Genomic DNA, 57671 nt, shown 5'->3' on the forward strand with positions numbered 1-57671 from the left:
CGTATCGTGCAAAGTGATGGAGAAACAGGTATTTGCCCGCAGCGACGTGCAGGCCAGCCTCGACGGCGTGCAATTGCTGCGCCTGGATGTCACTGCCGACACCCCCGCCAGCCGCGCATTGCTGCAGCGCTACCAGGTTCCAGGCCCGCCCAGCCTGATCTGGATCGGCCCGGAAGGTGACGAGCGCCGTGCCCGACGCATCACCGGCGAAATCGACGCGGCAGCGTTCCTGCAACACTGGGCCCAGACCAGGAGTCAAGGTTGATGCTGACGGTAACCCTAGGGCCATTGACCATGGCCCTGAACCACCTGCTGCTGCTCAGCGCACTCGGCATCGCCTGCCTGGTCGGCTGGTGGGTGGCCCGCCGTGGCGGCGAAAGCCCCGAGTCGGCACTGTTCAATCTGTTTCTGGTCGGAGTCCTCAGCGCCCGTGCGGGCTTCGTCCTGGAGTACTGGGCGATGTACCGCGACGAACCACTGCAGATCATCGACATTCGCGATGGCGGCTTCCAACTCTGGAGCGGCCTGGCGGGCATCGTCGCTGCTGCCTTGTGGCAAGGTCGACGCCGTCCGGGCCTGCGCCGGCCACTGGGCTGGGCACTGTTCAGCGGCGCACTGTTCTGGGGACTGGCAAGCCTGGGCAGCCACCTGTACAGCAAAGGCACCGAACTGCCCGATCTGAGCCTGCGCAACGCCAGCGGCGAGTCGGTGGCCCTGCACAGCTACCGCGGCACACCCCTGGTCATCAACATCTGGGCCACCTGGTGCCCACCGTGCCGACGGGAGATGCCCGTGCTGCAGCAGGCCCAGAGCGACTACCCCGACGTGACCTTCCTGTTCGTCAACCAAGGCGAAACACCCGAAAGCGTCAGTACCTTCCTTGCCACGACCGGCCTGAGCCTGAACCACGTGCTGTTCGACGGCAGTGGGCAACTGGCGCAACGGGTCGGCTCCATGGCCCTGCCCACCACTTTGTTCTACAACGCCGAGGGCCGCCTGGTCGGCAGCCATCTCGGCGAGCTATCCCGCGCCAGCCTGCACAACGCCCTGGAACCTTTGAAGCGGGCCGTGGCGCCCGCCCCCGCCGTACAAGGAAAATGACATGCGACTGACTGCTCTCCTCCCCCTCTCCCTGGCCCTGCTCGTCGCGCCCCTGGCGCAGGCCGAGCCCTGGCCGAAGGCGATTCAGCAGATGGAGGCCAAGGGCGCGGTGATCAAGGGCACGTTCGACGCGCCCAATGGCCTGCGCGGCTATGCCGCCGAGTACCATAGCAACGGCATCGCCCTGTATTTGACTCCCGACGGCAAGCACGTACTGGTTGGCAGCCTGTTCGATGAACAAGGCCAGGACCTGAGCGCCGAGCCATTGGACAAGCTGGTCTACACACCGATGAGCAAGGAAATTTGGGCAAAGATGGAAAAGACCGCCTGGATCCAGGACGGCAAGGCCGATGCGCCACGCATCGTCTACCTGTTCAGCGACCCTAACTGCCCGTACTGCAACATGTTCTGGCAACAGGCGCGGCCTTGGGTCGACTCGGGCAAGGTGCAATTGCGCCATATCATGGTCGGCATCATCCGTCCGGACAGCCCGGGCAAGTCCGCCGCGCTGTTGTCGGCAAAAGACCCTGCCAAGGCACTGCAAGACCACGAAAGCGCTGGCAAAGCCAGCACGCTCAAGGCACTGGACACCATTCCCGAACCCACACAGAAGCAACTCGCAGCCAACCAGGCGTTGATGGAAGAAATGGGGCTGGGCGCAACGCCTGCGATCTTCTACCAGGATGAACAGGGACAACTGCAAAGCCAACAAGGCGCGCCACGCCCGGAAATGCTCGGCAAGATTCTGGGCAAGCGCTGACCTGATAAATCTGTCAGGTGCGAGACCGACGCAGTCTCCCTAGACTCCTCTTATCGCACCCTCGCGGCCACGCGATCGGTGCGCAGGATGCGATGAGAAGAGGGATCGCCGATGCCTGCCACCAAGGCTGCACGCTACCATGCCGAAACACCGGACGTGACGGTGCTGTCCGGTGCAGCAGGCGCTATGGTGACGCTGCGCCTGCTGCGCTCCCCGCAGGATGGAGCAGACATACCCGCAGCAAAACTGCTGCGTAACCGCATCCATGCAGATGCACTGACCCGCACCGTCCGCCAGTTCGGTGCCCGAGCATTGCAGGTATCGGCAGGCGCAACGACGCTGGCCGATGCCACGACGGTCGCCAGCCTCGGCGGCCGGCAGTTGAAGCTGCACACCACCGACGGCGATACCTCGCTGTCGCTTGATGATGCCACTGGTCGACCGCTGTGGACCTGCAACGCCCAGGGCACCCACCACACGCACACCTATGAAACCCCAGAACAAGGCGGGCGCAAAAGCGCGGTTTTCGAGCAACCGGCCGCCGGCATCGCACGTATGCGCGAGCGCCTGGTGTATGCACCAGCCACTGCTGCCGACCGCCAGCGCAACCTGGCAGGTGCCACGCTCAAGCATTTCGACAACGCAGGCCTGACCCACACAGCCTTGCTATCGCTGACCAGCAAACCTCTCGAAACCCGGCAACAGTTGTTGCAGCCTCACGCCGAACAACCCGATTGGGCTGGCAGCAGTGAGGGTGATCTGGAAGAGAACATACTGATCACCGTTAACCGATACAACGCAGTGGGCGATGTGCTGGTACGCACCAACGCAGCCGGGGTCACGAGCTCTAAGACACTGGACGTCAGTGGCGCAGTACGCCAGATACATTTGCGCCAGGGTGCCAAGGAGGCCGTGGCGCTCGCGGCAGTCACGCGCAGGGCCGATGGCATGGTCACGGCGCAGACGTCTGGCAATGGCGTGGTCGACCTCTATGGCTACTCGCCCACCAGTCAGCGCCTGATTCAACATCGTACGCAGCGCCCAATTGACCATGCGCTGGGCTATCTGCTGATCAGCGACCTGCACTATGGCTACGATCCCGCAGGCAACATCCTCGCCCTCGATGACCAAGGTGCCGACCCTCAGTGGCATGACAACCAACAGTCCGACGGCCTGCGCGAATACGCCTACGACACCCTCTACCGCCTGGTCGAGGCCAGCGGGCGCGAGCGCAGCCCGGTCGGTGCCTACTGGTCGCCCTCCTTCGGAACGTCCGACCGCCAGGGCGGCATGGTCTGGACACCTTACAGCGAACGCTACGAATACGACGACGGTGACAACCTGATCACCTTGAGTCACAACGGTGGTGCCGGCAAGCGCACACAGCACCTGTGTGTGTCGACCCAAAGCAACCGCGCAATGCCCGAGGGCCACGGGCTGACACCAGACAACGGCTTCCTGCCTGGCGGCCTGCAGAAACAACTGGTCGATGGCCGGGCACTGGCTTGGTTGGCCGATCACCAGCTGGGTCAGGTGTCGCTGATCAAACGCACCAACGGAGCGGCGGATGATATCGAGCAGTACCGCTACGCCAATGGCGGCACCCGCCGTCGCAAAATCAGTACGGTGCGCATGGCCAACGCAATCCAGACCACCCTGACGACCTACCTCGATGACTGCGAAGTACGCCTGCGCACGCTCGAAGGCCAGCCCCAGGCGCTCAAGCACGTCGTGATCAGCGAAGTCGAGGAGACGCGTTGGATTGAAAATCGCCTGAGTACCGAGGTTCACCTGCGCTATGGGTTTAGCGACCATCTGGGCAGCAGTGCGGGAGAAACGGACGAGGTGGGAAACATCGTCTCGCGTGAGGAATACGCCCCCTATGGCGAAACAGTTGGCCTGGATGAGCAAGCAGCGGAAGTCGGCGGATTAACCCAACGTACGTCGCGTCATGCCGGCAAGGAGCTCGATGCCAGCGGTCTTTACTACTACGGCTGGCGATACTATCAGACGGGGTTGGGCCGATGGCTGAGTGCCGATCCCGGTAGGCTTATTGATGGCCCGAATCTGTATCGGACGAATAGAAATAATCCTCTGCGCTTTCGTGACGCTACGGGGATGTCTCCAGCAGAGACCGTTATGACTATAGCCATAGAAATATTTGCCATCTGGCTGCTTCTGCTGAACATAGCGACGCTTATTACGAACAACCAACCCCTCTACTACCAGGTGAAAGATGCAGAGAGAAACGGAACATCACTGACAGCTCCCTTATGGAAGCACTGGAGAGAACCGGGTGGCCGCCTCCATGCTGCATCCAGCGGACTCAGGGTGCTTAACATCCTTAATGCGATTACTTTAATGTTCTTGGGCTGGCTCTCCCCCGATGATTCCTCCGCGCGATATTTAACCATGTTTGGCGCCATCACATCGGTCGGAACCCAAAATCTTGCACAATATCGGGTGTTTATGAAACAACGTACAGCTGAACAAATTCGCCGTGCTCAGTTGGAATCTGAAGAGGCTCCCCCGTTCAGAAATGATGCTCAATCACCCGATAATCAAAACTCCGCGGGCGGCGAAAACTTTGTTCACCAATACGCCCCTAGCAGACCACACTCTCCCAGACTTGGGGAACAGCGCCCGGATACGCACGACGCTATAGAGAGGGTCGCCTTGCCCGCTCCATCGGCACATACCAACGCAGGAGAGGACTTCTCTGCACCGCAGCACCTCGCCATCAATATTGACGACCCAGATACAAATGATACTCAACAAGTACCGACGCTAGCTCGCACGCACAGCACATCGAGCGAAGAGAATACTCTCAACCTGGAGACACTGTTTCCTGACACCTCCGACGATGATTCAAACTCCAGCCGGCGCTCAAGCCTATCAAGTAACTCTTCGACGCTGTCAAGTAACTCTTCGACGGTAAGAAAAAACATGGGCGAACCCAAACGTAGAAAGAGCATCAACAAAGTACCGCGTTAAATACAGCACGACACCAGCGCGGCTTGCCCGCGCTGGTGTCGTGCCTGTTACAACCCTTCCAACTCCGCCATCAGATCACTCAACCGATCCACCTTATCCTCATCCAACGCACTGCCCTGCAACCCTTCGACATACGCCGCCAGCTCTTCCACGGTGCTGCACTCGAACATCGCCCGCAGCGGCACATTCAGTTGCAGGCGCTTCTGCACGCGTGAGGCAATCTGCGTGGCCAGCAACGAGTGCCCGCCCAGTTCGAAGAAGTTGTCGCGCACCCCGACCCGCTCAGCCTTGAGCACCTCGCCCCAGATAGCGGCCAGCGTCTCTTCCAGCTCGCTGCGCGGCGCCAGGTAGTCCTGGCTGTGCTGGCCACCGATCTCGATGACCGGCAGCGCCTTGCGATCGAGCTTGCCATTGGCATTGTGCGGCAGGTTATCGAACCAGGCCCAGTGCAGCGGCACCATGTACTCCGGCAACTCGGCACGCAGACGCTGCTTGATCTGCTCGAGCAGACCCGCATCGGCCACCACGCCCTGATGGGCTACCAGGTAGCCAACCAGATGCTTGCCATTGGCGCCCTCCTGGACACCGACTGCCGCATCGCGAATCTGCGGCTGCTCGTGCAGGCGCGCTTCGATTTCGCCAAGTTCGATGCGGTAGCCGCGGATCTTCACTTGGTGGTCAATGCGCCCGACATATTCGAGTACACCATCGGCACGGCGGCGCGCCAGGTCGCCGGTGCGATACAGGCGCTCGCCCGGCGCGCCATGCGGATGCGGGATGAAGGCCAGGGCCGTACGCACCGGGTCGCCAACATAACCGCGACCGACCCCCGTGCCGGCCACGCACAGCTCGCCCACCGCGCCCAACGGCACCAGCGTCTGCTCTTCGCCGTAAAGGTACAGGCGGTTGTTGTCGGTCGGGGTGCCGATGGGCAGGTAGCTGCCGCGGGTCGAGTCGGCATCGACACGGAAGAACGCCACATCGTCCGAACATTCGGCCGGACCATAGGCGTTGACCAGGCCGATATGCGGATAGCGCTCCAGCCACTGGGCGGCCAGCTCCGGAGGCATCGCCTCGCCGGTCGGCAGCATCCAGCGCAGGCCATCCAATGCCTGATGATCGTCGGCCAGCATGCCCTGGATCAACGAAGGCACGCTTTCCAGCACGGTGATACCGCTGGCCTGGACATGCGCCAGCAAGCCCTGGGGATCGTGGGCAATGGCATTTGGCACGATCTCGACACGGGCCCCGAACAGCGGTGCTGCCAGGAACTGCCACACCGAGATGTCAAAGCTCTGCGAAGCGGTCTGGGCGATCACGTCGTGCTCGTCCAGCGCCAGGTACGGCACCTTGCTCAGCTGGTTGTTGAGCATGCCGCGCTGCTCGACCATCACGCCCTTGGGCAGCCCGGTGGAGCCCGAGGTGTAGATCACGTAGGCCAGTTTGTCCGGCCCGCTGTGGATACCCGGGTTGTGGCCAGCGACCTGGCTGGCCTGGATATCCTCCCACACCAGCAGCTTCGGCCGTACCGCCCCGCTCAGCTCGTCGAGCAACTGACCCGCCTGCTCGGCACAGGCGGCGCTGCACACCAGCACCGGCGTGCGGCTGAGCTCGACGATACGCTGCAGGCGCGCGGGGGGCAGGCCCGGATCCAGCGGCAGGTAACCCGCACCGGCCTTGAAGCTGCCAACGATCATCCCCAACAGCGGCAGACCACGCTCGGCCAGCAGGGCAACGGGCTGATCGATGCTCACTCCGGCTGCGACCAGCGCATGTCCCAGGCGGTTGGCGGCCAGGTTGAGCCCGGCATAGTCGTAGGACGCCTCCAGGCAACGGGCGGCGATACGCTCGGGGTGCGCCGCAACGCGTGCCTCGAACAGCTCGACATAGCTCTGCTCCAAGGTATAGGCGTGCTCGGTGCGGTTGCAGTCCTCGAGCAGGAAGCGCTGCTCGTCGGCACCCAGCAGTGGCAGTGCCTGGACCTCACCCTCGAAGCCTTCGACCAGCGCCAGCAGCAGGCGCTTGAATTCAGCCAGCAGCCGCTCGACGGTCGGGTAGTCGAAGTAGCGCTGGTCGAACGACAGGTGCAGGCCCAGGTCGTCGCCCGGGTAGCACACCGCCGTCAGCGGGAAGTTGGTGTGGGTACGGCCCGAGTCGGAGCTGGCGTTCAAGTGCTGGGCGTGGTCAAGCACATTGCTCTCGACCGGCGCGTTTTCGAACACGAACAGGCTGTCGAACAGCGCCTGCCCCTTGGGCAGCTCGCTGCACTCCTGGATCGCCACCAGCGGCAGGTACTCGTACTCACGCAACTGCATGTTGCGATCGAGCAGGCCTTGCAGCCACTGACGCACGCTCTGGCGCTCGCCGGCCGCCGGCAGCTGCACGCGCAAGGCGATGCTGTTGATGAACAGCCCGACCGTGCGCTGCATCTGCGGCAAGCCCACCGGGCGCCCGGCAACGGTCACCCCGAACACCACGTCGCGCTCGCCGCTGTAGCGGGCCAGTACCAGTGCCCAGGCCGCCTGGGCGAAGGTGTTGACGGTCAGTTGATGAGCCTGCGCCAGTTCACGCAGACGCGCCCCCTCGCTCACCTCGAGGCGGGTGTAGCAATCGCCGACGATCATGCCGTCCCCGGCGTGGTCATGGCGCAGCGGGCGGTCGCTGGGGATCGCCGTGGCGCGTTCGAAGCCGGCCAGGTTGGCCTGCCACCACTGGCGTGCTTCGTCCAGGTCCTGGCGCTGCAGCCAGCCGATGTAGTCGCGATAGCGCGGCGGCACCGGCAACTGCGCGGCACGGCCTTCGCCCAGCGCCTGGTAGATCTCGAAGAAATCGTTCATCAGCAAAGAGCGACACCAGGCATCGATGAGGATGTGATGGTTGCTCATCATGAACCAGTAGCGCTCATCGGCCACGCGCACCAGGCGCAGGTGGAACGGCGCCTCGCGCAGCAACTCGAATCCGGCCTCACGCTCCTGTTTGTGCAGGGCTTGCAGGCGGGCTTCCTGGCTGGCGTCGTCGAGGTCGCGCCAGTCCTGGTAGTCGACGGCGGTCTTGCCGGGCTTGTGGATGATCTGCAGCATCGCTTCGCCGGCGTTCCAACTGAACGACGCGCGCAGGGCCTCGTGGCGCGCCACCACCGCCTGCCAGGCCTGAGCGAAGCGCTCCGGCTCCAGCGCACTGTTGATGCGGTAGCGGTCCTGCATGTAGTAGATGCCGGTGCCGGGTTCCAGCAGGGTGTGCAGCAGCAGCCCTTCCTGCATTGGCGTCAGCGGGTAGACATCCTCGATCTCGCCAGCCGGCACCGGCAGCGTGTCGATCTGCTCCTGGGTCAGTTGGGCCAGCGGGAAGTCCGACGGCGTGAAGCTGCCGTTGCCCTCGACCAGGCAGTGGGCGACCAGCGCCAGCAGTTCCTGGCGATAGGCTTCGGCCAGTTCGGCGATGGTCGCCTCGTCGTAGCGCTCTGTACTGAAGGTCCAGCGCAGTTGCAAGGCACCGCCATAGACCTGGCCATCCACGCTCAGCCAGTTGGGCAGTGGCGCGTCCGGGTCATGGGCCAGCCCCGCAGGGGCATCCAGCGGCTGGAACACGGCATTGGCGTCGAACTGCTGGTCGAACTGCCCGAGGTAGTTGAAGGTGATGCGCGCCTGTGGCAACGCCGCCATGCGCTCACGCCCCGCAGAATCGGCCAGGTAGCGCAGCACACCATAACCCAGCCCTTTGTGCGGCACCTGACGCAGTTGTTCCTTGATGCCCTTGATCGACGCACTGCGCGCGGCATCGTCGTCGCCGGTTGCCGGGCTCAAGCTCAGCGGATAGGCGTTGGTGAACCAGCCGACGCTGCGGGTCAGGTCGATATCTTCGAACAGCCCTTCGCGCCCATGCCCCTCGAGCTGTACCAGCACCTGCTCATCGCCGCTCCAGTGGCTCAGGGTGCGCGCCAGAGCGGTCAGCAGCAGGTCGTTGACCTGGGTGTGATAGGCCGCTGGCGCCTGCTGCAACAGTTGGCGGGTCTGCTCGGTGTCGAGCTCGATGGCCAAGGTGCGCGCATGCCGGTGCAGGTTGCCGCCCTGCGGGTGATCGCACGGCAGCTCGCGGCGCACACGCCCCAGCTGTCCCTCCCACCAGCCCAGCTCGTCACGCAGCGAGTCGCTGCCGGCATAGCTGGCCAGACGCGCCGACCAGTCGCCCATGGCATGGGTCTTGGCCGCCAGGGTTTCACCGCGGTACAGCGCCTGCAGGTCCTCCAGCACTACACGCCAGGACACGCCGTCGACCACCAGGTGATGGATGGCCAGCAACAAGCGTTGCGCGCCTGCGCCATCGGTCAGCAGCAGGCCGCGCAACAGGGGCCCTTGCTGCAGGTCGAGGCTGCGCTGCACGTCGGTATAGAGCGCCTGGCAATCGTCGAAGTCAGCGACGGTCGCCGTCCACAGCAGCGGCTGGGCGCCGGCCTGGTCGTATTCCCCCTGCCAGCGGCCAGCCACTTGGGTGAAGCGCAGGCGCAGGCTGTCGTGATGCTGCACCAGCGCCGCCAGCGCGGCCTCAAGCCGGTCAGCGAGCAGCGGTTTGCGTGCTTCGAGCAGCACAGCCTGGTTCCAGTGCTGCGGCTGCGGCACTTCGCTGTCGAAGAACCAATGCTGGATCGGCGTCAGGCCGATACGGCCCTGACGCGCCCCCTGCTCCACATGCGTTGGCCCCGCGCCGTGGGTGACCACGGTTGCCAGGGTCTGGATGGTCTGGTGCTGGAACAGGTCGCGCGGGGTGAACTGCAGGCCCAACTGACGGGCGCGGCTGACCACCTGGATCGACAGGATCGAGTCACCGCCCAGTTCGAAGAAATTGTCCTGCACACCCACGCGCGAGACATTGAGCACCTCGCGCCAGATTTGCGCCAACTGCGCCTCCAACTCATTGGCCGGCGCCTGGTACAGCTGGTGTGCCTGCTCGAGATCCGGCGCTGGCAGCGCACGACGGTCGAGCTTGCCATTGCCCATCAGCGGCAGGCGATCGAGCAGTACCAGGTGCGCAGGCACCATGTAGTCGGGCAGGTGTTGCCGTGCATGGGCTTTGACCGCCTCGCGCAGGTGCGCCTGGGCATCACTGCTCGCCTTGGCCTGAGCGCAGACCAGGTAGCCCACCAGTTGCTTGCCGCCCGGCAGGTCGAGGGCCAGAACCACGGCCTCCTCGACATCGGCGTGCTCCTGAAGGCGGCTTGCGATCTCGCCCAGCTCGATGCGGAAACCACGGATCTTCACCTGCTGGTCAGCGCGGCCGATGTACTCGACCAACCCGTCGGCGCGCAGGCGCACCAGATCGCCGGTGCGATACAGCCGGCCACCGTCATGGCTGAAGGGGTCGGCGACGAAACGTTCGGCCGACAGCCCCGGGCGATCGTGATAGCCCTGGGCGAGGCCCGCGCCACCGACATACAGCTCACCGATGCCGCCCTGGGGCAACAGCGCCAGGTCCTCGTCGAGGATGTAGCCGGTGCGCGCCCCGATCATGCGGCCAATCGGCACGCTGCCCGCATCGGCCGACAAGGTTTCGGGGGCCAGGCACGCCAGCGGCATGACCACGGTTTCGGTCGGGCCGTAGGCATTGAAGAATTGCTGCGGGGCGAAGGCCTGGCGGATGCGCTGCAAGTGCTCGCCGGTCAGCGCTTCGCCGCCGGTGATCACCAGGCGCACAGGCAGTTGCTCGCCACGTCCGGCCAGGAACTGCGCCAGCTGGCTGCCATAGCTCGGGGTGAAACCGAGAATGCTCACCTGCTGCTCGCGCACCAGGTCGCAGATCTCTTCGGCGCCCCACTGCCCCTGGGCGCGCAGCACCACCCGCGCCCCGCACAGCAGCGGCGTGAGCAGGCGTTCGCTGGCCGCATCGAAGTTGATCGAATAGAAATGCAGCTCGCAATCGTCGCTGCGCATGCCGAAGTCGGCGATCACCGCCTGGCAATGCATGGCGATCTCGCCATGGCTGACCACCACGCCCTTGGGCTTGCCGGTGGAGCCGGAGGTGTAGATCAGGTAGGCCTGGTGCTGCGGCAGGTTGAGGTTGTCCAGTGGCGCATCGCTGTAGGCGGACAGCGACGCTGCGTCGTCCTCCAGGCTCCAGGTGACGACACCGGCCGGCAGTTCGCCAAGGGTCGCGAGCAGCTCGCGCTGGCCGATCAGCAGGTCCAGGCGGCTGTCCTCGATCATGTAGTGCAGGCGCTCGAGCGGGTATTCCGGATCGAGCGGCACATAGGCGCCACCGGCCTTGAGGATCGCCAGCAGGCCGACCACCATCTGCGACGAGCGCTCCAGCGCCAGGCCCACCCGCACTTGCGGGCCAACTCCGCGCTCACGCAGGGCTCGGGCCAGACGGTTGGCCTGCTGATCGAGCTCGGCGTAGCTCAGGTGCTGGCCGGCGAAGGTCAAGGCCCGCGCCTGCGGCGTGCGCTCCACCTGGGCGGCGAACAGCCCGTGCAGGGTCTGGTCAAGATCGAAATCCTGTTCGCCCTGAAGCTGCCCGACCAGCTCCTGCTGCTCGGCACCCGACAGCATCGGCAGCTCGCACAGGCGTTGCTGCGGATCTTCGAGCATCGCCGCCAGCAACTGCTGCAGGTGTTCGGCCATGCGCGCGATGCGCGGCTCATCGAACAGGTCGCGGCTGTAGGTCAGGCAGCAGCCGAGCCGGCCGTCCAGGTCGGTGACTTCCAGGTACAGGTCGAACTTGGTGGCGCTGGCGTCGTTGACCAGGTAGTCCACCTGCATGCCTGCCAGGGTTCGGCTTTGCTGGAAGGCCCAGCGCTGCACGTTGCACATTACCTGGAACAGCGGGTTGTAGGCACTGCTGCGCGGCGGCTGCAGGGCTTCGACCAGTTGTTCGAACGGCAGGTCCTGGTGCGACTGGCCGTCGATGATGGTCTGACGCATCTGCTCGAGCAGTGCGGCGGCGCTCATCTGCCCATCCAGTTCGCAGCGCAGCACCTGGGTGTTGAGGAAGGCACCGATCAGCCCCTCGCTTTCCGGGCGGATGCGGTTGGCCACCGGCGCGCCGATACGCAGGTCGCGCTGGCCGCTGTAGCGGTGCAGCAGTGCGGCCAGCGTGGCGGTCATGGTCATGAACAGGGTCAGCCCGCGCTGGCTGTTGAACGCATGCACACGCTCGACCAGCGCCGGATCGAGGTCGAAGCGATACAACTCGCCGCGATGGCTCTGCACCGCTGGGCGCGGGCGGTCCGTCGGCAGTGCCAGGACCGGATGCTCGTCGCCCAGGCGCGCTTTCCAGTAGTCGAGCTGGCGCGCGCCCTCCCCGCCTTCAAGCCACTGGCGCTGCCAGACGCTGTAGTCCAGATACTGCACTGGCAGCGGCTGCAGCGGCGATTCGCGCTCGTCGACGAAGGCTTCGTAAAGCTCGCCCAGCTCACGGGCGAAGATGTCCATCGCCCAGCCTTCGGTGACGATATGGTGCAGGGTCAGGACGAAATAGTGCTCACGCTCCTGCACCTTGACCAGGCAGGCACGCAGCAACGGACCACGCTCCAGGTCGAACGGCTGGTGCGCCTGCTCGTCGGCCAGTTGCTGCAGGCGCTGCTGGCGATTGTCGGCCGGCAGCGCGCTGAAGTCCTGCCAGTCCAGGTGCAGGCCGCTGTCGTCGGCCACGCACTGGTAGGGCTTGCCATCGATGCTGGGGAAGGTGGTGCGCAGGGTCTCGTGGCGGACGATCAACGCCTGCAGGGCACGTTCGAAAGCGTCCACATGCAGCGCGCCGCATAGACGCGCCATGCCGCCGACGTTGTACGCAGGGCTGTCCGGTTCCATCTGCCAGAGGAACCACATGCGCTGCTGCGAGTAGGACAGCGGCACGGCCTGACGGCGATCGACACGGGTGATCGCCCCCTGCAGGTTGCAACCACCGCTGGCGCGGATCCGCGCGATCTCGGCACAGAAGGCACCCAGCTCACTGGCCTCGAACAGCGCCTTGAGCGGCAGCTCGACGTCACAGGCCTGGCGGCAGCGCGAAACGATCTGGGTGGCCAGCAGCGAGTGGCCACCGAGGGCGAAGAAGTCGTCCTGCAGGCCTACCTGGGGCAGGTTCAGCACCTCGCGCCAGATCGCCGCCACTTGCCGCTCCAGCGCGGACTGCGGCTCGACGTGTTGGCGTTGCTGCCAGACCGGCGCCGGCAGCGCCTTGCGATCGACCTTGCCGCTCGGGCCCAAGGGCATCTGCGCGAGGTGAACCAACTGCGCTGGCACCATGTAGGCGGGCAGTTGCGCGCCGAGGGTCGCCAGCAAGGCGGCGCTCTGCTCGACGCCGCTGTAGTAACCGACCAACTGCGCGCCGACAGCGTCGCGGTGGATCAGCACCAACGCCTGCTCGACACCTTGCTGGGCCAGCAGCACGGCCTGGACTTCTTCAGGCTCGACGCGGAAGCCGCGCACCTTGACCTGCTGGTCGAGGCGCCCGAGGTATTCCAGCGCACCGTCGTGCACCAGCCAGCGCGCGCGGTCGCCGCTGCGGTACAGGCGCTGACCGTCGCCATCGGGTTGCGGCACGAAACGCTCGGCGGTGAGTCCCGGACGTCCCAGATAGCAACGGGCCAGGCCCGCGCCGCCCAGGCACAGTTCGCCCGGCACGCCCGGTGCGGTCAGTTCGAATTCATCATCCAGCACACGGCACAGCACATTAGCCAGTGGACGGCCGATGGGCGAGCGCTCGCCATCCTCGCGCTGGCTGTGCCAGTGGGTGACGTTGATCGCGGTCTCGGTCGGGCCATAACGGTTGTGCAACTGCACCTGGGGGAGCAAGGCCAGGGCCCGGTCGCGCAGGCTGGCAGGCAGCGCCTCGCCGCCGGAGAACAGCCGACGCAGGCTGGTGCAACCTGCGGCCAGCGGCTCCTGGACAAACACCTGCAACAGCGGCGGCACGAAGTGCAGCGTGGTCACGCCATGCTGCTGCACCAGTGCGGCGATGCGCTGCGGATCGCGGTGCTCACCAGGGCCTGCCAGTACCAGGCGGCAGCCGGTGACCAGCGGCCAGAAGCATTCCCACACCGACACGTCGAAGCTGATCGGTGCCTTCTGCATCAGCACGTCGCGGTCGTCCAGCGCATAGGTGGCCTGCATCCATTGCAGGCGTTCGGCCAGGGCAGCATGGGTGTTGCCCACGCCCTTGGGCTGACCGGTGGAGCCGGAGGTATAGATCACATAGGCCAGGTGCTCGCCTTCCAGGCGCAGGCCCGGGGCCTGGCTGGGCCAGGTGTCCAGGTGCAACTGGTCCAGCGCGATGGTACTGACGCCCTCGACCTGGGGCAGGCGCTCGAGCAGGGTGCTCTGGCTCAGCAGCAGGCCCGCACCACAGTCGGCGAGCATGTAGGCCAGGCGTTCGGCCGGGTAGTCGACATCCAGCGGTACATAGGCGCCGCCCGCCTTGAGGATCGCCAGCAGGCCGACCAGCAGTTGCGGCGAGCGCTCGACCGCGATGGCCACGCATGTGTCCGGGCCGACGCCCTTGTCGCGCAGGTAGTGAGCCAGGCGGTTGGCCTGCTGGTGCAGGCTGGCGTAGTCGAGCTGACCGCCCTCCCACACCAGGGCGACGCGCTCCGGTGTCAGGCGTGCCTGCTCGTTGAGCTGCTCGACCAGCAAGGCTCTGGCGGGCTCGGCAGGGGCCTGACCCCAGGCGAGCAGTTGCGCGCGGCCTGGCTCATCCAGCAGTTGCACTTCGCCCACGGCCAGCTGCGGTTGCGCGCAGACCTGTTCGAGCAGCGCCAGCAGGTGCTGGGCCAGGCGCTTGACGGTGCTGGCGTCGAACAGCTCGGCGGCGTAGTCGAAGGCCAGTGTCAGCCGGCCCTGGTGGTCTTCCTCACTGTGCAGTTGCAGGTCGAACTTGGCCTCGCGGCTGTGCCACGGCAGCTCTTCGGCAAGCAGTCCGGGCAGGCGGCGCAGCGCGGACAGGTCGCGCTGCTGGTGGTTGAACATGACCTGGAACAGGCCCTGCTCACGGGCCTGGGGCAGCGCTTCGAGCAGTTGCTCGAATGGCAGGTCCTGGTGCGCCTGGGCGCCAAGGGTGCGCTCACGCACCTGGGCCAGCAACTGGTCGAACGGCGTACGGCCGTCGAACTCGGCACGCATGACCTGGGTGTTGATGAAGAAGCCGACCATGGCCTGGGTTTCCAGGCGCGGGCGGTTGGCGTTGGGGACGCCGACGCGGATGTCGGACTGGCCGCTGTAGCGCTGCAGCAAGGCTTGCCAGCCCGCCAGCAGGACCATGAACAGGCTGGCCTGCTGGTCACGGGCCAGGCCCTTGAGAGCTTCGCCGAGTTTGGCGGGCACCTTCATGTTCAGGCGCGCAGCGCGCTGCTCGCCCAGCGCCGAGCGTGGATGGTCGGTGCACAGGTCGAGTACCGGCAATTCGTCGCCCAGTTGCGCCTTCCAGTATTCCAGCTGACGTGCAGCCTCACCTTCTGCCAGCCACTGGCGCTGCCAGGTGCCGTAGTCGGCGTAGCCCAGCGCGAGGGGCGCGAGATTGGGTTGCTGGCCCTGGCAGTGGGCGGTGTAGAGTCGGGCGAACTCCTCGAGCAGGATATTCAGCGACCAGCCGTCGGCGACGATGTGATGCAGGGTTACCCACAACTGGTGTTCTTCATCGTCCAGGCGCGCCAAGGTCACGCGCAGCAGCGGCCCTTGGAGCAAGTCGAAGGGTTGGCGGGCCTCATGCTCGCGACGATTGGCGACCTCGCTGGCGTCCACCCCTTCGAGATCGACACGCTGCAAGGCAAAGTCGGCATGCGCCAGCACATGCTGCAGGGCCTCGCCATCCACTTCGCTGAAGCGCGTGCGCAGGGATTCGTGACGCTCGACCAGCGCCTGGAAGCTCGCCTGCAGCGCTGCCTCGTCCAGTTCGCCACGCAGGTGCAGGCCGGCAGGGATGTTGTAGGCAGCGGACTGCGGCTCCAGTTGCCACAGCAACCACAGTCGGTTCTGCGCCAGCGACTGCGGCAATGCCTTGGCGCGATCGAGGGCGGCGATGGCGCCGGTGCCCTGCCCGCCTAGCTCCAGCACGCAGGCCACTGCCGCGCTGTAGTCGGCCAGTACAGGCGCTTCGAACAGGGTACGCAGGCTGAGCGTGACACCCAGCTCGTCGGACAGCCGCGCGGTGACCTGGGTGGCGGCGATGGAGTTGCCGCCCAGCAGCAGGAAATGATCGTCCGCCGTCACCGCCTCGACCTTGAGCAGGTCGCGCCATACCGCCGCAATGCGCATCTGCAGGGCATCGCCGCTGGCACCCCGCTCGGAGGACGCGGCATCTGCCGGGAAGCGAGCATAGCAATCGAGGCTGCCGTCGCTCATGCGCAGACGGCAGGCCGAACGCTGCAGCTTGCCACTGGAGGTCTTGGGCAGCGCCCCCGGGTTGAGCAGCAAGACCACGGCCGGCGCCTGGCGGCAGGCGTCGGCGATGACCTGGCGCAGGGTCTTGATCAGCGCTTGCGCAGGCATCGCCTTCTGCACATTGCGGCTGACTTCCACCGCAACGCCGATGCCCTCTTCGCCTCGATCGTCCACGGCGAACACCGCCACGCGCCCTTTGCGCAACACATCGACCTCACGCTCGAGGGTCTTCTCCAGATCCTGCGGATAGAGGTTCTGGCCGCGCACGATCAGCATGTCCTTCAACCGCCCGGTGACGAACACCTCGCCATCGCGCATGAAGCCCAGGTCGCCGGTGCGCAGCCAGGTCTGGCCGTCCATCTCGACAAAGGTACGCGCCGTGGCCTCGGGGTTGCGCCAGTAGCCCCGCGCAATGCTCGGGCCGCCGGCCCAGATTTCGCCCACCCGGTTATCGCCCAGCACCGCCAGTTGCTCCGGTTCGACGATACGCACCGCATGGCCCGGCTGCGGATAGCCGCAGCTCATCAGCACGCTGCCCTTGCCAGGCTCGGCGCGGTTGGCGGCGAAGGCCTCGGCATCGAGCTCCAGCGCGCCAATGCCCTGGCCGCGTCGGCTGCCGCTGACGAACAGAGTGGCTTCGGCCAGCCCGTAGCTGGCGAAGAAGCTGCTCGCCTGGAAGCCGCAGGCGGCGAACTTGCCGGCAAACGTCTCGAGGCTGTCCTGGCGGATCGGCTCGGAACCGGAGTAGGCCACCCGCCAGCGGCTGAGGTCGAGCCCGGCCAAGGCCGCTTCGCTGACCCGTTCGCTGCACAGGCGGTAGGCGAAATCCGGGCCGCCACTGATGGTGCCACCGTATTCGCTGATCGCCTGCAGCCAGCGCAGGGGCCGGGCGAGGAAGTAGCCCGGCGACATCAGCACACAGGGCACGCCGCTGAAGATCGGTTGCAGCAGGCCGCCAATCAGGCCCATGTCATGGTACAGCGGTAGCCAGCTGACGATCACATCGTCAGGGTTGAGGTCGATGCCAAAACCCTGGCGGATCAGTTGCTCGTTAGCCACCAGGTTGCCATGGCTGACCTGCACACCCTTGGGCAGCGCGGTGGAGCCAGAGGTGTACTGCAGGAAGGCGATGTGCTCGCCGGCCAGCGCCGGTTCACGCCAGTCGTCGGCCAGCTCAGGGGCCAGGCGGTCCACCGCCAGCAGGCCCGGGGCGGCATCCGTCGCCAGAGCATCAAGGCCCTGCAAACTGTCATGAAGCGCTTCTACCGTCAGCAGCAGACGCGGCTGGGCATCGTCGATGATCGACAGCAGCCGCTCCTGATGGTGCTGGCGCGAAGACTCCGGCGGATAGGCCGGCACTGCGATCACTCCGGCATACAGGCAGCCGAAGAATGCCGCGACATAGTCCGGACCGCTGGGAAACAGCAGGATCGCCCGGTCGCCGAACGTGGCACGGGCCTGCAGGGCGGCGGCGATGGTACGGGCGCGCAGGTCCAGCTCGCGGTAGCTGAGCACCGCCTGTTCGCGGGGATCGTCGGCCAGAAAGCGCAAGGCGATCCGGTCCGGGGTCGCCGCGGCGCGTTGCGCCAGGGCCTGGACCAGCGTGAGCGGGAGTTCGAAGGCGTCCGTCATGGAGTGTTCCTGCCAGTGTCTGGGTAAGTCGGGCCGGAGCCGGGCCAGGTGCGCAAGGCACGTCGGGCGGGCGGCAGTCGGCGGCCGGATGTACACAGGGGAACGGATGGGCCGGAGAAATAATTAGAAACGTCGCGGGCCTGCGAACGACGTTCACACAGGGGTCATGGAGGGGATGCAGCTTAGACCACAATCGAATAGAGACTCACTTACTTCTGTATTTGACAATCATTATCATTCTGAATAGTTTGTCGCACGTTGTAGGAAGCATGACTAATCGGTGTGCTCCCTTTCCTCACAGAGACAAGGTGATTTCCATGGCGGAACAACTATCCACAAGTAAGTGCGATTCACCATTACTCCAGGCGTTCGTCGACAATCGCAGCATCCTCGTCAAGATTGCCGCCCGTATCACGGGCTGTCGGTCGCGCGCCGAGGATGTGGTGCAGGATGCCTTCTTCCGGCTCGGTTCCGCGCCGCAGATCACGTCATCGTTCAAGGCCCAGCTCAGCTACCTGTTCCAGATCGTGCGCAACCTGGCCATCGACCACTACCGCAAGCAGGCGATGGAGCTGAAGTACTCGGGCAGCGAGGAAGAAGGCATGAACGTGGTGATCCAGAATGCCTCGCCAGAAGCCACCCACATCAACCTGGCGACCCTCGAGCACATCGCCGAAGCGCTCAACGAGCTGCCCCAGCGCACTCGCTACGCGTTCGAGATGTACCGCCTGCACGGCGTGCCGCAAAAAGACATCGCCAAGGAGCTCGGGGTCTCACCAACGCTGGTCAACTTCATGATCCGCGACGCGCTGATCCACTGCCGCAAGAACAGCCGCCAGGCCGAGGGCTGACCGCCTCACAGGTACCGCACGGCACCTGTCAGCGTGATCGGGCCGCACAGCGGCCCACGCCCTGCGCGCCGCTAGACCAGCGTGCAACGATCGAAGAAACGCTCACGCCCCAGGATCATCAGCGCCGCCCGCTTGTGCGGGAAATCGAACTCTTTGTCGCAGTGGAAGCACTGATCGTGCATGTAGCCGATCATCTTGCCGTTGTCGGCGCGCGGCTCGGCGACGACGCGCTGGGTGCGCGGGTCGTCAAGGAACAGGTAGTGCACCAGCGCCGACATCCAGCTCGCCACCTTGTGCGGACCACGGTGCGCCTGTTCGCCCACGAGCATATGGATACCGCGGTCGTAGTCGTCGGCCGGATAGAACGGCGCGATGCGGTCTTCCTTGGCCCAATAGGCTTCGAAGTAGGCGAACGGCTCATCGTCGAAACAGCCGATGAGTGTCAGGGTGTGCGGGTCTGCCTCGAGCTTGCTCAGGTATTCGCGGTGCTGCTCCAGGCTGCCCTGTTCCTGCCAGAAGTGCGCGACCCGGGGCTCGTTCTGCCAACGGTTGAACCGCGCCAGGTCCTGCTCGACTTCCAGGGTGCGTAGCGACACCCACGCCCCCAGGCGCGCATCGAAACGGCGATACACCTCGCCCCGGGGTTTGGGGGCGCGGCGTGGATGGCGCTTGCCGTTGCTGATCTGCATCTGCTGCGGGTAGACACCGCTCTGTACCTCGCCAAGCCAGGGCTGCGGCAACTGCCAGAACAGCGCTCGCTCGCAGATCAACACGTGCGCTTGCTCGCTGGGCACCAGCAGGCCGCTCGCCAGCAACGACGGTACCCACGCTGGCGCCTTCGGCACATGCCAGGCCAGGCGCTGGCAGGCGGGATCGCGCGACAGCAGCCAGTAGCAGGCAGCCCACAGGGCCTGGACGCCGCGATCCGGGCAGACGGTTTCCAGGTGAACCTGCACAGGGTCGGCGGGCACCAGGCGTACCTGGATCAGCGGGCGCCCCTCCAGGGTCAGACTCAACCGGGAACCGGTCTCGTCGCCTTGCAGGCTGTGCCATCGAGGAAGGGAAAGCGGCGTCGAAGCAGCGTCGAAAGGCATGGTCATGGCTCACGGAAAAATGGAATCACACTCAAGTGTCTGAACGTGATCGCAGCCCGCGAATTTAATTGTTCGGCGTTTGCACGGTGATCCGATAAGGGCCGAAAAGCGCTGCCAGCTCACCGCTGTCGCGCAGGCGCTGCATCAACTGGGTGAAGACTTCGGCGCGGATCGGCGCACCAGGACGCAGCAGCGCGTAGTGATGGTAGACCTGATCGACCCGATCCGAGGCCAGCAGCTCGCTGCCCTTGGCCGGGTTGCGCTTGAGGTAGTCACTCAGGTACGAGCGGGTCACCAGGGCAATGTCCGCACGCTCGCGTTGCACCATCGACAGGTTGCTGTCGTGGGAATAGGAGAGGATGGCCCGGAAGGTCTTCTTCAGGTATTCAGGGTCGGGATTGAAATCGGCAAACGCGTAGTGATAGCCATTGAACAACGCCAGGCGCTTGCCTTTGAGGTCATCGAAATAATGCTGGTCACGCCCTGCCTGACGATGGGCGACGAAGATCTCTGCATCTTCCAGGCCCATGTCGACTACCGTGTGCGGGATCTGCTGCCAACCCCATTGCGGGTTCTCGAAGATCGCCATGTCGGTGCGACCCTGCTGGAAATCACCAAAACGACGCGGGATCGAGGTTGGCACCAGAACGAAACGGTAACCGGCCTGGAGCTGGTTCAGTGCCTCGGCGAGCTGCGGCAACAGCCCCGTATCGGCCCCCTGCTCCGGACGCACCGTATAAGGCGGGAAATGCGCAGCCCCGATCCGCACCTCCACCATTTCGGCGGCACAGGCCGAGCCGGCCAGCCACAGTGCAGCGAGCATCATCAGGGATGACAGGGCCTTGAGGGCGGGCAGTGGCGTCAAGTGAGGCACTCAAATCACGGGCGTGGACCTTGATGCGCCTAAGCTAGGCGTTTTCCTGTCAGGGCACAACCGCTGGTTATGCCAAAATAGCGGCATTCTGCCAGGGGATGCCGTAAGGGTTCTGGATTGGCTACGCTCTAGGGTCTGTCTGAAATGTGTCTGCGCGAAGGCCAGACAAGGCGAAACGGGGGGAGGAAGCGGAGTGTACTGGAGTACATGAGCATTCCGAGCCCCGTTTCAACGCAGTATGGGCGAGTGCAGATACATTTCAGACAGACCCTAGGGGCCCGCGGCCCTGGCCCATGCCTAACGCCGCGGACCACAGCGTCTTGCAAGGGAGCCTGGTATGGGCCATTGGCTGGTCATCGACCTGGAAGCCACGACCGACGACGGTGGCTGGCCGGTCACCGAGATGGAAATCATTGAAATCGGCGCAAGCCTGGTCACCCGCGAAGGCCGCGAGGTCGATCACTTCCAGCGCTTCGTCAAGCCGCGGCGGCGTCCGCAGTTGACACCGTTCTGCCGCGAGCTGACGCACATCGGCCAGGCCAGTATCGACAGCGCCGCACCGTTTGCCGAAATCTGGGCGCAGTTCGAGCGCTGGCTCGGTCATCACCAGGCGCAGTTGCAGGCCTGGGTCAGCTGGGGCGACTACGACCGCCAGCAGTTGTTGCAGGAATGGCAGCAGCATCAGGTCAGCAGCCTGCTGGCGCAGTTGCCGCACATCAACCTCAAGCAGCGCTTTGCCAAGGCCCGCCACCTGCAGCGCCCCACCGGCCTGAACGGTGCGCTGCAACTGGCGGGCATGCAGTTCGTCGGCCAGCAGCACCGGGCGCTGGAGGATGCACGCAATACCGCGCGGTTGCTGCCCTTGAGCCTCACCTGAAAGCAGATGACGACCGCGCAGGGCTTGGGCATACTGGCCAGCCTTTTTTCAGCCCTTCTGTTCAGGAGTCGCCCATGTTCCAGGTCAACGAGTACTTCAACGGCACCGTCAAGTCGATCGCCTTCTCAGGCGAAGAAGGTCCGGCCACCGTGGGCGTGATGGCCCCGGGCGAATACGAGTTCGGCACCGCCAAGCGCGAGATCATGCACGTGGTCTCCGGCGCCCTGATCGTCAAGCTGCCAGGCAGCGACAACTGGGAAACCTTCAACGCCGGCGACAAGTTCAATGTGCCTGCCGACAGCAAGTTCCAGCTGCAGGTCAAGGTCGATACCGCTTACCTGTGCGAGTATCGCGACTAAGCATCAGGCGCTTCGCGGGCTTGCCCGCGAAGAACCCAGCGCTAACCCTTCAGAAACCCCGCCACCTTCTCAGCCGCCGCCTGCAGATGCTGCTCATGGCTGAACCCTGAAGCTTTCAGCGGCTTCAGATCATGATCCCCCGCCACCAGCCAGTTCACCTCGATCGCCGGTGACAGCGCATACCGCTCAACCGCCTCCCGATTCCCCAGCGCATCCCGCTCGCCCTGGACGATGAGCGTCGGTGTCTTCAGCTCGGCCAGATGCTCGACCCGCGGCTTCTCCGGCTTGCCCACGGCATAGAACGGATACCCCAGGCACACCAGCGCATCCACCTGCAGCTCATCGGCCAGCAAACTGGCCATGCGCCCGCCCATCGACTTGCCGCCAATGGCCAAGGTGCCCGTGACCAATGGTCGCACCTGCCCATACACCTCGCGCCAGCACTCGAGCAGCACCTTCTGCGGATTGGGCGGACGCTTGCCGCCGTTTATCCGGCGCTCGGCCATGTAGGGAAATTCGAAGCGGATCACCCCGACCCCAAGCCCCGCCAGCCTTTGCGCGATCTCGTCCATGAACGCGCTGTCCATCGGCGCACCGGCGCCATGGGCCAGGATCAGGCTGCAGGAACGCCCCTGATCGCCCCGGATTTGCGGAGGATCGACGCGCAAGCCTGGGACATTTCCCACTTGGGCCCATTGATCCCCGTCAATACCGGCACATTGCCCATCTTTCATGCTTGCCTCGCTGTTTAGCCTGCCTATAACCGTGGATGGGAACCCATACATGAACACAACCAGCAGTACCGCCTACAACTACAAGGTGGTCCGCCAATTCGCCCTCATGACGGTGGTGTGGGGCATCGTCGGCATGGGGCTCGGCGTCTTCATCGCCGCGCAACTCGTCTGGCCGAGCCTCAACTTCGACCTTCCGTGGACCAGCTTCGGTCGTCTGCGACCGCTGCACACCAACGCGGTGATCTTCGCCTTCGGTGGCTGTGCCCTGTTCGCCACCTCCTATTATTCGGTGCAGCGTACCTGCCAGACCATCCTCTTCGCGCCAAAACTGGCGGCCTTTACCTTCTGGGGCTGGCAACTGGTGATCCTGCTGGCAGCGATCAGCCTGCCACTGGGCTACACCAGCTCCAAGGAATACGCCGAACTGGAATGGCCGATCGACATCCTGATCACCATCGTCTGGGTCTGCTACGCCATCGTGTTCTTCGGCACGCTGATGAAGCGCACCACCAAGCACATCTATGTGGGCAACTGGTTCTTCGGTGCCTTCATCCTCACCGTGGCGATCCTGCACATCGTCAACAACCTGGAGATGCCGGTCAGCCTGACCAAGTCGTACTCGGTCTACGCCGGGGCCACCGACGCCATGGTGCAGTGGTGGTACGGCCACAACGCCGTGGGCTTCTTCCTGACCGCAGGCTTCCTGGGAATGATGTACTACTACGTGCCCAAGCAGGCAGAGCGTCCGGTGTATTCCTATCGCCTGTCGATCGTGCACTTCTGGGCGCTGATCACCCTGTACATCTGGGCCGGCCCGCACCACCTGCACTACACTGCCCTGCCCGACTGGGCCCAGTCACTGGGCATGATCATGTCGCTGATCCTGCTCGCACCGAGCTGGGGCGGGATGATCAACGGCATGATGACCCTCTCCGGTGCCTGGCACAAACTGCGCAGCGACCCGATCCTGCGCTTCCTCGTGGTGTCGCTGGCGTTCTACGGCATGTCGACCTTCGAAGGCCCGATGATGGCGATCAAGACCGTCAACGCCCTCTCCCACTACACCGACTGGACCATCGGCCATGTCCACGCCGGCGCCCTGGGCTGGGTGGCTATGATCTCCATCGGCGCGCTGTACCACACCATTCCGAAGGTGTTCGGCAAGCAGCAGATGCACAGCATCGGCCTGATCAACGCGCACTTCTGGCTGGCAACCATCGGCACCGTGCTCTACATCGCCTCGATGTGGGTCAACGGCATCGCCCAGGGCCTGATGTGGCGTGCGGTCAACAGCGACGGCACGCTCACCTACTCGTTCGTCGAAACCCTGGTGGCCAGCCACCCCGGCTTCATCGTGCGCTTCGTCGGCGGGGCGATCTTCCTCAGCGGCATGTTCCTGATGGCCTGGAACACCTGGCGCACCGTGCGTTCGCCAGCGCTTGACGCCGCCCCTGCGAACGCCCAGCTGGCTTGAGGAGACACGCCTGATGAAACATGAAGTCATCGAGAAAAACGTCGGCCTGCTGGCCTTGCTGATGGTGTTCGCCGTCAGCATCGGCGGTTTGACGCAGATCGTCCCGCTGTTCTTCCAGGACGTCACCAACAAGCCGGTCGAGGGCATGAAGCCCTACACCGCGCTGCAACTGGAAGGCCGCGACATCTACATCCGCGAAGGCTGCGTGGGCTGCCATTCGCAGATGATCCGTCCGTTCCGTGCCGAGACCGAACGCTATGGTCACTACTCGGTGGCCGGTGAAAGTGTGTGGGACCACCCCTTCCTCTGGGGTTCCAAGCGCACCGGCCCGGACCTGGCCCGCGTCGGCGCACGCTACTCCGACGACTGGCACCGCGCGCACCTGTACAACCCGCGCAACGTGGTACCGGAATCGAAGATGCCGGCCTACCCGTGGCTGGTCGCACAGCCGGTCGACAACAGCCACACCGACACCAAGCTGCGCGTATTGCGCACCCTCGGCGTGCCCTACACCGACGAAGACATCGCCGGTGCCCGCGACGCGGTCAAGGGCAAGACCGAGATGGATGCGCTGGTCGCCTACCTGCAGGTGCTGGGCACCTCGATCAAGAACAAGAGGTAAGCACGATGGAATTCGACATCGGCATGATCCGCGGCCTCGGCACCCTGGTGGTGATGATCGCCTTCATCGGCCTGTCGCTCTGGGTGTTCAACCGCCGCCGCGACCGTGATTTCGCCGAAGCGCGCCTGCTGCCCTTCGACGACGACCGCCTGCCCCCTGCCGGGCAGGAACCTGCCATGAGGAGTAACGGGCAATGACCACCTTCTGGAGTACGTACATCAGCGTACTGACCATCGGCAGCCTGATCGGCCTGACCTGGTTGCTGCTCGGCACCCGCAAGGGCCAGAGCAACAACACCACCGACCAGACCATGGGCCATAGCTTCGACGGCATCGAGGAGTACGACAACCCGCTGCCCAAATGGTGGTTCTGGCTGTTCGTCGGCACCCTGGTGTTCTCGGTCGGCTACCTGATCCTCTACCCGGGCCTGGGCAACTGGAAAGGCATCCTGCCCGGCTACGAGAATGGCTGGACCCAGGTCAACGAATGGCAGAAAGAAATGGACAAGGCCGACGCCCGCTTCGGGCCGATCTTCGCCAAGTTCGCCGCCATGCCGGTGGAGGAAGTGGCCAAGGATCCGCAGGCATTGAAGATGGGCGCACGCCTGTTCGCCTCCAACTGCTCGGTGTGCCATGGCTCGGACGCCAAAGGGGCCTACGGCTTCCCCAACCTGACTGACAAGGACTGGCGCTGGGGCGGTGAACCCGAGACCATCAAGGCCTCGATCATGAACGGCCGCCATGGCGTGATGCCAGGCTGGGCCGAGGTCATCGGCGAACAGGGCGTGGCGGATGTCGCAGGTTTCGTGCTCACCAACCTCGATGGCCGCAGCCTGCCTGAAGGGGCCAAGGCCGACGTGGCCAAGGGCAAGGAGATCTTCGCCAGCAACTGCGTGGCCTGCCATGGGCCGGAAGGCAAGGGCACCCCCGCCATGGGCGCACCCGACCTGACTCACCCGCAGGCGTTCATCTACGGTTCGAGCTTCGCCCAGTTGCAGCAGACCATCCGCTATGGTCGCCAGGGCCAGATGCCGGCTCAGGCCGAGATCCAGGGCAACGACAAGGTGCACCTGCTGGCGGCTTACGTGTACAGCCTGTCCCATGATGAAAACGCTGAAACGCTGACAACCAAGTAAGTACCCCTGCAAATCCCCCCTGTGGGAGCGGCGACTCGCCCTCCCACAGGGGTGCGCCGCTCCCCCTCCCTTGCACCCCCTCCGAACGGAACTAAGCTTGTTGCCACAGTGGCCTCGCGTTGCAGCGATGGCCTCGACGCGGCGCATTGCCTGACGCCGCGCGCGAAAAAGACATCAAAAAAAAAGCTTGACCGATCGATCAGAAAAAGGTGAAAAACGGTACACATTACAGATATTTATTTGTGTACAATCGTTCGACCCGAAACGCCACGGGACGGTGGTGGGAAGGGTATGGACACGGGTCGGCGCAGGGTACCTTGCGTTGCCATAGCCATTGCGGCTATCGAGACTGGCGCCGATTTTTCCACCAACAAGAACACCTAAACCGTGGAACCTTAGCATGAGCACAGCAATCAGTCCGACTGCTTATAACTATAAGGTCGTCCGCCAGTTCGCCATCATGACGGTGGTCTGGGGGATCCTTGGCATGGGCCTCGGCGTCTTCATCGCATCGCAGCTGGTGTGGCCGCAGCTCAACTTCGACCTGCCCTGGACCAGCTTCGGACGCCTGCGACCGCTGCACACCAACCTGGTGATCTTCGCCTTCGGCGGCTGTGCCCTGTTCGGCACCAGCTACTACGTGGTGCAGCGCACCTGCCAGACCCGGCTGATCTCCGACGGCATGGCCGCCTTCACCTTCTGGGGCTGGCAGGCGGTGATCCTCGGCGCGCTGATCACCCTGCCGATGGGCTACACCACCACCAAGGAATACGCCGAGCTCGAATGGCCCATCGCAATCCTGCTGGCCATCGTCTGGGTCACCTATGCAGTGGTGTTCTTCGGCACCATCGTCAAGCGCAAGACCAAGCACATCTACGTGGGCAACTGGTTCTACGGCGCCTTCATCGTGGTCACCGCGATGCTGCACATCGTCAACCACATCTCGCTGCCGGTCAGCCTGTTCAAGTCGTACTCGGCCTACGCCGGTGCCACTGACGCGATGATCCAGTGGTGGTATGGCCACAACGCCGTGGGCTTCTTCCTCACCACCGGCTTCCTGGGGATGATGTACTACTTCGTGCCCAAGCAGGCCGAGCGTCCGATCTACTCCTACCGCCTGTCGATCGTGCACTTCTGGGCGCTGATCACCCTGTACATCTGGGCCGGCCCCCACCACCTGCACTACACCGCCCTGCCCGACTGGGCGCAGTCGCTGGGCATGGTGATGTCGATCATTCTCCTGGCCCCGAGCTGGGGCGGCATGATCAACGGCATGATGACCCTCTCCGGTGCCTGGCACAAACTGCGCACCGACCCGATCCTGCGCTTCCTGGTGGTGTCGCTGGCGTTCTACGGCATGTCGACCTTCGAAGGGCCGATGATGGCGATCAAGACGGTCAACTCGCTGTCGCACTACACCGACTGGACCATCGGCCACGTCCACGCCGGCGCCCTGGGCTGGGTGGCGATGATCTCCATCGGCGCGGTGTACCACATGATTCCGAAGCTGTACGGCCGCGAGCAGATGCACAGCGTCGGCCTGATCAACGCGCACTTCTGGCTGGCGACCATCGGCACCGTGCTGTACATCGCCTCGATGTGGGTCAACGGCATTACCCAAGGCCTGATGTGGCGCGCGATCAACGATGACGGCACCCTCACCTACTCCTTCGTCGAAGCGCTGCAGGCCAGCCATCCGGGCTATATCGTCCGCGCACTGGGCGGCGCCTTCTTCGCCTCGGGCATGCTGCTGATGGCCTACAACGTGCTGCGCACGGTACGCGCTGCCAATCCGGCGCAGGCCGATGAAGCCGCCAAGATCGTCGTCGTGGGAGCGCACTGATGAAGCATGAAGCAGTCGAGAAGAACATAGGCCTGCTGGCCTTCTTCATGGTCATCGCCGTGAGCATCGGCGGCCTGACGCAAATCGTCCCGCTGTTCTTCCAGGACGTCACCAACAAGCCGGTCGAGGGCATGAAGCCGCGCACCGCGCTGGAGGTCGAAGGGCGCGACATCTACATCCGCGAAGGCTGCGTAGGCTGCCATTCGCAGATGATCCGTCCGTTCCGTGCCGAGACCGAACGCTATGGCCACTACTCGGTGGCCGGTGAAAGCGTCTGGGACCACCCCTTCCTCTGGGGCTCCAAGCGCACCGGCCCGGACCTGGCCCGCGTCGGCGGACGCTACTCCGACGACTGGCACCGCGCACACCTGTACAACCCGCGCAACGTGGTGCCGGAATCGAAGATGCCCGCTTACCCATGGCTGGTGGAAAACCACCTCGATGGCAAGGATACGGCCAAGAAGCTCGAAGTGCTGCGCACCCTCGGCACGCCCTACACCGACGAAGATATCGCCGGTGCCCGCGATGCGGTCAAGGGCAAGACCGAGATGGACGCCCTGGTGGCGTACCTGCAAGGCCTTGGCACCCTCATCAAGAGCAAACGGTGACGCTGATGGATATCGGGATGATTCGCGGCCTGGGCACCGTCGTCGTGCTGGTGGCCTTCGTGGGCCTGGCGCTGTGGGTGTTCAGCCCGCGGCGCAAGAAGGATTTCGACGAGGCCACGCAACTGCCCTTCGCGGATGATCCCGAGGCCAGCCGGCATGTCGAGCACGCGCAAAAGAATGCTTCTGGGAGCAAACAACAATGACAACCTTCTGGAGTCTGTACGTCACCGTCCTGACCCTGGGCACCATCTTCGCCTTGACCTGGCTGCTGCTGTCGACCCGCAAGGGCCAGCGCGAAGAGATCACCGATGAAACCGTCGGCCATGCGTTCGACGGTATCGAGGAGTACGACAACCCGCTGCCCAAATGGTGGTTCTGGCTGTTCGTCGGCACCATCGTCTTCGCCCTCGGCTACCTGGCGCTGTATCCGGGCCTGGGCAACTGGAAAGGCATCCTGCCAGGCTATACGTACCTGGATAACGACAAGCAGACCGAATTCAGCAATGGTCAGTCGGGCTGGACCGGCGTGCACGAATGGGAAAAGGAAATGGCCAAGGCCGATGCCCGCTTCGGGCCGATCTTCGCCAAGTTCGCGGCCATGCCGCTGGAAGACGTCGCCAAGGATCCGCAGGCCCTCAAGATGGGCGCACGCCTGTTCGCCTCCAACTGCTCGGTGTGCCATGGTTCGGACGCCAAGGGAGCGTACGGCTTCCCCAACCTGACCGACAGCGACTGGCGCTGGGGCGGCGAACCGGAAACCATCAAGACCACCATCATGAATGGCCGTCATGGTGTGATGCCGGCCTGGGCCGAGGTGATCGGCGAGCAGGGCGTGGCGGACGTCGCCGCCTTCGTGCTGACCAACCTGGACGGGCGCAGCCTGCCCGAGGGCATCAAGGCCGACGCGGCCAACGGGCAGAAACTCTTCGCCGCCAACTGCGTGGCCTGCCACGGCCCTGAAGGCAAGGGCACCCCCGCCATGGGCGCACCCAACCTGACTCACCCGCAGGCGTTCATCTACGGCTCGAGCTTCGCCCAGCTGCAGCAGACCATTCGTTACGGTCGCCAGGGGCAGATGCCCGCCCAGGCCGAAATCCAGGGCAACGACAAGGTGCACCTGCTGGCGGCTTATGTGTACAGCCTGTCGCAGCAGGCGGAGCCGACTCAACCAGCTGAGTAAGCCTGGGCTGGCCTCATCGCGGGACAAGCCCGCCCCCACAAGGCTGGTGCAGTACTTGTAGGAGCGGGCTTGCCCGCGATGAGGCCGGCAAATGCACCACTGGCTGACCTGGATCAATTGACACTCGCCATAACACGATTTAAACGACCACCCAACGCGACTAAACGTCGCAGCCAAGCCCTACCCTGCCATCACAGGCGTATCATGGGCCGCAGAGCGCCAACACAGGCGCGCGACCACGGCCGGCATGCACTGGCCCTGGCATTTCTCCACTGCCGTGGGACTTGATGATGAGCAAGCAGATTCCGGTACATGACGTCACCCCGCCTGCCAACAAAGGAAAGGATTCCGTCGACCTCTACGCCTCTCGAGAGAAAATCTACACCCGCGCCTTCACCGGCGTGTTCCGCAGGTTGCGCATGGTCGGCGGCGCATTGCTGTTCCTGCTCTACTTCGGCACCGTATGGTTGAACTGGGGCGGGCACCAGGCCGTCTGGTGGAACCTGCCCGAACGCAAGTTCTACATCTTCGGCGCCACCATCTGGCCACAGGACTTCATCCTGCTGTCGGGCATCCTCATCGTCGCCGCCTTCGGCCTGTTCTTCATCACCGTGTACGCAGGCCGTGTCTGGTGTGGCTACACCTGCCCGCAGAGCGTGTGGACCTGGATCTTCATGTGGTGCGAAAAAGTCACCGAGGGCGACCGCAACCAGCGCATGAAGCTCGACAAGGCGCCCATGAGCGGCAACAAGTTCCTGCGCAAGCTGGCCAAGCACAGCCTGTGGCTGTTGATCGGCTTCGTCACCGGCCTGACCTTCGTGGGTTACTTCTCGCCAATCCGCGAACTGGCCATCGAATTCTTCACCGGCCAGGCCGATGGCTGGGCCTATTTCTGGGTCGGCTTCTTCACCCTCGCCACCTATGGCAACGCCGGCTGGCTGCGCGAACAGGTGTGCGTGTACATGTGCCCCTACGCGCGCTTCCAGAGCGTGATGTTCGACAAGGACACGCTGATCGTCTCCTACGACCCGCGCCGCGGCGAAGCCCGTGGCCCGCGCAAGAAAGGCGTCGACTATAAAGCCCAGGGCCTGGGCGACTGCATCGACTGCACGATGTGCGTGCAGGTATGCCCCACCGGCATCGACATCCGCGATGGCCTGCAGATCGAATGCATCGGCTGCGCCGCATGCATCGACGCCTGCGACGGCATCATGGACAAGATGGACTACCCGCGCGGGCTGATCAGCTACACCACCGAGCACAATCTTTCCGGGCAGAAGACCCACATGCTGCGCCCGCGCCTGATTGGCTACGCCCTGGTGCTGCTGGTGATGATCGGTGCACTGGCCACCGCCTTCGCCACCCGCTCGCTGGTCGGCTTCGACGTCAGCAAGGACCGCGTGCTGTACCGCGAGAACGCCCAAGGCTGGATCGAGAACGTCTACAGCCTCAAGGTGATGAACAAGGACCAGCGCGACCACGTCTACGTGCTCGATGCCGCCGGCCTGCCTGGCCTGCAGCTGTCCGGGCAACGCGAGATCCGCGTGGCCGCAGGCGACATCGTCAGCCTGCCGGTGCAGCTGTCGGTCGCCCCCGAGAAACTGCCCTCGAGCACCAACGACATCACCTTCATCCTCAAGGATGCCGACGACAACGGCACCCAGGTTGAAGCCAAGAGCCGCTTCATCGGCCCACAGATCCGCTGAGAGAGACGTTCGACAATGACTGCCGCCACCGCCAACAGCCCCTGGTACAAGCACCTCTGGCCCTGGATCATCATCGGCATCCTCACCACCTCGGTGTGCCTGAGCCTGACCATGGTCAGCATCGCCGTGCGCAACCCGGACAACCTGGTCAACGACAATTACTACGAGGCAGGCAAAGGCATCAACCGCTCGCTGGACCGCGAGCTGCTGGCCCAGACGCTTGGTCTCAAGGCCAGCGTGCATCTGGACGACCTGACCGGCGAGGTGGAACTGCGCCTGACCGGCAACAGCGATCCGCAGACCCTGGAGTTGAACCTGATTTCGCCGACCCAGCCCGACAAGGACCGCAAGGTCCAGCTTGCCCGTAGCGAAACCGGGCGCTATGTCGGCCAGCTCGACGACAAGGTCGAGGGCCGGCGCTTCGTCGAGCTGCTGGGGACCGAGAACGGCCAGGTATGGCGCCTGTTCGAGGAAGAGAAGGTCGAGCATGGCGTGACCTTGCAGTTGGGCGATGAAGCCCTGCAAGGCGCCGAGCATCAAGAATGAACCGCTGCAACAGCACCGACCCCGTGGGAGCGGGCTTGCCCCGCGATAGCGTCAGCCCAGGCAATGATGTTGTCCAGGTGATCGCCATCGCGGGGCAAGCCCGCTCCCACAGGTTTTGCGCTGTTGCCCACGGCCAGGCATGACCCCGATGACCCAACCCACCCCCTGCTACCACTGCGCCCTGCCCGTCCCCGCCGGCAACCGCTTCAGCGCCGTGGTACTTGGCCAGCCCCGGCAGTTCTGCTGCCCTGGCTGCCAGGCAGTCGCCGAAGCCATCGTCGCAGGCGGGCTCGAGCACTATTACCAGCACCGCAGCGAAACCAGTGCCAACCCCGAGGCACTGCCGCGGCAGTTGCAGGACGAACTGGCGCTGTACGACCGTGCCGACGTCCAGCAGAACTTCGTGCAGCACCAGGGCGCCCTGGCCGAAACCACCTTGATGATCGAAGGCATCAGTTGCGCGGCCTGCGGCTGGCTGATCGAGAAGCACCTGCGCAATCTCGAAGGCGTTGGCGAGGCGCGCCTGAACCTGTCCAACCACCGCCTGCACGTCAGGTGGAACGACGGGCAACTGCCGCTCTCGCGGCTGATCGCCGAACTGCGCGGCATCGGCTACGCCGCCCACCCCTACCAGCCCGACCAGGCCGCCGAGCAACTGGCCCGGGAAAACCGCACGGCGCTGCGACGGCTCGGCGTAGCGGGCCTGCTGTGGTTCCAGGCGATGATGGCGACCATGGCGACCTGGCCGGAATTCAACATCGACCTGTCGCCCGAACTGCACACCATCCTGCGCTGGGTTGCGCTGTTCCTGACCACGCCGATCGTGTTCTACAGCTGCGCACCGTTCTTCAAAGGGGCTGCTCGTGACCTGCGCACCCGCCATCTGACAATGGATGTCTCGGTATCGCTGGCCATCGCCCTGGCCTATGGCGCCGGGATCTGGACCGCAATCACCGGCAGCGGCGAGCTGTACTTCGATACCGTGGGCATGTTCGCCCTGTTCCTGCTCACCGGCCGCTACCTGGAGCGGCGCGCCCGCGAACGCACGGCAGCGGCTACCGCGCAACTGGTCAACCTGCTGCCGGCCTCGTGCCTGCGCCTCGACGAGCAGGGGCGTGCCGAACGCATCCTGCTGGCCGAGCTGGTCCGCGGCGATCATGTGCAGGTCCTGCCGGGCGCGGTGATTCCCGCTGACGGTCGTATCCTCGAAGGCCGTTCGAGCATCGACGAATCGCTGCTCACCGGTGAATACCTGCCCCAGGCCCGACGGGCTGGCGACCGGGTCACCGGTGGCACGCTCAACGTCGAGAGCGCCTTGACCGTAGAGGTCGACGCCCTCGGCCAGGATTCGCGCCTGTCGGCCATCGTGCGCCTGCTCGAACGCGCACAGTCGGAAAAGCCACGCCTGGCGCAGATTGCCGACCGCGCCTCGCAGTGGTTCCTGTTGTTCAGCCTGGCTGCGGCGCTGGCCATCGGCCTGTGGTGGTGGCACCTCGATGCCGAGCGCGCGTTCTGGATCGTCCTGGCGATGCTGGTCGCGACTTGCCCCTGCGCGCTCTCGCTCGCCACCCCGACCGCCCTGACCACGGCCACCGGTACCCTGCACAAACTTGGCCTGCTGGTGACCCGCGGCCACGTGCTCGAAGGGCTGAACCAGATCGACACCGTGGTGTTCGACAAGACCGGCACCCTGACCGAAGGACGCCTGGCCCTGCGCAGCATCCGCCCGCTGGGCAGCCTTGCGCCTGACCGCTGCCTGGCCCTGGCAGCCGCCCTGGAGAACCGCTCGGAACATCCCATCGCCCGTGCCTTCGGCCACAGTGCCGAACCTGCCGACGATGTCCAGGCCGTACCTGGGCTGGGCCTTGAGGGCCAGGTCGACCAGCAGCGGCTGCGCATCGGGCAGGCCGCCTTCGTCTGCGCCCTGAGCGGCGCCGAAGTGCCGGCGGTACCCGAGCCCCGCGGGCAGTGGCTGCTCCTGGGTGACCGCATGGGCCCCCTGGCCTGGTTCGGCCTTGACGATCGCCTGCGTGACGATGCCAGCGAGTTGCTGGCCGCGTGCAGGGCGCGCGGGTGGCAGACCTTGCTGCTGTCGGGCGACAGCTCGCCGATGGTCGGGGAAGTCGCCGCGCAACTGGGCATCGACCAGGCCATCGGCGGCCTGCGTCCGGACGACAAGCTGGCCCGGGTCAAGGCCCTGCAGAGCGAAGGACGCAAGGTGCTGATGCTCGGTGACGGCGTCAACGACGTGCCGGTGCTGGCCGCCGCCGACATCAGCATCGCCATGGGCTCGGCCACCGACCTGGCCAAGACCAGCGCCGACGCCGTGCTGCTGTCCAACCGCCTGCAGGCACTGGCACAGGCTTTCGACCTGGCGCGCCGCACGCGCCGTAACATCCTCGAGAACCTGCTCTGGGCAACGCTGTACAATGGCCTCATGCTGCCCTTCGCCGCGCTGGGCTGGATCACGCCGGTGTGGGCGGCGGTCGGCATGTCGGTGAGCTCGCTGATCGTGGTGCTCAATGCCCTGCGCTTGACGCGCATGCCAACCGTGCAGGCTGCCAATGCTGCCCCTCGTCCCGTCATGGCCTGAGCAGGAATCGCCGATGCCCGCCCTCTATGTGATGATCCCCGCCGCCCTGCTGCTCGTCGGCGTGGCGGTGTACATCTTCTTCTGGGCCGTGGACAGCGGCCAGTACGATGACCTCGAGGGCCCTGCCCACAGCATCCTGTTCGACGATCAGGACCCGCGCCACCAGGCCGCGGTGAAACCCGAAGAAGCCAAGCCCGAACAGCCCGACGACAAGGATCCCACCCCGCGTGTCTGACCTGCTCCCGCTGCTCGGTTCCGCCCTGGTGCTCGGCCTGCTGGGCGGTGGCCACTGCCTGGGCATGTGCGGCGGCCTGATGGGCGCCCTGACCCTGGCCATCCCGCCCGAACAACGCGCCCGCCGCCTGCGCCTGCTGGTTGCCTACAACCTCGGCCGCGTGCTCAGCTACGCGGCCGCCGGGCTGCTGCTGGGCCTGGCCGGCTGGGCCCTGGCCAGCAGCCCTGCCGCCCAACTGCTGCGAGTGGTGGCAGCCTTGCTGCTGATCGCCATGGGCTTGTACCTGGCCGGCTGGTGGAGTGGGCTGACCCGGATCGAGGCCCTGGGCCGAGGCTTGTGGCGACACATCCAGCCGCTGGCGTCGCGCCTGCTGCCGGTCTCGAGCCTGCCGCGGGCCCTGCTGCTCGGCGCACTGTGGGGCTGGCTGCCCTGCGGGCTGGTCTACAGTACCTTGCTGTGGGCGGCGAGCCAGGGCAACGCCGCGCACAGCGCCGCGCTGATGCTGGCATTCGGTATCGGCACCTGGCCAGTGTTGCTGGCCACGGGCCTGGCCGCAGAACGGGCCAACGCGCTGCTACGGCGGCGCAGCGTGCGCATGGCGGGCGGAGTGTTGGTGATGCTGTTCGGCCTGTGGACGCTACCTGGGCCGCACCAGCACTGGCTGATGGGGCATTGATCGCCTGAGAGTGTTGCACCAGGTGACTGCCGACTCGGCTTGATACAAGTCAAGACCCCTTCCTACAGACATATCTAGACTCCGGGCACTGCTGCTCTATCCGGGGACTGCCCACATGCTCGACGACCTACGTTGGGATGCCGACCTGATCCGTCGCTACGATCTGGCCGGACCACGCTACACCTCCTACCCGACCGCCGTGCAATTGCATGGCGAAGTGGGTTCGTTCGACTTGCTGCATGCCCTGCGCGAAAGCCGCCGTGCGGTGCGCCCGCTGTCGTTGTACGTGCACGTGCCGTTCTGCGCCAACATCTGCTACTACTGCGCCTGCAACAAAGTCATCACCAAAGACCGCGCCCGCGCCGCGCCCTACCTGCAGCGCCTGGAGCAGGAGATCCAGCTGATCGCCTGTCACCTCGACCCCAAGCAACGGGTCGAACAACTGCATTTCGGCGGTGGCACTCCCACCTTTCTCAGCCATGTGGAACTGCGCCAGCTGATGACCTGCCTGCGCCAGCATTTCAACCTGCTGGATGATGATTCGGGTGACTACGGCATCGAACTCGACCCGCGCGAAGCCGACTGGTCGACCATGGGCCTGTTGCGCGAGCTGGGCTTCAACCGTGTCAGCCTCGGCGTGCAGGACCTGGACCCGGCCGTGCAGCGAGCGATCAACCGCCTGCAGAGCCTGGAGCAGACCCGCGCTCTGGTGGAAGCCGCACGCACCCTGCAATTCCGCTCGGTGAACCTCGACCTGATCTACGGCCTGCCACGCCAGAGCCCGGAAGGTTTCGCCCGCACCGTCGAGGAGGTGATTCGCCTGCAGCCAGACCGCCTGTCGGTGTTCAACTATGCGCACCTGCCCGAACGCTTCATGCCCCAGCGACGCATCGACGCCGCCGAGTTGCCAGCCCCGGCCGCCAAGCTGGAAATGCTGCACAACACCATCGAGCAACTCACTGCCGCCGGCTATCGCTATATCGGCATGGACCACTTCGCCCTGCCCGACGATGAACTGGCCATCGCCCAGGAGGAAGGTACCCTGCAACGCAACTTCCAGGGCTACACCACCCACGGTCATTGCGACCTCGTGGGGCTGGGGGTTTCGGCTATCAGTCAGATCGGCGATCTCTACTGCCAAAACAGCAGCGACCTGAACACCTACCAGGACACCCTCTCCAGCGCCCAACTGGCGACCCAGCGTGGCCTGCTGTGCAATCAGGATGACCGTGTGCGCAGGGCCGTGATCCAGCAACTGATCTGTCATTTCGAACTGGACTTCGAGCAGATCGAGCAGGCTTTCACCCTGGACTTTCGTGGTTACTTCAAAGGGCTCTGGCCGCAACTGCAGGCCATGCAGCGTGACGGTCTGATCACCCTCGACAGCCGCGGTATCAAGGTGCTGCCGGCAGGTCGGCTGCTGGTGCGCTCGGTCTGCATGGTGTTCGATGCCTACCTGGACCTGCACAATCGCCAACGTTTTTCCCGGGTCATCTAGTCGGTTTTTCCGAGACGTTACACCGCATGGACAGTCGGCCTTGTCAGGCACACCATGGATTGGTAGAAGGCGCCCGAACTCATCCGCGCAGGGTGCCGCCAAGCCGCACCAAAAAAGTGCAGGCTGGCCTCTAGTCCAGCTGTGGGTTACCCTTACAGCTTATGTGTGCTTTATCACAAGGATCGAAAGAAATGTCCGAGCCAGTCAAACTGCGCCCTCACAGCCAGGCCCATTGCAAGGATTGCAGCCTGGCCCCTCTGTGCCTGCCCCTGTCGCTCAATCTCGAGGACATGGACGCACTGGATGAAATCGTCAAGCGCGGCCGCCCACTGAAGAAGGGCGAGTTCCTGTTCCGCCAGGGTGACAATTTCGGCTCGGTCTACGCTGTACGCTCCGGCGCCCTCAAGACCTTCAGCCTCAGCGATGCCGGCGAAGAACAGATCACCGGCTTCCACCTGCCCAGCGAACTGGTCGGGCTATCGGGCATGGACACCGAAGCCTATCCGGTCTCGGCCCAGGCCCAGGAAACTACCTCGGTCTGCGAAATCCCCTTCGAACGCCTCGATGAGCTCTCGGTGCAACTGCCGCAACTGCGCCGCCAACTGATGCGGGTGATGAGTCGCGAGATCCGCGACGACCAGCAGATGATGCTGCTGCTGTCGAAAAAGACCGCCGACGAGCGGATCGCCACCTTCCTGGTCAACCTCTCGGCACGCTTCCGCGCCCGCGGTTATTCGGCCAACCAGTTCCGCCTGAGCATGTCGCGCAACGAGATCGGCAACTACCTGGGCCTGGCGGTGGAAACCGTGTCGCGCGTGTTCACCCGCTTCCAGCAGAACGGCCTGCTCAAGGCCGAAGGCAAGGAAGTGCACATCCTCGACCCGATCCAGCTGTGCGCGCTGGCCGGTGGTGCGATGGAGGTCTAATCGCTGCCACGGCAGGGTATACTGACGCCACGTTTTTCCAGGATACCCGCCCCATGCACAGCGACACCTTCGACCTCAAAGCCCTGATCCGTCCGGTAGTGGACTTCCCCAAGCCGGGCGTGATCTTTCGTGACATCACTCCGCTGTTCCAGTCGCCACGCGGGCTGCGCTATGTCGCCGACCAGTTCATCGAGCGCTATGTCGAGGCCGAGTTCAGCCACATCGGTGCCATGGATGCACGGGGTTTTCTGATCGGCTCGATCATCGCCCACCAACTGAACAAGCCCCTGATCCTGTTCCGCAAGCAGGGCAAACTGCCGGCCGACGTACTGTCGGAGCCCTACCAGACCGAATACGGCGAAGCCTTCCTGGAAGTGCATGCCGACAGCCTGTGCGACGGCGATTCGGTGCTGATCTTCGATGACCTGATCGCCACCGGCGGCACCCTGCTCGCAGCCGCCAACCTGGTGCGCCGTACCGGGGCCAAGGTATTCGAGGCTGCAGCGATCATCGACCTGCCCGAGCTCGAAGGCTCGCGCCGCCTGCAAGCCGCCGGGGTGCCGACCTTCTGCCTGACCGAGTTTTCGCTGTCCGAATACTGATCAGCGACCGGGCCGAACCCGAGTCCTCGGGTTCAGCCCAGCCGTTGGAAGACCAGCGCCTTCAACCCGCCTTGTGGGTCGGCATCGGGAAACTCCGGTGGATTCTCGAGACGCTGGACAAAGGCCAGCTGCGGCGCCTGCTGCGCCATGCCGTCGATGAGAAATTCCGGGCCGATCGCCGGATCGTTCACGCAGGCCAGCACTGTCCCGCCCTCACTCAGCAGTTCAGGTAAACGACGCAGGATCTTGGCGTAGTCCTGGGTGAGCACGAAGCTGCCGCGCTGGAAGGTCGGCGGGTCGATGATGATCAGGTCGTACGGGCCGTACTTGCGCACCTTGCCCCACGACTTGAACAGCTCATGCCCGAGATAAGCGACGCATGACGCATCATGGCCATTGAGGCGGTGGTTCTCGCGCCCACGCGACAGCGCCGACTTGGCCATGTCCAGGTTCACCACCTGCTGTGCGCCACCGGCGATGGCCGCCACAGAGAACCCGCAGGTGTAGGCGAAGAGATTCAGCATCCGCTTGCCCGCCGCCTGCTCCCGCACCCAGCGGCGACCGTAGCGCATGTCCAGGAACAATCCGTTGTTCTGCCTAACGCCCAGGTCCAGCAGGTACTTCAAGCCGTCCTCGATCACCTCGCGCTGCTGGCAGGGCTCGCCGAGCAGCCACTGACCGGGGCTGTCGGGCAGGTAGCGGTGCTGCAGCAGGATCGCCTGTCCGCTCCATTGCGGGCGCTCGGCGAGGGCACGCAGCATCGCCTCGAGCTCGGCCAACTGGCCATCGGGCGGCTCGCGGAACAGCGCGACCAACAGCACCCCGTCGAGCCAGTCGACGGTGATCTGCTCCAGGCTCGGCCAGCAACGGCCACGGCCATGGAACAGACGACGGGTTTCGACAGGCGCGGGGTCGAGGGCGGTGAGCAGGTGCTGCTCCAGAGTGTGAATCGGGGAGGTCATGGCGGGCCGCATAGCGAAAAACCGCCATTCTACCTGCTTTGTGAGGCCGAGGCCGCCCTGCGCGACCTGAACCACCACCCCTGCTGCATCCCTGCCGCCGCCAGCAGGATCAGCGCCACGCCCAGCCACTGCAGCGGTGCCAAGCGATGGCCGAAGGCTACCCAGTCCACCAGAATTGCCGCAATCGGATAGATGAACGACAGGGCGCCGGTCAGCGCCGTGGGCAGGCGTTGGATGGCGCTGTACAACAGCACGTACATCAACCCGGTATGCACCACCCCCAGTGTCACCAGGCTACCCAGCGCGGCAGGCGCTGCCGGTAGCCCGCCGAACCCGACCCAAGGGGCCAGCAGCAGTGCGCCGGTACTTACCTGGATCAAGGCAATCAGGTGCGGCGGGGTTCCGCTCAAGCGCTTGATGATCAATGCCGCCACGGCATAGAGCAGCGCCGCCCCCAATGCCAGGCCGATACCCAGCAGGTACTCATCGCCGCCCTGCCCTTGCCCGTGAGCGCTGACGATCGCCAACATGCCGAGGAAGGCCAGTGTCAGCCAGGTCAGCTTGGCTGCGGTAATCCGCTCGCCAAGAAACACCGCCGCCAGGCCCACCAGCAGGAACGGCTGGACGTTGTATACGGCCGTGCCGATGGCGATCGAAGCGCGCGAATATGAGGCGAACAGCAACAACCAGTTGCCGACGATGGCGACCCCGCTGAGCACCGCCAACAGAAAGGTGGTGCGGCTCAGGATACCGGGCTTGAGAAAGCCCATGACCGCACAAATCAGCAGCAAGGTGCCAGCACCCAGCACACAACGCCAGAACACCACGTCCAGCACCGGCTGCCCGGACACCAGCACGAACCAGCCAATGGTTCCGGAAATCAGCATGGCGGCGACCATTTCCAGCGAGCCGCGACGAATCGAACTGTCCATCTCATGCCTCCTGTCGAAGATGGCAACAGTATGCTGGCGCGGACATGGGCACTCCAGCGGATAAACAAGGCCAGAACCACCAATCGCCTTTACTATCAAGGCTGATTCGCACTTTTACCTGACGAGGCAAGCATGACCGACGATATCGACCAACTGCTGATCAATGCCCTGATGGAGGATTCGCGCCGCTCGCTCAAGGCCCTGGCGCAGATCAGCGGCCTCTCCGCCCCCAGCGTCAGCGAGCGGCTGCGCCGCCTGGAGGAACGCGGCGTGCTGCGCGGCTACACCGTGGAAATCGACCCACGCTGTTTCGGTTACCAGTTACAGGCCATCGTGCGAATCCGACCGCTGCCGGGGCAATTGCAGGAAGTCGAGCGGCAGATCGTCGCCATTCCCGAGTTCACCGAATGCGACAAGGTTACTGGCGAGGACTGCTTCATCGCCCGCCTGCATGTGCGCTCGATGGAACAGCTGGACACCCTGCTTGACCGGCTCAACACCCTGGCCGAGACCAACACCGCGATCATCAAGAAGACACCGGTCAAGCGGCGCCTGCCACCGATGGCATGACCCAAGATTTGTACACAAGAATGTCACCTAGAGTGCCATTTTTGTGTGCACTGGTTACGGACACGCCCCAACACGTTACACCGGAAAGGCGATAAAAATTGACTCTAAAATCAACTAATAAGTGAATGCAAAATAAATACTGATCAAATGGTCAGCTTATAGTTCTTTATTTTCATAACGTTACTAAACAACAGGAGCAAATCAAAGTAATAGCAACTCAGAAACTGTGCCCTCTCTGGCATGGAACTGGCTTAAGTGAACTTGTGTTTTGTATACAACTTAAACAAAACATAAATACACAAGAACACGCAGCGCCTGCCCCGCAGGCCGCTAGCGCCCAGAACCCAGTGATGCCAATGCTGCACAGACGAGAAGGCGAGCCCGTGCGCAAGCCCGCCTCATCGCAGTCCTAGCGCATCAGGAGCCGCCGGAATGAGTAGCAGTCTCGACCTTGCCCCTGAACTTTCCGTTGCCAGCACCAGCCCCACCGCCACCACGCTGGAAAACCCCGCCGGACCGTACGAGCTGAGTCCACGCCTGCACAACCGTGATCTTGCGCCAACCCGCATCGAGGGTCGGCGCTGGGGTGGCTACAGCATCTTCGCCCTGTGGACCAACGATGTGCACAACATCGCCAACTACTCTTTCGCCATGGGGCTGTTCGCCCTGGGCCTTGGCGGCTGGCAGATTCTGGTCTCTCTGGCGATCGGTGCCGCGCTTGTCTACTTTTTCATGAACCTCTCCGGCTACATGGGCCAGAAGACCGGCGTACCGTTCCCGGTCATGAGCCGCATCGCCTTCGGTATCCATGGCGCGCAGATTCCCGCGCTGATCCGCGCGGTGATCGCGATCGCCTGGTTCGGTATCCAGACCTACCTGGCCTCGGTGGTACTGCGCGTGCTGCTCACCGCCGTGTGGCCACAGGTAGCCGCCTATGACCACGACAGCATTCTCGGATTGTCGAGCCTGGGCTGGGTATGCTTCGTGGCGATCTGGATCGTGCAGTTGGTGATCCTCGCCTACGGCATGGAGATGGTGCGCCGTTACGAAGGTTTCGCCGGGCCGGTGATCCTGCTGACCGTGGCGAGCCTGGCCGCCTGGATGTTCTTCAAGAACGATGCGCGCATCGCCTGGTCGGTGGCCGATCCGCTGACCGGCTACGAGATGTGGCGCAACATCTTTGCCGGCGGCGCGCTCTGGCTGGCAATCTACGGCACCCTGGTGCTCAACTTCTGCGACTTCGCCCGGTCCTCGCCATGCCGCAGGACCATCCGCGTCGGCAACTTCTGGGGTCTGCCAATGAACATCCTGGTATTTGCGGTGATCACCGTGGTGCTGTGCGGCGCACAGTTCCAGATCAACGGGCAGGTGATCGACAGCCCGACCCAGATCGTCGCTACCATCCCCAACACCCTGTTCCTGGTCCTCGGCTGCATGGCCTTCCTGATCGTCACCGTTGCGGTGAACATCATGGCCAACTTCGTCGCGCCAGCCTTCGTGCTCAGCAACCTGGCACCACGCCACCTGAACTTCCGCCGCGCCGGGCTGATCAGTGCCACCGTGGCGGTGCTGATCCTGCCGTGGAACCTGTACAACAGCCCGCTGGTGATCGTGTACTTCCTGTCCGGCCTGGGCGCCCTGCTCGGCCCGCTGTACGGCGTGATCATGTCCGACTACTGGCTGCTGCGCAAAGGCCGGGTCAACGTGCCGGAGCTGTACAGCGAGAACCCGGCCGGCGCCTATCACTACTCGCGTGGCGTCAACCTTCGGGCGCTCGCGGCGTTCATTCCATCGGCCCTGCTGGCGATCGTGCTGGCGCTGGTACCGCACTTCCACAGCGTCGCGCCATTCTCCTGGCTGATCGGCGCAGGTACCGCGGCCGCGCTCTACCTGCTGATCGCACCGCGCAATCGCCAATACCTCGACGTCAGCGGCGAAGCCATCGCCGTCGACCATAGCAGCCATTGATCAAGGGAAGTTCTTTGATGCGTATTCTGATCGTCAACGTCAACACCACCGAAGCCATCACCGAGGCCATTGCCGAACAGGCGCGCAGCGTTGCAGCGCCCGGCACCGAGATCGTCGGGCTGACGCCTTGGTTCGGCGCAGAGTCGGTGGAAGGAAATTTCGAGAGCTATCTGGCCGCCATCGCCGTGATGGACCGGGTGCTGGCCTACGACCAGCCCTACGACGCGGTGATCCAGGCCGGGTACGGCGAGCACGGCCGCGAAGGTTTGCAGGAGTTGCTCAATGTACCGGTGGTGGACATCACCGATGCCGCCGCCAGCACCGCGATGTACCTGGGCCATGCCTACTCGGTGGTCACCACGCTGGATCGCACCGTGCCGCTGATCGAGGATCGCCTGAAGCTGTCCGGACTCTACGACCGCTGCGCCTCGGTACGGGCCAGCGGCCTGGCGGTGCTGGAGCTGGAAGCTGACCCGCAGCGCGCCGTGGAGGCCATCGTCGAACAGGCCGAGCGTGCCGTGCGTGACGACAAGGCCGAGGTGATCTGCCTGGGCTGCGGCGGCATGGCCGGGCTCGACGAACAGATTCGCCAGCGTACCGGCGTGCCGGTGGTTGATGGCGTGAGTGCGGCGGTGACCATCGCCGAATCGCTGGTGCGACTGGGGTTGAGCACGTCGAAAGTGCGCACCTATGCGACGCCACGGGTGAAGAAGGTGGTGGGCTGGCCGATGCGGCTGGGGCGGTAGCCCCTAAAGGCCTATGCCTTTCAATGTGCATGTGATTGCGTGAGGGCTCACAGGCGCTCGCCGAAAGTTTTTCAGCGCCTATGAGATCGAGCGCCGCGCGGGCGGCGCTCGATCTCATAGGCGCTAAAAGGCTTCCGACGAGCACCTGTCAGCCTCTACGCATACACCTTGAAAGGTATTCCCTTAAAGGCCAACGCCCTTCGACATCCCGTAGGATGAGCGTCGAAGGGCTTTGTAGCCAACAGTGTGCAATCAGTCCCGTTGCACATGGTGGTAGCGACGAAAGAACAAGCATGACCCCATCATCATGCACCACGACTTCCACAACATTAGATCAATGCCGTAGTAGGACCAGGCTTGGACGAAAAGTAGGCTGAACAATCCAAAGGGAAATAGGAACAGCCCAAGCCACTTGCGCCAGACAGGCGATTTGATGACATGGTCAATGATAACCGTCACTACCAGCATCAAGCCTATCTGCACTGGATCTTCATACATATCCAGCATCATTGGTAAAGCCTGACAGCAATCGAGGAGTGCTGCGGCCCGATACCACCACGGACTCTCGCGTCTATGCCTATCAGGACATCGCCGGCATGGAAGGTGGGAAGACGGGAGGCGACAAGCGGAACCACGCTGGCTTTTGTCAACCCGCCAGCCAGCGGACCTGCCACGGCCGCAACCGCACCGCCCACAGCTCCCGAAACCACACTCGCCACGGTCCAGCGCTGCATATTGAGTTGATCCCCCTGCTCACGCGTCAACGGCAATGAAACCGCCACCACCATCACGCAGGGCAACTGCCCGGCCTGCATCCGCTCGTACAGTTCCTTCACCTTGCCGACCACGCGATACTGATGTCGGCCCGCTGTTGGAATATGCAGCGTATTGACCCAGCAGCAGTTATCGGCCCTCACGGTGAACTCGATGACATCGAAGGTCACGCCGCGATGACCGATGAACCGATAAGACCGATCGATTTCCATGCAACCACGCACTCCTCACGCCCGGTATCGAATTTCCGGAAACCCGTGAACAGTGCCTTGTCGTCACCTGGAAATAAGTCAGGCTGGACACCCCGACCGAGTCAGAAACGTCTGAATCAGGTCGGGCAAACCTCGGACCCACCATCGAGTTCCTGACGCACGTTGCGGCTGAGCATGGTGGCCTTGCCGTCATGCCAGGTCAGGGTGATCACGTAGAGCGTGTCGAAATCATCGCCGTCCCAGTCCGAGGTGATGACGCGCTTCTCGCCCAGGGCCTTGCCAGCCACGGCGTTGATCAGGTCTGGCAGGTAGCCGTGCGACCAGGCGGTATAGACCGTGGCGTTGCGGTACTTGGCGCGCAGCAGTTCTTCGGCGAGATCGTCGTAGTCGTTGGCGCCGAAGTCGATATTGACCGGCAGCCCAAGGCGGATGGCGCTGGGACTGATGGTCATGAGCGGGCGGATGTAGCTGTAGCGTTTATCCTCGCTGCCCTCCTCGACATGCCGGCCGGGGTCGGCTGCAAACACGTAGTCGGCAGCGCCGAAACGCTCCGGCAGCAACGTGGCCAGGTCGATGGCGCGGTTGAGGCCCTGGCAGTTCAGTTGCCCCAGCCCCTCGCCGGGCTTCTCGGCATGGCGCAGGAACACCAGCGTCTGGGTTCCATCACCGTGCTGGTCGCGACTTTGCACCACATCGAGGGTCAGCGGTATCAGCACCGCGGCGAGGGTGAGACCGAGAAACAGGTGACGGCGTCGCAGGTATTGCATCCACTTCATGGCAGGGCTCGTTCGGCTAAGGACGGGGAGCATCCTTGCTTGTGCACCATCCTTGCCGGCGGCGGTGCAAGGCACCGGCCGCCTGATGGGCTCTTCCATGCTGGCCCTCCCTGGCAGCAGCCATGTTGGACCATCGATGTTGCCGAATTACGTCACCCTTGCAACAACCGGACATCAATCATCCCGCGTCAGCACCTCGAGCAACTCGATCTCGAAGGTCAGGTCCGAGTTCGGCGGGATGCTGCCCACCGAGCGCTCGCCATAGCCCAGGTGCGCGGGTACCTGCAGTCTGCGCTTGCCGCCCACGCGCATGCCCATCAGACCCTGGTCCCAGCCCTTGATCACCCGGCCGGTACCGATCACGCACTGGAAGGGCTTGCCGCGCGACCAGGACGAGTCGAACTCGCTGCCGTCGGCCAGCCAGCCGGTGTACTGGGTGGTGATCAGGGCGCCTTTGACCACGGCCTTGCCGTCGCCTTCCTGGATCTCGGTGATGTGCAGTTCCTGAGTCACGGTCATTTCCTTGCGGCAGATTTCGAGGCCGCCCTTTTCTCAGGAATGCACGGATTTGGCAAGTCCGGGGGCGACGTCGTGCTGGCGCATCGACCACCGGACGCCGCCCATCACCTTCACGATGGCTGCCGTCTCCAGTCAAGTCGGGCCAGTCCGGCATGCAATCCCACAATTTCGCCGAATGGTTGCGAAACGCGCTTAGCTGAACAGCTGCATGACCTGCTCGCCGGTGAGGTCCTGGGTCTGATTGGAGAAGCAGTACCAGCTCGGGCGCTCGTCGACGTAGATCTGCATCGTGAACTGCCAGTCATCGCCTTTGAGCAGGCCGACCGGCAACGCGTATTCGTTCTTGGCGATCAGGCGGTAGTAAAGGTGAGTGCCACACTGCCCGCAAAAGCCCCGCTCGGCCCAGTCGGAGGAGCGGAAGACGCTGGGAACAGCGCCTTCGAAACTGGGCGGCTGGGTGCAGTGCACGGCCAACATCGGGCCTCCGGCCCAGGTGCGGCACATGCTGCAGTGGCAAGCGTTGACTTCGAGGTTGTCGACCGTGGCAGTCAGGCGGGTGGCGCCGCAGAGGCAGGCGCCGTGCTTGGTGTGAGACATGGGAGGGGCTCCTGGCGGGTGAGGAAGCTGCAAAGTATAGCGGTGCAGCTACAGCCCTCTTCGCGGGCAAGTCGCAGCGGCGAACCGCCGCTCCCACAAGAGGCCCGCAAGCCACCCTCGCCCGTCAGATGAACACGGTCCCTCGCATATACAGCGCCCCACGCCCGCTGATGATCACTCGGCCGTTACCCGGCACCTCGCACTGCAACTGCCCCTTGCGCACCCCGCCCTGCTCGCAGCTGAGGCTGCGCTTGCCGAGGCGCTCGGACCAGTAAGGCGCCAGCGAGGTGTGTGCCGAGCCGGTCACCGGATCTTCGTTGATCCCCACTCGAGGGCCGAACCAGCGGGTGACAAAGTCGAAGCCGCGCCCCGGCGCAGTCACGGCAATGCCACGCACATCGAAGGCCGACAGCGCGACGAAATCGGGCTTGAGCGGATCGATCAACGCTGCATCGTCGATCACCACCACGAAGTCATCCGAGCGGTACAGCGCGAGGGCGCTCGGCAGACCGAGCGCCTCGAGCAGGCCATCGGGGATGTCCACCGCCACAGGTTGCTTGGCCGGGAAGTCCATGGCCAGCAAGCCATCTGCACCGCGACTGACGCGCAACTCACCGCTGCGGGTATTGAAGCGCAACACATCGGCCTGCTCATGCAACTGCTCGAACAACACCCAGGCCGAAGCCAGGGTGGCGTGGCCGCACAAATCGACCTCCACGGCCGGGGTGAACCAGCGCAGGTCGAAGCCTTCGCCGTTACGCACGAAGTAGGCCGTCTCGGACAGGTTGTTCTCTTCGGCGACGCGCTGCAGCACATCGTCCGGCAGCCAGCTGTCCAGCGGAATCACCGCCGCCGGGTTACCGCCAAAAGGTTCGGCCGAAAAAGCATCGACCTGGAAGATCTCAAGTTGCATGCACACACTCCTTGTCAGGCGGGATCGAAAGCTGGGATTACGACAGTACTGGCGTGAGCACCGGTTCGCCAGCGAAGAATGCCTGGAGATTGCGCAGCACCAGGGTCACGGTGTCGCGCGCCGCTTCCGGCGACTGGCCGGCGACATGTGGGGTCAGCACGGTATTGCCCAACACCTTGAGTGCCTCGGGCACGGCAGGCTCGTCATCGAAGACATCCAACGCTGCGCCAGCGATGACGCCTGCCTGCAATGCCTGCACCAGTGCCTGGGTATCGACCACGCTCGCGCGGGCGATATTGACCAGATACCCCTCGCCCCCAAGCGCCTCGAGCACCGGGGCATCGACCAGATGCAGGGTACCGGCACCACCCGGGGTGGCGATCACCAGGATGTCCACGGCCTGGGCCAGTTGCAACGGGCTGTCGTACCAGGTGTAGGGCACATCACCACGCGGCGTGCGACTGTGGTAGCTGACGCTCATGTCGAAGCCCTGGGCTGCACGCTTGGCGATGGCCTGGCCGATGGCGCCAAGGCCGATGATGCCAAGGCGCTTGCCGCTCACCGATGGGCTGATGACTCGGTTCCATTCACCGCGCCGGGTGCTGGCATCGGCCCGGGGAATGTCGCGCAACATCGCCAGCAACAGGGCCATGGCGTGATCGGCGACCGGGCCTGCGTTGGCGCCAGCACCATTGGTGACGGTGATGCCACGGGCCTTCGCGGCGGCCAGGTCGACCTGCTCATAGCCTGCGCCGATCACGCAGATGATTTCGAGTTTGGGCAGTGCCTGGATTTCAGCACCGGTCAGGCCCAGCGGGCCACGGGTGAGGACAGCGTCGATCTGCTCGGCATGCTGGGCGATGGCTTGTGCACGCTGTTGCGGGGATGGGGCACGAATCAGGCGGTAACCGGCCTGCTCCAGCAGTGGCAGGTAATCATCGACGGTTTCCACCAGTACCAGGACTGTCTTGCTCATGCCACCCTCCGGTTCGATTCAGAGGGGGATTATGCCAGTTCGGCGGGAGACTGCGAGGGCCTCTATCGCGGGGGCGAGCCCACGACAGGGACGTGAAGGATACTTACTGCGCGAAGGCCCTGCCCAACCCGCCCGGCACACCGCTGCTGTCGGTTTCCTGCCAGGGGCCATTGGGGCTCAGCGACCAGCTCCAGCCCTTGTCATAACGGTAGTAGGTGCGCTGACGATAGAAGGTGTTGGGCTGCTTCTCCAGCACATAGACGCCAAGCTTCGGGTCCCAGTGGCTGGCACCGCCTGGCGGGGGCGCGAAGCTCGCGGAGGTGCGTGGCATCGGCTTGGGAATACCGGACGGCGCGCCAGGCTGCGGTGCGGACTGTCCGCCCGGTAGCGGCTTGACCACCGGCCCCTGGTGCGGTGGTGGCGTGGTCTCGATCGGTGGCAGCGACTCGCGCTCGCCTGGCTGGTGCACCGTACAGGCAGAAAGCCCCAGGGCCAGGGTGATCAGGGTCAGGCGTACGCTGCGGTTCATGGCGGCAATCTCTTATCGGTCGGGTCGGTCGATGGACAGCTGCTGTGTTGGCTGGCCGCGGGTAGCCAGCGGCGCGCTCTGGCCGATCCACTCGCCCTGGGTCGGCTGGCCGGCACGCGATACGCGCGCAACCAGTTGGACTTCAGCGAAGTCCGACAGTTTCATCTGCGGCATCATCGCGTCGGCATCCGACAGCTGCACTTCGATCGGCAACTGCGCCACCGTCACCCGCTTGGCCGCCAGCGGCATCGGCGGGCCGTTGCTGGCGCGGGCGAAGATGAACACGGTGTCGTCCGGCTTGACCTTGTCCTTGAGCGCTGCGGCCAGCTCGACACGCACGGTCAGGCTCGCCGCCTGCACCGGCTTGCCGCCATCGGCCTTGAGCTTGTCGGCGGCACGGTCGATACCACCCTGCAAGGCAGCGCGCGAGGCGTCGCCTTCGGGCAGTTGCGCCAGCAGGCGCTGCCAGTAATCGATCGCTTCCTGATAGCGCTCGCCCTCGAAGGCAGCGATGCCGCGCAGCCCCAGGCTGGTAACCTCATTCGGGTCGGCCTTGAGTGCTTCGTCGGTCAGGCTCTGCAGTTGCGCACTCCACTGCTTGTCGGCAGCGAAGTACTGCGCCTGGGCCCACTGCCCGAGCAGCTCGGGTTCACGACCGGCCAGGGCGACCGCACGCTCGAAGGCCTTGGCGGCATCGCCTGGACGCTGGTCGGCCATGTAGGCGCGGCCGAGGAAATACAGGCCCTCGGCAGAGTCCGGCTGGGCCTGCACGGCACGCTCCAGGCGCGTGGTCATCTCCTGCATGGTTTTCGGCGCATCGGCGAACTCACGGGTCAGCTCGACCTTGTCGGCGGCGCCGAAATGCAGGTACAACCCCAGCGCCATTACCGGCACCAGCACGGCAGCCACCAGCGGCAGGGTCTTGCCCAGATGCCCCTGACGCGGCGCCTCGCTACCTTCGGTGTCGGACAGCAGTTCACGGGCCGCCTCGTCGCGGCCCTTGGCCAGTTGCCCGGCGTCGAGCACCCCGGCCTCCTGCTGCGCAGTCAACTCAGCGACCCGCTCCTGATACAAGGCCACGTTGAGCGCGGTGCGGTCTTCTTCGGCCTGCTGCTGGCGGCGGCCACGCAGGATCGGGATCAGCAGGAAAGCCAGGGCGGCGAGCAACAGCAGGCCCGCACTCAGCCAGAATTCAGTCATGGGTCTGTTCTTTATCCAGCAGTTTGGCGAGACGTTCGCGTTCGTCCACGGAGAGTTCGGAGTTGCCGTGCGCCACCGGGCTGCGGCGCCGACGGACGATCACCGCCAGCACCACGAAGCCGCCAGCCAGCAACACGCCAGGGCCGAACCAGAGCAACCAGGTACGCGCCGTCAGCGCTGGCTTGTAGCGTACGAAGTCGCCGTAGCGATCGACCATGAAGTCGATGATCTGCTGGTTGCTCTGGTTTTCGCCGAGCATGCGGAAGATCTCCCGGCGCAGGTCGGCGGCGATCGGTGCGTTGGAGTCGGCGATGTCCTGGTTCTGGCACTTGGGGCAGCGCAGTTCCTTGGTCAGTTGCTGGTAGCGCTCGCGCTCGGCATCGTCGCGGAACTGATAGGTATCGATGGCCGCCCTGGCCATGCCGGCCAGGCTCAAGCCAAGTAAGGCGGCGGCAAGCCAGCGCTTCATGGCCGCTCCTCATCGACCAGTTCCTGGTACAACGGCGCCAGTTGCTCGCGCCAGACCGTGGCATCGACCACACCGACATGCTTGTAGCGGATGATGCCCTTGGCGTCGATGAGGAAGGTTTCCGGCGCGCCGTACACGCCAAGGTCCAAGCCCAGAGTGCCCTGCTCGTCGCGGATGTCGAGCTGGTAAGGGTTGTGGAACTCGGCCAGCCATTTGAGCGCGGCGGCGTTGTCGTCCTTGTAGTTGATGCCGTGGATCACCACGCCTTGCTCGGCCAGTTGGTTCAGGTAAGGGTGCTCGACCTTGCACGATGGGCACCAGGTGCCCCAGACGTTGACCAGCGCCGGTCGCCCCTGCAGGTCGGCCTGGGTCAGGGTCCGGTCGCCCTGCACGCTCCGCAGCGAGAATGCCGGGAATGGCTTGCCGATCATCGCCGACGGCAGTTCGTCGGGCTTGAGGAACAGCCCCTTGTACAGAAACACGGCCATCAGCAGGAACACCGCCAATGGCACTACCATGATCCAACGCTTCATGCCGTCGCTCCAGACAGGCCCAATGTATCGCGCACCCGCGCCGTGACCTTGACGCGATAACGCCGATCGAGCGCTGCGAGCAGCCCGCCCAGTGCGGTCAGCAAGCCGCCCAGCCAGATCCAGCGCACATAGGGCTTGATGTGTACCCGTACCGCCCAGGCACCGTTTTCCAGTGGCTCGCCCAGGGCGACATAGAGGTCGCGGGTAAAGCCGGCATCGATACCGGCCTCGGTCATCATCGATTGCTGCACGGTGTACAGGCGTTTTTCCGGGTGCAGCACGGTCACTTCACGCCCCTCGCGCGACACACGGATGGTGCCCCTGTCGGAGATGAAGTTCGGACCCTCGAAGTGCTTGGCGCCCTCGAACAGGAAGTGATAACCGCCCAGCTCGACGCTTTCGCCCGGCGCCATGCGCAGGTCACGCTCGGCGCTGTTGTTGCTCGACAGCACCACGCCCAGGGCACACACCACCAACCCCAGGTGCGCCAGGTGCATGCCCCAGTAGCTGCGGTGCAGGCCGCGCAGTCCCTTGAGCAGGCCCTTGTGACGGGTCTTGTCGAGAATATCGCGCACCCCGCCGAGCACCACCCAGGCGGCCAGGGCGAAGACGCTGAGCGCCGGCCAGTCGAAGTCGTCGACGATCAGCCCGGCGACCGGCGCCAGGATCGCGCTGCCGATCAGCACCGGCATCAGCATGCCGAACAGCCATTTGCCAGGCGTATCCTTCCAGCGCACCAGCACACCAATCGCCAGCACTACCATCAGCAGCGCCATCAACGGCAGGAACAACGCATCGAAGTAAGGTGGGCCGACCGACAGCTTGGCGCCGGTCAGGGCGTCGAGCACCAGCGGGTAGAGCGTGCCCAGCAGGATCATCGAGGCAGCCACCACCAGCACCAGGTTGTTGGCCAGCAGCAGCGTCTCGCGCGACCACAGGCCAAAGCCCACGTGGCTCTTGACCACCGGTGCGCGCAGGGCGAACAGGGTCAGCGAGCCGCCGACCACGAACAGCAGGAAGATCAGGATGAACACACCGCGCGACGGGTCGGCGGCGAAGGCATGTACCGAAGTCAGCACCCCGGAGCGCACCAGGAAGGTACCCAGCAGGCTCAGCGAGAACGCCGCGATGGCCAGCAGCACGGTCCAGCTCTTGAACACCCCGCGCTTTTCGGTCACTGCCAGCGAGTGAATCAGCGCAGTGCCGACCAGCCATGGCATGAACGAGGCGTTTTCCACCGGATCCCAGAACCACCAGCCGCCCCAGCCCAGCTCATAGTAGGCCCACCAGGAGCCGAGCGTGATGCCGATGCCGAGGAAGGCCCAGGCGACGATGGTCCAGGGCCGCGACCAGCGCGCCCAGGCGGCATCCAGGCGACCACCGAGCAACGCCGCGATGGCGAAGGCGAAGGCCACCGAGAAGCCCACGTAGCCCATGTACAGCATCGGCGGATGGACGATCAGGCCGAAGTCCTGCAGCAGCGGATTGAGGTCGCGACCGTCGGTGGGCACCTGTGGCAGCAGGCGGGTGAACGGGTTGGAGGTGATGATCAGGAACGACAGGAAACCGGTGCTGATCATGCCCATCACCGCCAGCACCCGCGCCAGCATCACTTGCGGCAACTGGCGCGAGAACACCGACACGGCGAAGGTCCAGCCACCCAGAATCAACGCCCAGAGCAGCAGCGAGCCTTCGTGGGCGCCCCACACGGCGCTGAACTTGTAGTACCAGGGCAGTGCGGTGTTGGAGTTGTGGGCGACATAGGCGACCGAGAAATTGTCGGTCATGAAGGCGTGGGTGAGGCAGGCGAAGGCAAAGGCGAGGAAGGCGAACTGGCCCCAGGCCGCAGGGCGCGCCAGACTCATCCAGAGACGGTCGCCACGCCAGGCACCGAGCAGCGGCACGCTGGCCTGCACCACGGCAAAACAGATCGCCAGGATCATCGCCAACTGGCCAAGCTCGGGGATCACCAGGGCAGCGTTCATGGCTTGACCTCGCCGGCAGTGGCGGCCTGGCCGCTCTCCTTGAGCGCCTTGGTCACTTCAGGCGGCATGTACTTCTCGTCGTGCTTGGCCAGCACCTCGTCAGCCACCACCACGCCCTCGGCGTTGAGCTTGCCCAAGGCAACGATGCCCTGCCCTTCGCGGAACAGGTCCGGGAGGATGCCACGGTAGGTGATCGGCACCGATTTGTTGAAGTCGGTGACCACGAAGCGTACGTCGAGCGAGTCGGCCGAGCGCTGCACCGAGCCCTTCTCGACCATGCCGCCGGCGCGAATGCGTGTGTCCTGCGGTGCCTCGCCGTTGGCGATCTGGGTGGGCGTGTAGAACAGGTTGATGTTCTGCTGCAGGGCACTCAGGGCAAAGCCCAGGGCCACGGCGACGCCGACCAGCAGGCCGAGGATGAGCAACAGACGTTTCTTGCGCTGCGGATTCACTGGTGGTTCTCCCGGCGCAGACGGCGCGCCTCTTCTTGCAGGTAGCGGCGGCGGGCCAGCAGCGGCAGGGCGACATTGATCGCCAGTACCGTGAGGCAGATGCCATAGGCCGACCACACGTACAGGCCATGATGGCCCATGGCGAGGAAATCACTGAAGGAGGCGAAACTCATCGCACGATCTCCCGGCCCAGGCTGCTGAGCACCTCTTCGCGCACCCAACTGGCACGCGCTTCGCGCTTGAGCACTTCAAGGCGCATGCGCAGCAGCAGCACGGCGCCGAAGAAGCAATAGAACCCCAGCACCGTCAGCAATAGCGGCAGCCACATCTCGGCGGGCATGGCCGGTTTTTCGGTGAGGGTGAAGGTGGCGCCCTGATGCAGGGTGTTCCACCACTCCACCGAGTACTTGATGATCGGGATGTTGACCACGCCGACGATGGCCAGCACCGCGCAGGCCTTGGCGGCGCTGTCACGGTTACTGATGGCCTGGCCCAGAGCGATGATGCCGAAGTACAGGAACAGCAGGATCAGCATCGAGGTCAGGCGCGCGTCCCACACCCACCAGCTGCCCCAGGTCGGTTTGCCCCAGATCGCCCCGGTGACCAGCGCCACTGCGGTCATCCAGGCGCCGATGGGGGCGGCGCACTGCAGGGCGACGTCGGCCAGCTTCATCTTCCACACCAGCCCCACCACACCGGCGACCGCCAGCAGCACGTAGCAGGACTGCGCGAGCATGGCCGCAGGGACGTGGATATAGATGATGCGGAAGCTGTTGCCCTGCTGGTAGTCCTGCGGGGCGAAAGCCAGGCCCCAGGCGATGCCCACCAGCAGCAGGAGCACCGCAGCGATGGTCAGCCACGGCAGCATGCGGCCGCTGATGGCATAGAACCATTTGGGGGAACCCAGTTTGTGGAACCACGTCCAGCTCATTTTCATCAGGGTACATCCAGGGTCTTTGCCGGGCTTCGGTGCCCGGGACTCGTTATTCGCCGACGCTGATCTTCAGGCCGGCCGCTATCGCAAAGGGTGTCAGTGTCACGGCCAGGGCGGTCAGGCTGGCCAGCCAGAGCAGGTGTCCGGTCGCGGGCATATTCTGCAACGCCGCCTGCAACGCACCACTGCCCAGGATCAATACAGGGATATACAACGGCAGAATCAGCAACGCCAGCAGCAAACCACCGCGCTTGAGCCCGACCGTCAACGCCGCGCCCACCGCCCCCAGCAAGCTCAGCACCGGAGTGCCGAGCAGCAGCGAGCCGAGCAGCACCGGCAGGCAGGCGACTGGCAAACCCAGCATCAGCGCCAGCAGTGGCGCCAACAATACCAGCGCCAGCCCGGAAAAGGTCCAGTGCGCCAGAACCTTGGCCAGCACCAGCAATGGCAGTGGATGCGGTGATAGCACCCACTGCTCCAGCGAGCCATCCTCGAAATCGCTGCGGAACAGGCCGTCCAGCGACAGCAATACCGCGAGCAAGGCCGCGACCCAGACCAGTCCAGGCGACAAGGTTTGCAACAATTGCGTCTCGGGGCCGACCGCCAGCGGAAACAGCGCCACGACGATGGCGAAGAACACCAGCGGGTTGGCCAGCTCCGCCGGGCGACGGAATAACAGGCGCGCTTCGCGGCGCAGCAACAGAAGGAATACGCTCATGCCGCCCACTGCCCCAGGTTGAGTTCACGGTAGCCGGACGGTCTGTGCTCGAGGTTGTGATGGGTGGTCAGCACCACCGTGCCCCCCTGCTCGCAGTGCGCGGCCAGGTGCGCTTCGAGCTGGGCCACCCCCTGCTTGTCGAGGGCGGTGAACGGTTCATCGAGGATCCACAGTGGCGGGCAGTCCAAGTACAGGCGGGCCAGGGCGACGCGGCGCTGCTGGCCGGCCGAGAGGGTGTGGCAAGGCACATCCTCGAATCCGCGCAGGCCGACCGCCTCGAGAGCCGTCCAGATGCCCTCGCGGGTCGCGGGTCGATGCAGGGCGCAGAGCCAGGCAAGGTTCTCTTCGGCCGTCAGCAACTCCTTGATCCCGGCAGCATGCCCGATCCACAGCAGGATACTGGCCAGAGCATGGCGCTGCTCGCCGAGGGCGCGGCCATCGAGCAGGATCTGCCCTGCCGTCGGCTGCATCAGGCCGGCCAACAGGCGCAGCAGGCTGGTCTTGCCGCTGCCATTGGGGCCGCTGACCTGCAGCATGTCGCCGGGGCGCAGTTCGAAGTCAAGGTGCTCGAAGAGCAGTCGCCAGTCGCGCTCGCAGGCAAGGTTCGCGGCTTGGAGGTGGAGGGTCACGGTTTCGCCTTATGCTGTTCATGGCGTGTCGAGCAGTGCGCCTTCTTCGCGGGCAAGCCCGCTCCCACAGAAGCAGCGATCCTGTGGGAGCGGGCTTGCCCGCGAATGAGACACCGCAGATCAACACCCTTGTCTCAAGTCGCCCTGCCACTGGCCGTTATACTGGCAGTGGCAACGCGACCGGCATTATTACATGTGCCATCCCGCTGCCAAGAGGGCTGGCTCGACAGGTTGTATACAATCATGACGGAAATCAATAGTCTCGGCGCACAAAGCGCATTCGCAGCGCAGGTGGCCAAGGCCAGCCTGACCGGTGAGCTGCTGCGCCTGAGTCAAGCGCAACCCGGCCTGATCCCCCCGGGCCAGACTGCCCAGGCCGAAGTGCTGAACCTGCGCCAGGTAGGCCAGGACTTCATGATGCTGTTGCGCCTGAGCCTGCCCAACGGCAACCAGGCCCAGGTGCAGGCCAGTGCCAACCAGCCCCTGCCCCCCGGCAGCCAGATCACGCTCGGCCAAGCCGATAGCAACCGCCTGGCGGTGGTTTTGCAACAGGCCAGCGCCAGCAACATCGCCACCCTCACTCAGCTCGACACCGGCAAGATACCGATCGGCACCTTGCTGCAAGGCAAGGTGCTGACCAGCCAGGCACTGCCAGGCGGCGCGGCGCAGAGCACAGCGTTCCGCTCGCTGGTGAGTCTGCTCAACAGCAGCCAGGCCGGCGCCACCCTGACCATCGACAGCCCACGTCCGTTGGCGGTCGGCAGCCTGCTCAGCGCGCTTGTGCAAGGCGACCAGTCGCTGCGCTTCGTACCCCTGAGCGGGCGCCAGGACCAACTGACCATCGCCCAGCAACTGCTGACCCAAACCAGCCGCCAGGCGTCGCTGCCAACCTTGCTCAACGCCTTGCAGCAGATCGCCAGCGCCCCCGCTGGCAACAGCGAGCTGAGCGCTACCGCCGCGCGCCTGCTGGCCAGCCTGCCAACCCCCGCACAGCTGGGCGACGCCAAGAGCATCGCCCAGGCGCTGAACAACAGTGGCGCGTTTCTCGAAGCCAAGCTGCTCGGCGGCCTTGGCGCGGGAGTGGCTCCAGACCTCAAGGCGCAGCTGGTGCGCCTGGTGGCGCAGGTCTTGCCGAGCGTTCCGGGCAACCCCACATTCAATCCAGCGCTGGCCGCCACCGCCCTGGCCCAGGTCCTGCCGGGCATGGCCCGCAGCGCCCTGGGCATGCTCGACCAAGTCAGCAGCCGCCCGCAGCCCGGCACCTTCCCCCTGCCCTCACGTCTGCTGCAGAGCCTGGAAGAAAAAGGCGACCTGCAGCAACTGCTGCGCCTGGCCGCCGCCGCCATTTCGCGGGTACAAAGTCATCAACTGGCCAGCCTGCAGCAGACCGGTACCACCGAGAGCGGCAACCAGCAGACCACCTGGCAAACCGAGATCCCCTTGCGCCACGGCCAGGAGTTCATCCCGCTGCAGGCCAAGCTGCAACGCGAGGACACCCCCCGGCAGCAAACCGACTCGCAGCGCGAGCAGCGCGATCCGCTCGAGTCGTTGTGGCGCATCGACCTGGCCTTCGACCTGCCGCCGCTGGGCCCACTACAGGTCCAGGCCCAGCTCACCCAAGGCCGACTCAGCGGCCAGCTGTGGGCCGAGCGCCCGCAAACCGCCGAACTGATCGACAGCCAGCTTGGCAGCCTGCGCGAACGCCTGCTGGCACGGGGCCTGGACGTTGGCGATCTGGAATGTCATCCCGGCATCCCGCCACAAGGCCCGCGCACACGACTGGAACAACGCTGGGTGGATGAAACCGCATGAGCAACAAAGCCCCCCGCCAGGCTATTGCCCTGAGCTACGACGGTGATCAGGCGCCCACCCTGAGCGCCAAGGGTGAGGACGAACTGGCCGAAGCCATCCTCGCCCTGGCCCGCGAACACGAAGTGCCGATCTACGAGAACGCCGAACTGGTAAGCCTGCTGGCACGCCTGGAGCTG

The 57671-nt window shown here is 64.5% G+C and carries 50 protein-coding genes (2 of these 50 running past the window's edge); 28 read left to right on the top strand and 22 right to left on the bottom strand.

The genetic code is table 11. From position 1 onward, the window contains the following. The 4 genes from dsbD to ACNFHO_RS05115 all read left to right on the top strand — a co-directional run. Positions 1-265, top strand: partial view of a protein-disulfide reductase DsbD gene (gene dsbD / locus ACNFHO_RS05100; protein WP_416765513.1) — the final stretch only. Its footprint begins 1466 nt before the window's first position; the window shows 265 of its 1731 coding nt (coding positions 1467-1731); its start codon lies beyond the left edge, outside the window; its stop codon occupies positions 263-265. Continuing rightward, positions 265-1101 carry a TlpA disulfide reductase family protein gene (locus tag ACNFHO_RS05105; protein WP_063545640.1) on the top strand — a complete coding sequence of 279 codons (837 nt, stop codon included), beginning with the start codon at positions 265-267 and terminating at the stop codon, positions 1099-1101. Before dsbD ends, ACNFHO_RS05105 begins: the two co-directional genes overlap by 1 nt. 1 nt (position 1102) lies before the next feature. Continuing rightward, entirely contained in the window at positions 1103-1861 is a 759-nt protein-coding gene (gene dsbG, locus ACNFHO_RS05110) for a thiol:disulfide interchange protein DsbG (RefSeq protein WP_416765515.1), read from the top strand. A 111-nt stretch (positions 1862-1972) separates the two neighbouring features. Beyond that, positions 1973-4855, top strand: coding sequence for an RHS repeat-associated core domain-containing protein (locus ACNFHO_RS05115; protein ID WP_416765517.1), 2883 nt, complete (start codon positions 1973-1975; stop codon positions 4853-4855). A gap of 47 nt (positions 4856-4902) precedes the next feature. Here ACNFHO_RS05115 and ACNFHO_RS05120 read toward each other — a convergent pair whose 3' ends face one another. Continuing rightward, entirely contained in the window at positions 4903-17856 is a 12954-nt protein-coding gene (locus tag ACNFHO_RS05120) for a non-ribosomal peptide synthetase (protein ID WP_416765519.1), read from the bottom strand. 317 nt (positions 17857-18173) lie between these two features. Between ACNFHO_RS05120 and ACNFHO_RS05125 the strand changes: the two genes are divergently transcribed. Continuing rightward, positions 18174-18707, top strand: a complete 534-nt coding sequence (locus ACNFHO_RS05125; RefSeq protein ID WP_054894776.1) for an RNA polymerase factor sigma-70 — start codon at positions 18174-18176, stop codon at positions 18705-18707. Between the two features lie 71 nt (positions 18708-18778). On the opposite strand, the gene ACNFHO_RS05130 is transcribed toward ACNFHO_RS05125, so the two are convergent. Both ACNFHO_RS05130 and ACNFHO_RS05135 read right to left on the bottom strand, forming a co-directional pair. Beyond that, a complete protein-coding gene (locus ACNFHO_RS05130; RefSeq protein WP_112899605.1) occupies positions 18779-19801 on the bottom strand; it encodes a GNAT family N-acetyltransferase in 1023 nt (340 codons plus the stop codon). A gap of 64 nt (positions 19802-19865) precedes the next feature. Further along, positions 19866-20666 carry a substrate-binding periplasmic protein gene (locus ACNFHO_RS05135; RefSeq protein WP_054894775.1) on the bottom strand — a complete coding sequence of 267 codons (801 nt, stop codon included), beginning with the start codon at positions 20664-20666 and terminating at the stop codon, positions 19866-19868. Between the two features lie 346 nt (positions 20667-21012). On the opposite strand from ACNFHO_RS05135, the gene ACNFHO_RS05140 reads away from it, so the two are divergent. Then, positions 21013-21552: an exonuclease domain-containing protein gene (locus ACNFHO_RS05140; RefSeq protein ID WP_063545644.1), complete on the top strand. Its 540-nt coding sequence runs from the start codon at positions 21013-21015 to the stop codon at positions 21550-21552. Between the two features lie 74 nt (positions 21553-21626). Continuing rightward, complete coding sequence (locus ACNFHO_RS05145) at positions 21627-21911, top strand: pyrimidine/purine nucleoside phosphorylase (RefSeq protein WP_416765521.1); 285 nt, start codon at positions 21627-21629, stop codon at positions 21909-21911. 41 nt (positions 21912-21952) lie between these two features. Here the strand turns inward: ACNFHO_RS05145 and ACNFHO_RS05150 are convergent, their stop codons facing one another. After that, positions 21953-22645: an alpha/beta family hydrolase gene (locus ACNFHO_RS05150; protein ID WP_063546847.1), complete on the bottom strand. Its 693-nt coding sequence runs from the start codon at positions 22643-22645 to the stop codon at positions 21953-21955. 49 nt (positions 22646-22694) lie between these two features. Here ACNFHO_RS05150 and ccoN (ACNFHO_RS05155) point away from each other — a divergent pair, with 49 nt between their 5' ends. From ccoN (ACNFHO_RS05155) to ACNFHO_RS05230, 16 genes are all read left to right on the top strand, one after another. Continuing rightward, positions 22695-24119: a cytochrome-c oxidase, cbb3-type subunit I gene (gene ccoN, locus ACNFHO_RS05155; RefSeq protein WP_063545645.1), complete on the top strand. Its 1425-nt coding sequence runs from the start codon at positions 22695-22697 to the stop codon at positions 24117-24119. 13 nt (positions 24120-24132) lie between these two features. Further along, complete coding sequence (gene ccoO, locus ACNFHO_RS05160; protein ID WP_054894770.1) at positions 24133-24741, top strand: cytochrome-c oxidase, cbb3-type subunit II; 609 nt, start codon at positions 24133-24135, stop codon at positions 24739-24741. Between the two features lie 5 nt (positions 24742-24746). After that, on the top strand, positions 24747-24938 hold the full coding sequence (locus ACNFHO_RS05165; RefSeq protein WP_054894769.1) for a cbb3-type cytochrome oxidase subunit 3: 192 nt from the start codon (positions 24747-24749) through the stop codon (positions 24936-24938). After that, positions 24935-25876 (top strand): cytochrome-c oxidase, cbb3-type subunit III, encoded by a 942-nt coding sequence (ccoP, locus tag ACNFHO_RS05170; protein ID WP_063545647.1) that lies wholly within the window; start codon positions 24935-24937, stop codon positions 25874-25876. The genes ACNFHO_RS05165 and ccoP (ACNFHO_RS05170) overlap by 4 nt, the downstream gene beginning before the upstream one ends. Positions 25877-26276: 400 nt before the next feature. Beyond that, complete coding sequence (gene ccoN, locus ACNFHO_RS05175; RefSeq protein ID WP_054894767.1) at positions 26277-27719, top strand: cytochrome-c oxidase, cbb3-type subunit I; 1443 nt, start codon at positions 26277-26279, stop codon at positions 27717-27719. Beyond that, positions 27719-28327, top strand: a complete 609-nt coding sequence (ccoO, locus tag ACNFHO_RS05180) for a cytochrome-c oxidase, cbb3-type subunit II (protein WP_054894766.1) — start codon at positions 27719-27721, stop codon at positions 28325-28327. The genes ccoN (ACNFHO_RS05175) and ccoO (ACNFHO_RS05180) overlap by 1 nt, the downstream gene beginning before the upstream one ends. A gap of 5 nt (positions 28328-28332) precedes the next feature. Next, entirely contained in the window at positions 28333-28530 is a 198-nt protein-coding gene (locus ACNFHO_RS05185; RefSeq protein ID WP_054894780.1) for a CcoQ/FixQ family Cbb3-type cytochrome c oxidase assembly chaperone, read from the top strand. After that, entirely contained in the window at positions 28527-29507 is a 981-nt protein-coding gene (gene ccoP, locus ACNFHO_RS05190; protein WP_063545648.1) for a cytochrome-c oxidase, cbb3-type subunit III, read from the top strand. Before ACNFHO_RS05185 ends, ccoP (ACNFHO_RS05190) begins: the two co-directional genes overlap by 4 nt. 290 nt (positions 29508-29797) lie before the next feature. Next, a complete protein-coding gene (gene ccoG, locus ACNFHO_RS05195) occupies positions 29798-31213 on the top strand; it encodes a cytochrome c oxidase accessory protein CcoG (protein WP_063545649.1) in 1416 nt (471 codons plus the stop codon). A gap of 15 nt (positions 31214-31228) precedes the next feature. Further along, a complete protein-coding gene (locus ACNFHO_RS05200; protein ID WP_054894763.1) occupies positions 31229-31759 on the top strand; it encodes a FixH family protein in 531 nt (176 codons plus the stop codon). Positions 31760-31907: 148 nt separating this feature from the next. Next, entirely contained in the window at positions 31908-34352 is a 2445-nt protein-coding gene (locus ACNFHO_RS05205; RefSeq protein WP_112898844.1) for a heavy metal translocating P-type ATPase, read from the top strand. Between the two features lie 13 nt (positions 34353-34365). Beyond that, positions 34366-34587: a cbb3-type cytochrome oxidase assembly protein CcoS gene (gene ccoS / locus ACNFHO_RS05210; RefSeq protein WP_054894761.1), complete on the top strand. Its 222-nt coding sequence runs from the start codon at positions 34366-34368 to the stop codon at positions 34585-34587. After that, positions 34580-35263, top strand: coding sequence for a sulfite exporter TauE/SafE family protein (locus tag ACNFHO_RS05215; RefSeq protein WP_416765525.1), 684 nt, complete (start codon positions 34580-34582; stop codon positions 35261-35263). The genes ccoS and ACNFHO_RS05215 overlap by 8 nt, the downstream gene beginning before the upstream one ends. A 115-nt stretch (positions 35264-35378) precedes the next feature. Then, positions 35379-36761 carry an oxygen-independent coproporphyrinogen III oxidase gene (gene hemN / locus ACNFHO_RS05220; protein WP_063545652.1) on the top strand — a complete coding sequence of 461 codons (1383 nt, stop codon included), beginning with the start codon at positions 35379-35381 and terminating at the stop codon, positions 36759-36761. 191 nt (positions 36762-36952) lie between these two features. Next, positions 36953-37687 (top strand): Crp/Fnr family transcriptional regulator FnrA, encoded by a 735-nt coding sequence (fnrA, locus tag ACNFHO_RS05225; protein ID WP_054894758.1) that lies wholly within the window; start codon positions 36953-36955, stop codon positions 37685-37687. A gap of 53 nt (positions 37688-37740) precedes the next feature. Then, positions 37741-38289, top strand: coding sequence for an adenine phosphoribosyltransferase (locus ACNFHO_RS05230; protein ID WP_063545653.1), 549 nt, complete (start codon positions 37741-37743; stop codon positions 38287-38289). A 32-nt stretch (positions 38290-38321) separates the two neighbouring features. On the opposite strand, the gene ACNFHO_RS05235 is transcribed toward ACNFHO_RS05230, so the two are convergent. Both ACNFHO_RS05235 and ACNFHO_RS05240 read right to left on the bottom strand, forming a co-directional pair. Then, on the bottom strand, positions 38322-39251 hold the full coding sequence (locus ACNFHO_RS05235) for a class I SAM-dependent methyltransferase (protein ID WP_416765527.1): 930 nt from the start codon (positions 39249-39251) through the stop codon (positions 38322-38324). 29 nt (positions 39252-39280) lie between these two features. Continuing rightward, entirely contained in the window at positions 39281-40183 is a 903-nt protein-coding gene (locus tag ACNFHO_RS05240; RefSeq protein ID WP_054894756.1) for a DMT family transporter, read from the bottom strand. 132 nt (positions 40184-40315) lie between these two features. Between ACNFHO_RS05240 and ACNFHO_RS05245 the strand changes: the two genes are divergently transcribed. The 3 genes from ACNFHO_RS05245 (at position 40316) to ACNFHO_RS05255 (ending at position 43467) form a co-directional block, all read left to right on the top strand. Beyond that, the gene (locus ACNFHO_RS05245) at positions 40316-40753 is read left to right on the top strand and encodes an Lrp/AsnC family transcriptional regulator (RefSeq protein WP_063545655.1); all 438 of its coding nucleotides are present in this window, start codon (positions 40316-40318) and stop codon (positions 40751-40753) included. Between the two features lie 432 nt (positions 40754-41185). Beyond that, positions 41186-42721 (top strand): NCS1 family nucleobase:cation symporter-1, encoded by a 1536-nt coding sequence (locus ACNFHO_RS05250; RefSeq protein WP_416765530.1) that lies wholly within the window; start codon positions 41186-41188, stop codon positions 42719-42721. Between the two features lie 17 nt (positions 42722-42738). Beyond that, positions 42739-43467: an aspartate/glutamate racemase family protein gene (locus tag ACNFHO_RS05255; RefSeq protein WP_054894753.1), complete on the top strand. Its 729-nt coding sequence runs from the start codon at positions 42739-42741 to the stop codon at positions 43465-43467. 506 nt (positions 43468-43973) lie between these two features. Here ACNFHO_RS05255 and ACNFHO_RS05260 read toward each other — a convergent pair. From ACNFHO_RS05260 to ccmA, 16 genes are all read right to left on the bottom strand, one after another. Then, positions 43974-44453: a hypothetical protein gene (locus tag ACNFHO_RS05260; protein ID WP_416765532.1), complete on the bottom strand. Its 480-nt coding sequence runs from the start codon at positions 44451-44453 to the stop codon at positions 43974-43976. Between the two features lie 116 nt (positions 44454-44569). Continuing rightward, positions 44570-45229 (bottom strand): hypothetical protein, encoded by a 660-nt coding sequence (locus ACNFHO_RS05265; protein ID WP_054894750.1) that lies wholly within the window; start codon positions 45227-45229, stop codon positions 44570-44572. 174 nt (positions 45230-45403) lie between these two features. Beyond that, a complete protein-coding gene (locus ACNFHO_RS05270; protein ID WP_054894778.1) occupies positions 45404-45742 on the bottom strand; it encodes an FKBP-type peptidyl-prolyl cis-trans isomerase in 339 nt (112 codons plus the stop codon). Positions 45743-45940: 198 nt separating this feature from the next. Next, complete coding sequence (locus ACNFHO_RS05275) at positions 45941-46345, bottom strand: GFA family protein (protein WP_063545659.1); 405 nt, start codon at positions 46343-46345, stop codon at positions 45941-45943. A gap of 124 nt (positions 46346-46469) precedes the next feature. Beyond that, a complete protein-coding gene (locus ACNFHO_RS05280) occupies positions 46470-47258 on the bottom strand; it encodes a PhzF family phenazine biosynthesis protein (RefSeq protein WP_416765534.1) in 789 nt (262 codons plus the stop codon). A gap of 37 nt (positions 47259-47295) precedes the next feature. Beyond that, positions 47296-48234: a 2-hydroxyacid dehydrogenase gene (locus tag ACNFHO_RS05285; RefSeq protein WP_063545661.1), complete on the bottom strand. Its 939-nt coding sequence runs from the start codon at positions 48232-48234 to the stop codon at positions 47296-47298. Between the two features lie 103 nt (positions 48235-48337). Then, on the bottom strand, positions 48338-48763 hold the full coding sequence (locus ACNFHO_RS05290; RefSeq protein ID WP_416765536.1) for a hypothetical protein: 426 nt from the start codon (positions 48761-48763) through the stop codon (positions 48338-48340). A 12-nt stretch (positions 48764-48775) separates the two neighbouring features. Beyond that, positions 48776-49963: a c-type cytochrome biogenesis protein CcmI gene (ccmI, locus tag ACNFHO_RS05295; RefSeq protein WP_416765538.1), complete on the bottom strand. Its 1188-nt coding sequence runs from the start codon at positions 49961-49963 to the stop codon at positions 48776-48778. Next, on the bottom strand, positions 49956-50432 hold the full coding sequence (locus tag ACNFHO_RS05300; protein ID WP_112898853.1) for a cytochrome c-type biogenesis protein: 477 nt from the start codon (positions 50430-50432) through the stop codon (positions 49956-49958). The genes ccmI and ACNFHO_RS05300 overlap by 8 nt, the downstream gene beginning before the upstream one ends. Then, positions 50429-50965 carry a DsbE family thiol:disulfide interchange protein gene (locus tag ACNFHO_RS05305; protein WP_112898854.1) on the bottom strand — a complete coding sequence of 179 codons (537 nt, stop codon included), beginning with the start codon at positions 50963-50965 and terminating at the stop codon, positions 50429-50431. The genes ACNFHO_RS05300 and ACNFHO_RS05305 overlap by 4 nt, the downstream gene beginning before the upstream one ends. Further along, the gene (locus ACNFHO_RS05310) at positions 50962-52935 is read right to left on the bottom strand and encodes a heme lyase CcmF/NrfE family subunit (RefSeq protein WP_416765876.1); all 1974 of its coding nucleotides are present in this window, start codon (positions 52933-52935) and stop codon (positions 50962-50964) included. The genes ACNFHO_RS05305 and ACNFHO_RS05310 overlap by 4 nt, the downstream gene beginning before the upstream one ends. Before the next feature lie 11 nt (positions 52936-52946). Continuing rightward, on the bottom strand, positions 52947-53402 hold the full coding sequence (gene ccmE, locus ACNFHO_RS05315; protein ID WP_054895613.1) for a cytochrome c maturation protein CcmE: 456 nt from the start codon (positions 53400-53402) through the stop codon (positions 52947-52949). Beyond that, entirely contained in the window at positions 53399-53575 is a 177-nt protein-coding gene (gene ccmD, locus ACNFHO_RS05320; protein ID WP_063545667.1) for a heme exporter protein CcmD, read from the bottom strand. The genes ccmE and ccmD overlap by 4 nt, the downstream gene beginning before the upstream one ends. Then, positions 53572-54339: a heme ABC transporter permease gene (locus tag ACNFHO_RS05325; RefSeq protein WP_063545668.1), complete on the bottom strand. Its 768-nt coding sequence runs from the start codon at positions 54337-54339 to the stop codon at positions 53572-53574. Before ACNFHO_RS05325 ends, ccmD begins: the two co-directional genes overlap by 4 nt. A gap of 46 nt (positions 54340-54385) precedes the next feature. After that, complete coding sequence (gene ccmB / locus ACNFHO_RS05330) at positions 54386-55054, bottom strand: heme exporter protein CcmB (RefSeq protein ID WP_063545669.1); 669 nt, start codon at positions 55052-55054, stop codon at positions 54386-54388. Continuing rightward, positions 55051-55683 (bottom strand): cytochrome c biogenesis heme-transporting ATPase CcmA, encoded by a 633-nt coding sequence (ccmA, locus tag ACNFHO_RS05335; protein ID WP_063545670.1) that lies wholly within the window; start codon positions 55681-55683, stop codon positions 55051-55053. Before ccmA ends, ccmB begins: the two co-directional genes overlap by 4 nt. 243 nt (positions 55684-55926) lie before the next feature. Between ccmA and ACNFHO_RS05340 the strand changes: the two genes are divergently transcribed. Together ACNFHO_RS05340 and ACNFHO_RS05345 are read left to right on the top strand one after the other, a co-directional pair. Continuing rightward, a complete protein-coding gene (locus tag ACNFHO_RS05340; RefSeq protein WP_416765541.1) occupies positions 55927-57495 on the top strand; it encodes a flagellar hook-length control protein FliK in 1569 nt (522 codons plus the stop codon). After that, positions 57492-57671, top strand: partial view of an EscU/YscU/HrcU family type III secretion system export apparatus switch protein gene (locus ACNFHO_RS05345; protein ID WP_054895570.1) — the 5' portion only. It continues 147 nt past the right edge of the window; the window shows 180 of its 327 coding nt (coding positions 1-180); it begins with the start codon at positions 57492-57494; the stop codon falls past the right edge of the window. The genes ACNFHO_RS05340 and ACNFHO_RS05345 overlap by 4 nt, the downstream gene beginning before the upstream one ends.

Source organism: Pseudomonas sp. NY15374 (genome assembly GCF_048068255.1).
GTDB classification, from domain to species: Bacteria; Pseudomonadota; Gammaproteobacteria; order Pseudomonadales; family Pseudomonadaceae; genus Aquipseudomonas; species Aquipseudomonas machongensis.

What these genes read in the sequence shown, in the direction of transcription:
- hemN (WP_063545652.1), top strand. Translation starts at nt 35,379, where the DNA reads ATGCTCGACGACCTACGTTGGGATGCCGACCTGATCCGTCGCTACGAT.
- ccoN (WP_054894767.1), top strand. Translation starts at nt 26,277, where the DNA reads ATGAGCACAGCAATCAGTCCGACTGCTTATAACTATAAGGTCGTCCGC.
- ACNFHO_RS05200 (WP_054894763.1), top strand. Translation starts at nt 31,229, where the DNA reads ATGACTGCCGCCACCGCCAACAGCCCCTGGTACAAGCACCTCTGGCCC.
- ccmB (WP_063545669.1), bottom strand. Translation starts at nt 55,054, where the DNA reads ATGAGCGTATTCCTTCTGTTGCTGCGCCGCGAAGCGCGCCTGTTATTC.
- ACNFHO_RS05105 (WP_063545640.1), top strand. Translation starts at nt 265, where the DNA reads ATGCTGACGGTAACCCTAGGGCCATTGACCATGGCCCTGAACCACCTG.
- ccmI (WP_416765538.1), bottom strand. Translation starts at nt 49,963, where the DNA reads ATGACTGAATTCTGGCTGAGTGCGGGCCTGCTGTTGCTCGCCGCCCTG.
- ccmD (WP_063545667.1), bottom strand. Translation starts at nt 53,575, where the DNA reads ATGAGTTTCGCCTCCTTCAGTGATTTCCTCGCCATGGGCCATCATGGC.
- ACNFHO_RS05150 (WP_063546847.1), bottom strand. Translation starts at nt 22,645, where the DNA reads ATGAAAGATGGGCAATGTGCCGGTATTGACGGGGATCAATGGGCCCAA.
- ACNFHO_RS05245 (WP_063545655.1), top strand. Translation starts at nt 40,316, where the DNA reads ATGACCGACGATATCGACCAACTGCTGATCAATGCCCTGATGGAGGAT.
- ACNFHO_RS05275 (WP_063545659.1), bottom strand. Translation starts at nt 46,345, where the DNA reads ATGTCTCACACCAAGCACGGCGCCTGCCTCTGCGGCGCCACCCGCCTG.
- ACNFHO_RS05265 (WP_054894750.1), bottom strand. Translation starts at nt 45,229, where the DNA reads ATGAAGTGGATGCAATACCTGCGACGCCGTCACCTGTTTCTCGGTCTC.
- ccoP (WP_063545648.1), top strand. Translation starts at nt 28,527, where the DNA reads ATGACAACCTTCTGGAGTCTGTACGTCACCGTCCTGACCCTGGGCACC.
- ACNFHO_RS05250 (WP_416765530.1), top strand. Translation starts at nt 41,186, where the DNA reads ATGAGTAGCAGTCTCGACCTTGCCCCTGAACTTTCCGTTGCCAGCACC.
- ACNFHO_RS05130 (WP_112899605.1), bottom strand. Translation starts at nt 19,801, where the DNA reads ATGCCTTTCGACGCTGCTTCGACGCCGCTTTCCCTTCCTCGATGGCAC.
- ACNFHO_RS05290 (WP_416765536.1), bottom strand. Translation starts at nt 48,763, where the DNA reads ATGAACCGCAGCGTACGCCTGACCCTGATCACCCTGGCCCTGGGGCTT.
- ACNFHO_RS05115 (WP_416765517.1), top strand. Translation starts at nt 1,973, where the DNA reads ATGCCTGCCACCAAGGCTGCACGCTACCATGCCGAAACACCGGACGTG.
- dsbG (WP_416765515.1), top strand. Translation starts at nt 1,103, where the DNA reads ATGCGACTGACTGCTCTCCTCCCCCTCTCCCTGGCCCTGCTCGTCGCG.
- ACNFHO_RS05280 (WP_416765534.1), bottom strand. Translation starts at nt 47,258, where the DNA reads ATGCAACTTGAGATCTTCCAGGTCGATGCTTTTTCGGCCGAACCTTTT.
- ACNFHO_RS05285 (WP_063545661.1), bottom strand. Translation starts at nt 48,234, where the DNA reads ATGAGCAAGACAGTCCTGGTACTGGTGGAAACCGTCGATGATTACCTG.
- ACNFHO_RS05235 (WP_416765527.1), bottom strand. Translation starts at nt 39,251, where the DNA reads ATGACCTCCCCGATTCACACTCTGGAGCAGCACCTGCTCACCGCCCTC.
- ACNFHO_RS05325 (WP_063545668.1), bottom strand. Translation starts at nt 54,339, where the DNA reads ATGAAAATGAGCTGGACGTGGTTCCACAAACTGGGTTCCCCCAAATGG.
- ccoN (WP_063545645.1), top strand. Translation starts at nt 22,695, where the DNA reads ATGAACACAACCAGCAGTACCGCCTACAACTACAAGGTGGTCCGCCAA.
- ACNFHO_RS05255 (WP_054894753.1), top strand. Translation starts at nt 42,739, where the DNA reads ATGCGTATTCTGATCGTCAACGTCAACACCACCGAAGCCATCACCGAG.
- ACNFHO_RS05205 (WP_112898844.1), top strand. Translation starts at nt 31,908, where the DNA reads ATGACCCAACCCACCCCCTGCTACCACTGCGCCCTGCCCGTCCCCGCC.
- ACNFHO_RS05260 (WP_416765532.1), bottom strand. Translation starts at nt 44,453, where the DNA reads ATGGAAATCGATCGGTCTTATCGGTTCATCGGTCATCGCGGCGTGACC.
- ccoP (WP_063545647.1), top strand. Translation starts at nt 24,935, where the DNA reads ATGACCACCTTCTGGAGTACGTACATCAGCGTACTGACCATCGGCAGC.
- ACNFHO_RS05340 (WP_416765541.1), top strand. Translation starts at nt 55,927, where the DNA reads ATGACGGAAATCAATAGTCTCGGCGCACAAAGCGCATTCGCAGCGCAG.
- ccoO (WP_054894766.1), top strand. Translation starts at nt 27,719, where the DNA reads ATGAAGCATGAAGCAGTCGAGAAGAACATAGGCCTGCTGGCCTTCTTC.
- ccoO (WP_054894770.1), top strand. Translation starts at nt 24,133, where the DNA reads ATGAAACATGAAGTCATCGAGAAAAACGTCGGCCTGCTGGCCTTGCTG.
- ACNFHO_RS05305 (WP_112898854.1), bottom strand. Translation starts at nt 50,965, where the DNA reads ATGAAGCGTTGGATCATGGTAGTGCCATTGGCGGTGTTCCTGCTGATG.
- ACNFHO_RS05165 (WP_054894769.1), top strand. Translation starts at nt 24,747, where the DNA reads ATGGAATTCGACATCGGCATGATCCGCGGCCTCGGCACCCTGGTGGTG.
- ccoS (WP_054894761.1), top strand. Translation starts at nt 34,366, where the DNA reads ATGCCCGCCCTCTATGTGATGATCCCCGCCGCCCTGCTGCTCGTCGGC.
- ACNFHO_RS05140 (WP_063545644.1), top strand. Translation starts at nt 21,013, where the DNA reads ATGGGCCATTGGCTGGTCATCGACCTGGAAGCCACGACCGACGACGGT.
- ACNFHO_RS05240 (WP_054894756.1), bottom strand. Translation starts at nt 40,183, where the DNA reads ATGGACAGTTCGATTCGTCGCGGCTCGCTGGAAATGGTCGCCGCCATG.
- ACNFHO_RS05145 (WP_416765521.1), top strand. Translation starts at nt 21,627, where the DNA reads ATGTTCCAGGTCAACGAGTACTTCAACGGCACCGTCAAGTCGATCGCC.
- fnrA (WP_054894758.1), top strand. Translation starts at nt 36,953, where the DNA reads ATGTCCGAGCCAGTCAAACTGCGCCCTCACAGCCAGGCCCATTGCAAG.
- ACNFHO_RS05300 (WP_112898853.1), bottom strand. Translation starts at nt 50,432, where the DNA reads ATGAAGCGCTGGCTTGCCGCCGCCTTACTTGGCTTGAGCCTGGCCGGC.
- ACNFHO_RS05185 (WP_054894780.1), top strand. Translation starts at nt 28,333, where the DNA reads ATGGATATCGGGATGATTCGCGGCCTGGGCACCGTCGTCGTGCTGGTG.
- ACNFHO_RS05125 (WP_054894776.1), top strand. Translation starts at nt 18,174, where the DNA reads ATGGCGGAACAACTATCCACAAGTAAGTGCGATTCACCATTACTCCAG.
- ccoG (WP_063545649.1), top strand. Translation starts at nt 29,798, where the DNA reads ATGAGCAAGCAGATTCCGGTACATGACGTCACCCCGCCTGCCAACAAA.
- ACNFHO_RS05230 (WP_063545653.1), top strand. Translation starts at nt 37,741, where the DNA reads ATGCACAGCGACACCTTCGACCTCAAAGCCCTGATCCGTCCGGTAGTG.
- ACNFHO_RS05120 (WP_416765519.1), bottom strand. Translation starts at nt 17,856, where the DNA reads ATGACGGACGCCTTCGAACTCCCGCTCACGCTGGTCCAGGCCCTGGCG.